The organism is Streptomyces barringtoniae, assembly GCF_020819595.1.
In the GTDB taxonomy this organism is placed as follows: Bacteria; Actinomycetota; Actinomycetes; order Streptomycetales; family Streptomycetaceae; genus Streptomyces; species Streptomyces barringtoniae.
Genome location: NZ_JAJHNP010000013.1, coordinates 1 through 57,466, shown reverse-complemented (window position 1 = coordinate 57,466; position 57,466 = coordinate 1). Strand labels below are relative to the sequence as shown.

Genomic DNA, 57,466 nt, shown 5'->3' with positions numbered 1-57,466 from the left:
CGCTGCGCCGGGAGGCCTACCGCACCCTTGCCGAGGCCCGTACCGCCATCGCGTTCGCCGCTGCCGAACTGCCCGCCCTCGCCCGGCACACCGCCGGCACGGACGCCGTCGCGGACGTCCTGGAGCGACTTGTCGACACGACCACGGCCTGCGCCGTCCACCTCGACGAGACGGGCCGGCTCACGCCCCGGCACACCAGGCAACTCCAGGAGGCACTGGGTGAGCTGAGGCTTCAAGGGGTCGTCGAGGTGCCGCTGCCCGCCGCCGCGTAGCCGCACGTGGACCGCTGCGGACCTTGGTCGGCCGACACCGCGCAGGTCGAAGGTGCCGGAAAAAAATCTTCGCGCGCGGCGATGAGTTCCCCTCCCGGCGACGGTCACCACCCCGGACCGACCGTCGGACAGGAGGGCCCATGTCGCATCCGGAGATCGTCTCGCGTGAGCGGTGGCGCGCGGCGCGCGAGGAATTGCTGCGCAAGGAGGAGGCGGTCAGACGGGCCCACGAGGCGCTCGGGCAGGAGCGGCGCCGGCTGCCCATGGTCGAGGTCGACGCGGAGTACGTCTTCGAGGGCGGCGACGGCAAGGCCACCCTCCTGGACCTCTTCGAGGGCCGGGCCCAACTCGTCGTCCACCACTTCATGTTCGCCCCGGAGTGGGAGGCCGGCTGCCGGTGCTGCTCGGCCTTCCTGGACCAGGTCGGCCACCTCGCCCACCTGCGCTCCCGGAACACCGCCTTCGCGGCCGTCTCGCGGGCGCCGTTCACCCGGATCCTGCCGTTCAAGGCGCGCATGGGCTGGGTCGTGCCCTGGTACTCCTCGTCCCACGGCGACTTCAACCTCGACTTCGGGGCCACCGTGGAATCGGGCCAAGGCCAGGGTCAAGGCCAAGACCAAGACCAAGACCAAGACCAGGGCCAAGGCCAAGACCAGGGCCAAGACCAGGGCCAAGACCAGGGCCAAGACCGGGGCCAAGACCGGGGCCAAGACCGGGGCCTGATCGAGAGGCCCGGCATCAGCTGCTTCCTGCGCGACCACGACCGGGTCTTCCACACCTACTCGGTGTTCGACGACGGGCTGGACGGACTCGGCGCCCTCGCCGGTCTGCTCGACCTCACCGCGCTCGGCCGCAGCCCCGCCGGCAGCGACCGGCTGCGCCTTCACGACGAGTACGACCACTGACACGGAGGGTGCGGTTCATGTCGGAAAGTGAATGCTTTCTCACTCTCCGCGCCGAACGAGTGTAGGTAATGTCTCAGTCCCGTCACCGAGCGAGGCCTTTCCCTTCTCCAGGGCGTTAACTCCTAGAAGCACGACGCTTTCTGGAGGTGCGAGATGGTGAACGGGCGAACAGTGCTCGAACGCTTTCCCGCTGGTGGTCCGCGGGGATCCTGGCCCGCGGAGGAGTTCGCGCACGCGCGGCGTCTGGAAGGCCTGCCCGCCGAGGTCGTCATGGACCTCGCGACGGACACGTTCCTGGTGATCGTGCGGGGCGCCGAGTCGGCCGAGTGAGCGCGCGACTGCCGTCCGATGCGCTCGGCCTGTGCCGTCGCTCATGCACAGGAGGGCCGTGCTCAAGCCCGCTTCGGCGCCCGTGTCCGCGCCCGTGAACCGTTCCGCCCGCAGCGCGTACGGCTCGGCGTGGACACCTCCCCTGGCCGGCATTTCCTGAGGCGTCCCGGACTTCACGCACACCGTCCAGCACGGCCGTCGGCTCGTCCACGCCCAGCAGCCGAGAACCGAGCCCGCCCAACCCCGCCACGCCCCACGGCCACGCCCACGGCCGGAACCGGCGCCGCGCCTACGCGACGGCCCTGGACCAGTCCGGGGCCGTCCCCGTCACCCGGCACAGGGCCAGGTACAGCGGGATCGGCGGGGTGTACGGGACCGTGCCCGACGGGCGGTGGATGAGCCGGGCGGTGCCGGTGACCAGGGCGCCGGGGGCGTACTGGGCCGGGGAGGGCCAGGGGAGGGCGTAGTCGGAGTCCGACGGGACGATCCACCACCAGCGGGCGCCGTCCGTGTACACACAGCCCAGCCGGGGCAGCCGGGGTACGACGAGCGGGCCGAGGCGGTCGGGCACGGCCACGGCGTCGCAGCCGAGCGGTGCGGTCATGCCGTCCGGCATCGCGAGCCGGCGGGGCACGCCCGGGACGGACCTGCGCCGCTGCAGCCGCACCAGGGTGTCCAGGCCGAGGGCCGGTTCGGGCCCCCGGCCGACGGTGCCGACGGCACTGGCGGAACGGGCGGCACTGGCGGCACTGGCAGAACGGGCGGCACCGAAGACACCGGCGGCGCCGGGCGGGAAGGGGCTCGTGACGTTGTGCCTGTCGCCCCCGAGGAGGCGGCCGGTGACACCCTCCCGGTCGGAGTCGTAACCGCCGGAGTCGTGACTGCGGGAGTCGTAACCGCCGGAGTCGTAAGCGCCGGAGTCGTGACTGCGGGAGCCGTAACTGCCGGAGGCGTGGCTGCGGGAGTCGTACTCGCCGGAACCGGGCCCGTAGCCGCCGGAGTGGTACTCCGCGGTCACGGTCGCTCCCCCGCGCGGCGCTGCTCGGGGAACCGGTGCAGAGGCTGGTGCGGGGGCCGGTCCGGGGCGCGGTGCCGGTGGGGGTCCGGTGTCCCGGGGCGGTGCTGGTGCTCAGGGGTGTGAGGGTGGGGACGCCCAGCGGCCCGTTGCCGGCCCTCCGGCGTCTCGTCCTCGCCTGAGTCGTCCGGGCGGCCCGGCTTGGGGCGGGCGCCCCAGCCCAGGTCGGCCCGTGGAGCGGCGGTGTCGCGGTCCGCGTCGGTCCGGCGGGCCAGCTCGGCCCAGACCAGCAGCCCCGCCCCGTGTTCCTGGGCGCCCCAGGCCCGGCACAGCGCGTCGACGAGGAGCAATCCCCTCCCGTGCTCCTCGTCGGGCCGCTGCGGGGACGGGTGGGGTTCGCCTGGGGCACAGCCCTCGTCGCGTACGGCTATGCGCACGGTGTCGTCGTGGTCGTGCAGCTCGCACACCACACGACTGCTCGCGGTGTGCACGATCGCGTTCGTGACCAGCTCGGACATGACCAGGGCCGCGCTGTCGCAGGTGTCCGCGCACACCGACCAGCCGGTCAGCCGGGCGTGCGCGAGGCGTCTCGCCTGGGCGACGGAACCCGGGTGTGCGGCCAGCTCGAAGCGGAACCGGCGCCCGGCAGCGCCCCCGTCAGGGGCTGCTCCCGTGGCTGCGCCGAGACCGGGACGGTCTGCGGCGGCGTCTGTTCCTAAGGGCGCGGACGGAATCACGCTTGCCACTATCTCCCCGCCGTGAACACTTGGCAAGTATCACTCTGAAAAATGCAGAGTGCTGTGTGACTCGGTCAGAGGCCGTGGCACACTGCTCGCAACAGCACGTCGAGCGGCGCCAATTGGGGGCATCGGAGACCCGACCCGGTCTTCGAATGCATCTTCGAATGGCGCCGCAGGGCTGTCGGGAAACAGCAGGGCTGCCGGGAAACATCTGTCAGGAAACGTTCGGTGGAGGCGTGCGGTGGAGGTGAGAGCGTGAGCGAACCGCGGTCCGCGCCGACGGTGGGCCAGGTGGTCCTCGGCCGACGCCTGTTGGACCTGCGGGAACGCGCCGGACTGAAGCGCGAGGAGGCCGCCCGCGTCCTGCGCGTCGCGCCCGCCACCGTCCGCCGCATGGAGATGGCCGAGGTCGCCCTCAAGATCCCGTACCTGCAACTGCTGCTGAAGGCCTACGGCGTACCCGACGACGAGGCCGAACTCTTCGTCCAGCTCGCCGAGGAGGCCAACAGGCCCGGCTGGTGGCAGCGCTTCCACGACATCCTGCCCGGCTGGTTCTCGATGTACGTGAGCCTCGAGGGCGCGGCCGGTCTCATCCGCTCCTACGAGCCGCACTTCGTCCCCGGCCTGCTCCAGACGGAGGACTACGCGCGCGGTGTCCTCAAGTCCGGTGCCATCGGCCAGACCAGTCCGGACGACATCGAGCGGCACGTCGCCCTGCGCATGCAACGCCAGCAACTGCTCACCCGTCCCGACGCCCCCCGCTTCTGGGCGGTGATGGACGAGACCGCCCTGCGCCGCCCGGTCGGCGGGCCGGAGGTGATGCGCGCGCAGATCGACAAGTTGCTCGAGGCCACGAAGCTGCCTCATGTGACGCTCCAGGTCGCCCCGTTCGCGAGCGGGCCGCACCCGGGGACGTACGGGCCCTTCGTGCTGTTCCGATTCGCCATGCCGGAGCTGCCGGACATGGTCTACAGCGAGTACCTGACCGGCGCCGTCTACCTGGACGCGCGCGCGGAGGTGGCGACCCACCTCGAGGTCATGGACCGCATGGCGGCGCAGGCCGCTACGGCACAACGCACGAAGGAGATCCTCCGGGACCTCCGCAAGGAGCTGTGAATGGATCGCATCACGCCGCGCGGACGCGTCTACAACGGCATGCCCGCGCGGGAGTTGGGCAGCGAGGGCTGGCACAAGCCCTGGAGCGGCGGCAACGGCGGGAACTGCCTGGAGGCGATGAAGCTGGCCGACGGCCGGATCGCCGTACGCCAGTCCACCGACCCGGACGGGCCGGCGCTGATCTACACCACCGCCGAGATGACCGCGTTCATAGAGGGTGCCAAGGCGGGGGAGGCAGATTTCCTGCTGTCCTGACCAGACCGTGTATTGCTTCCCGCTCAACTTCCTTATCGTATTACTGACTTGATCATTCACTGCGCCGGACGTTCATGACGCTTATGGAGTGCCGCATGACAGGGCAGGACCGGACGGCCGTGGCGATCGACACCAGCAAGCCGCATCCCGCGCGGATGTACGACTGGTATCTCGGCGGCAAGGACAACTACCCCGTCGACGAGGCGATGGGCCGGCAGATGCTGGCCCTCGACCCCCGGGTGCCGGTGCTGGCCCGGGTCAACCGCGCGTTCATGCACCGCGCCACCCGCTGGCTGGCCCAGCAGGGCCTACGGCAGTTCTTGGACATCGGCACCGGCATACCCACCGAGCCGAACCTGCACCAGATCGCCCAGCAGGTCGCGCCCGACGCCCGGATCGTCTACTGCGACAACGACCCGATCGTGCTGGCCCACGCCGCGGCGCTGCTGCGCAGCACACCGGAGGGCGCGACCGAGTACCTGCAGGCCGACGTGCGCGATCCGGACGCGATCATCGCGGGTGCCAAGGAGATCCTGGACCTCGACCGTCCGGTCGCGCTCTCCCTGATCGCCCTGCTGCACTTCATCTCCGACGAGGACGGCGCGCACGACCTGGTCGGCCGGCTGCTCGCCGAACTGCCCTCCGGCAGCTACCTGATGATGACCCACGCCACGGCCGACTTCACCCCCGAGGAGTCGGCGGCCGCCACCGAGAAACTGAAGGCGGCCGGCGTCACCCTCGCCCTGCGCCCCCGCGACGAGTTCACCCGCTTCTTCACCGGCCTCGACCTCGTCGAGCCCGGCGTCGAGATCGTCCACAAGTGGCACCCGGAACTGGGCGAGCCGGTCCCGGGCCAGGACGACGGGGTGATTCCGGGGTACGGGGCGGTGGCCCGGAAACGGTAGGCCGGCGCCGCGCACCTGCTGAGCGGCGGGCTCGCCCCGGGTCCCGCGGCGGGCTCGCCCGGTAATCGGAGGGTAGGGCCTGCCCGGGCCCGCTCGGCGCTTATTCGGCTGCGCGGCCGAGCGCCAGCGCTTACGCTGCTCGCGGTTCAGGTGCGCAGGCAGCGGATCCTTCCGTCGCAAGTCATCGCTACCCCCCGATCCGCCGGACCCGCTCCGGCCGACCGGATCCCGGCAGCCGGCCGCAGTCGGCCACCGGGCGCGAAGGTTTACGTCACCGCCGCCGACCCCGATCTCTGAACCACCGCACCGCAGTCCGAAGGCAACCCGCTGCGCAGGCCGGAGGCCACCGGATTCCGCACGCCGGAGGCAACCCGCTGTGCAGGCGGGACGCGGCCGGGTTCCGTCGGCCGGGGGGAGCCGGATTCCGCACGCCGGAGGCAACCCGCTGTGCAGGCGGGACGCGACCGGGTTCTGTCGGCCGGGGGGAGCCGGATTCCGCACGCCGGAGGGGACCTGCTCCGCAGGCCGGAGGCGGCCGGGTCCCGTGGGCCGGAGGCGGCCGGGTCCGGTGGGCCGGAGGCGACCAGCTCAGCGGGCCGGAGGCAATCCGCTGCGCACGCCGGCGGCATCCCGCTCCTCACCCGGGAGGCAGCACCCCGCACAGCGCCTCCAGCGCCGCCCCATAGGCGTGTTCGGCGGCAGCCGCGTACCCCACGACCAGTCCGTCACCCGCAGTCGCCATCGCCTCCGGATGCCGGAACGCGGCGAGTCCGTCCAGGGCGATCCCCTGCCACGCGGCGGCCTTCACCGTGGACCGCTCCGTTCCCGGCGGCAGCCGCAGCACCGCGTGCAGCCCGGCCGCGATGCCCGTCACCGCGACATGCGGCGCGTGTCCGGCGAGCGCGGCGACGAGCCGGTCACGCCGGCGCCGATAGCGCTGCCGCATGCGCCGCACATGACGGTCGTACGACCCGGAGACGATGAACTCCGCAAGGGCCAGCTGGTCCGGGACGCTCGCCCAGCCCTCCCGCTCGCCCTTCGCCGCCAGCACCGGCCCGACATAGCGCTCCGGCAGCACCAGCCAGCCCAGCCGCAGCGCCGGTGACAAGCTCTTGCTGACCGACCCGAGGTGGATCACCCGCTCCGGATCGAGGCCCTGGAGCGCACCGACCGGCTTGCGGTCGTACCGGAACTCGCCGTCGTAGTCGTCCTCCAGTACGACCGTCCCACGCGCGCGTGCCCAGTCGATCACGGCCGCCCGGCGCTCCGGGTGCAGCGGCCCGCCCGTCGGGAACTGGTGTGCAGGCGTGAGCAGCACGGCCCGCTCCCGCCCGAGTACGTCCACCCGCGCGCCGTGCTCGTCCAGCGGCAGCGGCACCGTCCGCACCCCGGCCGTGGTGAGCAGCTCCCGGTGGAAGCCCAACCCGTACGCCTCCACGCCCAGCGGACCGCGCAGCACCCCGCCCGCACCCTGGCCGAACAGCAGCCGCAGCCCGTGCGCGAAGCCCGAGCAGATCACGATCCGGCCCGGCTCGGTCCGCACGCCACGCGCGCGTGCCAGATATTCGGTCAACGCCTCACGCAGTTCCCGGCGCCCGGCCGGATCCCCCGGCCCGAACGCCTCGTTCGGCGCCGCCAGGAGGGCTCGCCGGTAGCAGGCCGACCAGGCCGCCCGCGGGAACGCCGACGCGTCCGGTGTGCCCTGCCGCAGATCGTGTCGCGGGCCACGCGCGCGTGGAGGTGCTTCAGCGGGCGTGCGCACGGCGTGCCGCAACGGCTCCGCCCGGTCGGCGACCCGGGTGCCCGAACCCTGGCGGGCGGTCAGCCAGCCCTCCGCCACCAGTTCCGCGTAGGCGTCGGCCACCGTGTTGCGGGCCACGCCCAGATCGGCGGCGAGCGAACGGTACGGCGGCAACCGGGTGCCCGCCGCCAGCCGCCCACTGCGCACGGCCTCCCGCAGCGCCCGGGTCAGCGCCGCCCGCCGCCCGCCCGGACCCGAAAGCTCCAGATGCAGGTCGGCGCCGATCCGCTCCGCGGAATTGACCCACGATTCCGTCATGAAAATGCACCCTACAGCCGGTCTATCGGGCCCCTAGGTTGAAGCCATGACGACGAACACGAGCACCACCGCAGCCGACATCACCACCGCGATCGCCGAGGCCGAGGACGTCCGCGCCCGACTGGACTTCGCCAAGTCCGCCCCGAAGGTCTTCCGCGCCCTCATCGGATTCGACGCCGCCGCCCGCGCCGACCTCGACCCGGCACTGGTGGAGCTGATCCAGATCCGCGCCTCCCTGCTCAACCACTGCGCCTACTGCCTGCACATGCACACCAACGACGCGCGCAAGGCCGGCGAGAGCGAGGACCGGCTGCACATGGTGGCCGTCTGGCGCGAGGCCCGGCACTTCTTCACCCCCAGGGAACAGGCCGCCCTCGCGCTCACGGAGGCCCTGACCCTCGTCGCCGACGCCGGTGTCCCCGACACCGTCTACGCCGAGGCCGCGGCCCACTTCGACGAGCAGGAACTGGCCCACGTCATCGCCATGATCTGCACGATCAACACGTGGAACCGGGTGGCCCTGTCGACGGGGAAGGTGGCGGGGACGGACGAGCGGAAGGGATGACCCGAGCACGGTCGGCGTCGGCCCCGATCACCTGATCCCGCCAGTGACCTTCATCCCACCACGATGCCGATCAACGGCAATGGTGATCAACGGCGATGGTGATCAACGGCGATGGTGATCAACGGCAATGATGATCATTCATGATGGCGTGATTCGGCGGTGCCGAACCGGCAGCACCCCCGTCGGCCAGGACAACCCACGGCCACAGGAAACCGTCGGCCGCACCTGCACCCCCACCGGCTACACCCCCACCGGCTACACCCCCACCGGCTACACCCTCACCGGCTACACCCTCATCGGCCGATCCCTCGGAGAGACCGGTGCCGGCAGCCTTGAACTCCCGGTCAGATAGCGGTCGACGGCCGCCGCCACCGCCCGCCCCTCCGCGATCGCCCAGACGATGAGCGACTGCCCGCGCGCCGCGTCCCCGGCGGCGAAGACCCCGGGAACGTTGGTCGCGAAGCCGTCGTCCCGGGCGATCGTGCCGCGCGGATCGAGCCTCAGCCCCAGTTGCCCGATCAGCCCGTCCTCCTGGTCCGGCCCGGAGAACCCGAGGGCGAGCAGCACGAGATCGGCGGGAAGCACCCGGTCGGTGCCCGGCACCGGGCGACGCGCCTCGTCGACCTCCACCAGGTGCAGGGAACTCACCCGGCCGCCGTCGTCCCCGGTGAAGCGGAGCGTGGACGCCGCGAACAGCCGTGCGTCCGCGTCCGCCGCCGGTGCCGTACGCAGGTCCCGGGCCTCCTCGTGCGCGGCCGACAGCCGGTAGGTCTTCGGGTACGTCGGCCACGGCTCGGCGTATTCGTCGCGCTCGGCGCCCGGCTGCGCGTAGATGTCCAGTTGGGTCACGGACGCGGCTCCCTCGCGCACCGCGGTCCCCAGACAGTCCGCCCCGGTGTCCCCGCCGCCCACGATCACCACATGCCTGCCGGCCGCGGACAGCGGTGAAGCCGCCAGATCCCCCTCGCAGACTCGATTCGACAGCGGCAGATACTCCATCGCCTGGTGTATCCCGTTCAACTCCCGGCCCGGGACCGGAAGTTCCCGCCACGCCGTGGCTCCCGTGGCGATGACGACGGCGTCGTACCGTCCGCGCAGCTCCACCGCCCCGACATCCCGCCCGACGGCCGTCGACGTACGGAACTTCGTCCCCTCGGCCCGCATCTGCTCGATCCGCCGTTCCAGATGCCGCTTCTCCATCTTGAACGCGGGGATCCCGTACCGCATCAGCCCGCCGATCCGGTCGTCCTTCTCGTACACGGCGACCGTGTGCCCGGCTCGCGTCAGCTGCTGAGCCGCGGCGAGCCCGGTGGGCCCGGAGCCGATGACGGCGATCGTCTTCCCGGAGAGCCGATCGGGCGGCCGAGCCTGGGTGAAACCTTCCTCCCATGCCCGGTCGGCGATCGCGCACTCGACGTTCTTGATGGTGACGGCCGGCTGGTTGATCGCCAGCACGCACCCCGCCTCGCACGGCGCCGGGCACAACCGCCCGGTGAACTCGGGGAAGTTGTTCGTCGCGTGCAGCCGGTCGCTCGCCGCCCGCCAGTCCTCCCGCGAGACCAGGTCGTTCCACTCGGGGATCAGATTGCCCAGCGGACAGGCGTCGTGGCAGAACGGGATGCCACAGTCCATGCACCGGTCGGCCTGCTTGCTGATGATGGGCAGCAGCGCTCCCGGAACGTACACCTCGTCCCAGTCCCGCACCCGCTCCCCGACGGGCCGCCGCGCCCACTCCTGGCGCGGCGTGGTCATGAACCCCTTGGGATCGGCCATGGTCGTCTTCCTCGCGTACGGATACCGCGCGGGTATCGGATGTACGACGGGCCGTACGCCGTCGGGCGGCAACCCTCGGCACTCTTCCGGCACTCTTTCGGCCACGATACGTCCGCGCCGACCACCGCGCAGAGTGGCGGACAGCGCTTTCTCACGCCGCATGCCCAGCCCGGCACGGGCAACTTTCCGGCTCGCTGCCAAGGAGGCCTCAGGGGGCGGACAGGGGATGATCAAGGGGTGATCAAGGGGTGATCGGGGGGGGCGGGGAGTGGTCGGGGAGTGGTCAGGGCTTGATCGGGGCAGCAGCAGCTACAGGCCGATCAGGGCGTGATCGGGGGAGCAGCTACGGGCCGATCAGGCCGTGATCGTGGGCGATCACTGGGCGTCAGTCGGGCGTCGGCAGGGCGTCGGCAGGGTGGCGATCAGGGAGTGGCGGCAGGGTTGGTCAGGGTGGTCGGGGAGTGGCCGGGGCTGGCCAGGGAGTGTCCGGGTGTTGATCAGGGAGTGGTCGGGGGCTGATCAGGGATCAGCCAGGGGGCTGCCGGAGGTGGGTCGGGGGACGCTCGGGCATGAGCGGACCAGGGGGACCGCCGCTTGTCAGGATCGGGTCAGAAGAAGGGGGCCGGACCCTCACGGAGATCAGGCGAGCGCCAGTACGTAGACGAGGGCGGCCGCTGCGGAGGCGACGGTGCGGACGTGGTTCCAGAACGTCCACTCGCGCACATACGCCGGCCAGTACACGGCGGCCTCCGGGGCGCCCGGGGTCAGCCGTGCAAGCCTGTCGTTGCGCGGGACATTGGCGACGATCGTCAGCCCGAACGAGCCGAAGAGGTACAGCGCGCTGCCCAGCAGCAGTTCGAGCTTTCCCTCGTCCGGCCACACCACGAACGTCACCACCGCGATCATCGCGCTCAGCACCGCCGAGCCGGAGAACACCGACATGAAGGCGGGCCGGACCGCGGCGACATTGATCGCGTTCATCGCCGCGACACCCTGTGCCGGCGGCAGGGCGGCGAGCCCCCGCATCACAAAGGTCGAGAACGCGCAGAAGACCCCGGCCATCAGCCCGGTACCGAGAATCCCCACCACGACCAGCACGAAGAACGGCCCGTCGATCATTCCACGCCCCATCTCGTCTCGTTCCGCCCGGTACGCGCCCGGCGTCACCATCCCCCCAGTGAATGCCCGGGAGCGGGCCCAGACCATGGCCGGGAAGCGCGACTACAGACGCGAGCGTCTCCCTCCTCCTCCGCACCCTCCCCCCGCCTCCCCTCCCCCCTCCCCCCACCCCCCGCCTCCCCTCCCGCTCAGCCTGCCTCCGCCCCAGCGTCCTGCCAGGCCCGCAGCAGGCTCTCCACAGCCGGGGCGATCCGGCGGCGTGCCTCGAACCGTGACACCCCGCTCATCAGCAGCTGGTCGTACGGTGTGTCGACATGCCGTACGGCCGCCACGACCGCCGAGACCACCGCGCCCTCCGACAGCGCCCGCCCGGCCGCACTACGCCCGACCCGCCCACTGCCGCGCACGGACGCGTGCCCCGCGATGGCCCGCGCGCGGTCGGCAGGGCAGCCGGGAAAGAGCCGCAGAATCTCGGCAGCGAACGCCGCCGCGAACCGTTCGTCCTCCGCCGCCCGGCGTCGTGCGTCCCGCGCCCGCCGCCTGCGCCGCGCCTCCGCGTCCGCCAGACAGCGCGCCTCGGCCCGGGCCAGCGCGGCTTCCTCCACGAGCACGCCCTGCCGCTCGTAACGGCTCTTGCGCCGGTTGAACCGCACCACGACAACCGACAGCCCGCTCTCCTCCCTCGACCTGCGGGTCAGCGCCGTGTCGCCGCGCGGCAGGAACACCAGGTGTCCGAGGTCCGCGCAGTCCAGGCAGCGCGGTGCCCCGTCCTCCAGCACGAGCAGTGACAGCGGCCCGCGCCGGCACCTGGCGCACCGCTTGGGCTTCTGCGCCTGGATGACGACAAGCCGACCGGGGGAGTGGGGAGTTGAGGGAAGCGCCATACGCGGTACTTTCCCCGCCACCGCCCGCACCTCCCACGCCTTGCCTACTCCTTCTGGAAGTCCAACACCGACACTCGCGTACGGTGCCGCGCCGGAGCCTGGATCTCGTCCATCGCCGGCGCCGCGAGACCGGCGTACGACAGCCACGGCTCACCCGATCTGCCCTAGCCTCCGGCGACACCGGGCAGCCGCTCCCGCCGACGCGCTACGGTCCGTCCGCGGTCCGCCGTGCCCCAGGTGTCCGGCGGGCGGGAGCATCACCCAGTCGACGGGCCGTCCGTGCCTTCCCGCAGGCGCTCCGCTCCCGCGGTGCGGGCCCGTGCGATGCGGCGGAGCTCCGGCGGCAAGGCCAACGGAGCGTCCATCACCAGCTGTCCGACCGTGTCGAGCGGCTCCGCGCCCAGTCCCACCGCGCGGAACAGGCGCGCTCCGGGCCCCGGCGAGTCCGTCGAGCAGCGCGTCGGCCCGCCCTTCCCGCGCCCCGCCGCGCAGCTCTTTCCCCAGCAGGCTCCGCCGTCTCGTTCTCTCCACCGGACTGGGCCGTGCCCGGTCTCAGCGCCCCGCCCGTCCGCCGGTAGGTGCCGTCACTTCGCTCTCCGCCGGCCGGGTCCGTCCCGGCAGGCACTGTCACCTCACCTTCCGCCACCCGGCATCATGACCCTGTGCGACTCGAAGCGATCACCTGGGACCGGCTCGCCGAACTGCTCGCCGACCGGCTGGCCGGGTTGGAGTCGGCCGACGGCAGCGCCTGGTCGCGTGTCGGCTTCGACGGGGCCCCTGCCGCCCGGCCCGGCGATCTCGCCGAACGCGTCGGGGAGGCGCTGCGGGTGCGCGGCCGGCCCTCGCTCGTGGTCGGCACCGAGGGCTTTCTGCGCCCCGCCTCGCTGCGCCTGGAACACGGGCGGCGCGACGCGGAGTCGTACTACGGCGGCTGGTTCGACACAGGCGCCCTGTGGCGCGAGGTATTCGGCCCGCTCGACCCCGGCGGCAGCGGACGCGTCCTGCCCGATCTATGGGATCCGGCCACCGACCGGGCCACCCGCAGCCCTTATGTCCAACTCCCGCCCGGTGGCGTCCTGTTGCTCCATGGCCCCCTCCTGCTGCGACACTGGTTCCCCTTCGATCTGACCGTGCACCTCCTCCTCTCCCCGGGTGCCCTGCGCCGCCGTACCCCCGAGACCGAGCACTGGACGCTCCCCGCCTTCGAGCGCTACGAGTCCGAGACCGCCCCCGCCGGCGCGGCGGACGTCCTGGTACGCGCCGACGATCCCCGCCATCCGGCCTGGAGCGGCTGATCCGAGCGGCCGGCGGCAGGTTCCCGAGGCTCGGGCGGGCCCCCGCGGCTCAGAGCCAGCCGTTGCGCCGGAAGCCCCGGTACAGCACCACACACGCCGCCGCCATGACGCCCATGACCAGCGGATAGCCGAACCGCCAGTGCAGCTCCGGCATGTGGTCGAAGTTCATGCCGTACACCCCGCACACCATCGTCGGTACGGCGATCACGGCGGCCCAGGCCGTGATCTTGCGCATGTCCTCGTTCTGCGCGACGGTCACCTGCGCGAGGTGGGCCTGGAGAATCGAGTTGAGCAGTTCGTCGAAGGCGGCGATCTGTTCCTTGGCCCGTATCAGGTGGTCGAGCACGTCCCGGAAGTAGGCCTGTATCTCCGGGGCGACGACCCGTATGGGCCGGGTGGCAAGGTCTTCCACGGGGCGGCCGAGTGGCACCACCGCCCGCTTCAGCTCCAGCAGTTCACGCTTCATCTGGTAGATGCGGCCGGGGTCGAGTCGTGCGCTGTTCTCCGAGAACACCTCCGTCTCCACCTGGTCGATGTCGGCCTGCACCGCGTCCGTGACGTTCAGATAGTCGTCGACGACATGGTCGGCGATCGCGTGCAGCACCGCCGCCGGTCCCTTGGCGAGCTGATGTGGATCCGCCTCCAACTCCTCGCGCAGCGGGCCCAGTGAGCCGTGCCGGCCGTGCCGCACCGTGATGACGAAGTCCTCACCGACGAACACCATGATCTCGCCGGTGTTGACCACCTCGCTGGTCGCCGTCAGTTGTTCGTGCTCCACGTAGCAGACCGTCTTGAACACCGCGAAGAGCGTGTCGCCGTAGTGCTCGAGCTTCGGACGCTGATGAGCCTCGACCGCGTCCTCCACCGCCAGGGGATGCAGGTCGAAAAGCTCGGCGATGCCCGCGAACTCACGGTCCGTCGGTTCGTGCAGCCCGAGCCAGACGAACCCCTCGCCCGTCTTGCGCACCATCCGCACGGCATCCACCAGGTCCGTGCACTGCGGCACGCGCACGCCGTCCTGGTACGTCACACAGTTGACCACCGACGAGCCCAGCGGTGACCGGGCGGGGTGACTCAGGTCCACGCGCGGCTGCCGCCGGGCCAGCCGCGCCACCTTGCGCAGGCCGCCGACCCTGCTCAGCCCTGTGACCTTCCGCAGATTCCCCGCCATGGACATCTGGATCTCCTTGCCTGGATCTCCTCACGCAATGCTTTTGCGCCTTGCCCGGCAAGTCTGCCAGCCGAGGGCAAAGCGCGGGTAAGCCTGTGGGAACAGGATGTTCCGCTTGGTTCCCGGCTGTGGACGGGCCTCTTTGCCGGCTGTGGGTGGACCTCGTTGCCGGCTGTGGGCGGAACTCTTTCCCGGCCCTGGATCATCGATGCCGCGGCGGCCTCGGCCCGAGCCGCCCCCGGCCGGAGCGCCGGCGGTCCGGCCGGGCCGGGCGACTGGAATGATCGTGGCATGACCTCATCCGACGGATACCTCCTGGACAACCGGCAGAAGGAGGCCGCAGAGCGCTTTGACGCCTTCGCCGCCCTCTTCGATCCCACGACCTTCCGGCACATCGAGGCGTTCGGTATCGGGCCCGGCTGGCGCTGCTGGGAAGTCGGGGCCGGCGGCACCTCGGTGGTTTCCTGGCTCGCCAGAAAAGTGGGCCCCACCGGTCGGGTCGTCGCCACGGACATCGACACCTCGCGGATCACCGCTGCGGCCCAGGCCGGCAACCCGCCTGTGGAGGTCCGCGTCCACGACGTGGGCGCCGAGGAACCGCCGGGTGAGGGCTTCGACCTGGTCCACGCCCGGCTCGTCCTCGTCCATGTGCCGGACCGGGAAAGGGCGTTGCGGTCCATGATCCAGGCACTGCGGCCCGGCGGACGACTGCTCGTCGAGGATGCCGACCCGGCTCTCCAGCCCTTGATCTGCCCCGACGAGTACGGCCCCGAACAGCGGCTCGCCAACCGCCTGCGTCAGGGCTTCCGCAAGCTGCTCGCCGAACGTGGTGCCGATCTGTCGTACGGCCGAAAGCTCCCGCGTCTGCTCCGCGAGGCCGGACTGAGCGAGGTGGAGGCCGATGCGTTCTTCCCCATGACGTCACCTGCCTGCACCGCTCTTGAGGCCGCGACGGTCCGTCAGATCCGGGACCGACTCGTCACCGCGGGGCTCGCCACCGACGAGGACATCGACCAGCACCTGGGCAACGTCGAGGCCGGCAGCATGGACCTGGTCACCGCGCCGATGATCTCGGCGTGGGGAAGGAAGGACTAGCCAGGCGGGGAAGAAGGCATGCGGCGTTCGCTCGTCGGTTCGACACGGATCCCAGCCTGCCCCCCTGCCGCGGCGTCAGCGGCGCGGCGCGGGCCGAATCCGGGCTGACGGCGTCATCAGGGCGCCGTCCGGTGGCGGGTCGCCGCGCTCGGGACGCGGCGGTCTGGCGCCCACCTGTTCCACCGCCTCCGCACCCGCCCGGCAGCCGCGTACCGCGGCCTCCTCGGGGTCTGCGCCCGCGAGCAGGGCGGCGAGGAACGCGCCGGTGAAGGCGTCACCGGCGCCCGTGGTGTCCTGCGGGACCGCCGGTGTGGCCGGGACCCTGGTGGGTGTGCTTCCGGAACGGGCCACCAGCGCACCGTCCGCACCCGCCTTGGCGACCACCAGCGGGACGAGACGGCTCAGCTTGGCCGCCGCGTCCGCCGGATCGGGCAGCCCCGTCAACAGGCATGCCTCGTCCCGGCTGGGCAGCAATACGTCCAGCTCCTGCGCGAAGGCCAGGAAGCGATCCAGTCCAAGCCGCACCAGGAAGCCGGCCGACGCGGGATCGAGGCTGACCGGCACGCCACGCGCGCGTGCCGCCGCGAGCGCGGTCCGTGCGAGCTCCCGGCTCGGCTCGGTGAACAGCAGATAGCCCGACAGGTGCAGCCGGCCGACACCCTCGAGCAACGCGTCAGACCAGTCGGCGGGTTCGAGCCGCAAGGAGGCCCCGCTGTCCGTGAGGAACGTACGCTCTGCCGCCGCTCCCGCATCGACGAGGCAGATCACCGTCCCGGTCGCCGCTGTCGGATCGACCACCAGCCGGGGCCGCACCCCGGCCGCGATCAGCTCACGCTCGTGCCACGCGGCCGCGTCCTGGCCGACCCGCCCGAGCAGCCGTACGTCCGCACAGCGCGCGTGCGCGGCCCAGCAGGCCACGTTCGCGCCCGCGCCGCCCGGCAGCATGCGGATCGCGGCGGCGGTGTCGGTGCCGGCCGCGAGCGGCCTTAGGTGCCGGGCGATCACATCCGTCACCACGTCACCGACGACCAGCAGGGCCCCGTCCCGGCCCGCGGTCACCCTCTGGTCCATGCCGCGGCGATCCGCGCCGCCAGCCGTACGTTGCCGCGCACAGCGGCCAGATTGGCACTCAGGGAGGCCCCGTCGGTGTGCCGGACCAGGTAGTCCAGCAGGAACGGGGTCACCGCCTGACGGGAGATGCCCTGGTCCGCGCAGGCACGCAGTCCGTCGGCCAGCACGCGCGCGTGCAGCCCGGGATCGAGCTGCTCGGCCTCGGGGACGGGCTGGGCGACGATCAGCGCCGACGGTGGCGCCTCGAGCGCGTCCTGGGCCCGCATGACGTCCGCGACCTGCTCCGGGGTGTCCAGTGTCCAGTCGACCGGATGCCCCGAGTCGGACAGATAGAAGCCGGGGAACCGGTCCGTGCCGTATCCGGCGACGGCCACGCCCAGCGTCTCCAGCCGCTGCAGGGTCGCCGGCACGTCCAGGATCGACTTCACGCCCGCGCAGACCACCGTGATCCGGGTGCGGGCCAGCAGACCGAGGTCGGCCGACTCGTCCTGGGTCACCGTCCACTCCCGGTGCACACCGCCCAGCCCGCCGGTGGCGAACACCCGGAGGCCCGCGAGCGCGGCCAGCTGTGCCGTCGCCGACACCGTGGTCGCCCCGCTCGCCCCTCTCGCCATGGCCAGAGGCAGGTCGCGGTGGCCGAGCTTGCGGATGCCGTCCTCGTTGGCGATCCGCTCCAGTTGTTCCTTGTCCAGGCCGACGCAGGGGCGACCGTCGAGCACGGCGATGGTCGCCGGTACGGCGCCCTCCCGCCGCACCGCGTCCTCCAGTTCCAGCGCCACCTGCAGGTTGCGCGGGCGGGGCAGACCGTGCGCGATGATCGTGGACTCCAGGGCCACCACCGGCCGGCGTGCGTCGAGCGCTTCCCGGACCTCTTCCGACACCACCACGGGCACCGCCTCCTGTCCTGTCGGCCTTTCCTCATCTCTGGCGGGCGCCGGCCGCCGTTAAACGCCTGTCGGCCTGCGCGCTTGCGGACTGTGGGGGACACCACCAGCCTGGGGCGCATGACCAGGAACAGCATGCGTCTCGACCACGTCGTCCTTTGGGTTGCCGATCCGGTGGCCGCAGCCGGCTTCTACGAGAAGGCCGTCGGTCTGGAGCCGATCAGGGTCACCGAGTTCGCCGAGGGAAAGGTGGCCTTCCCCTCCGTGCGCGTCAACGAGGAGACCATCCTGGACCTCGCCCCGCTCGCCATGGCCGCAGACATGAAGATGCTGCCCGGTGCGCCCGAGAGCGCGGGCCACCCCGTCAACCACATCTGCCTCTCCTTGCCGGCCGACGCCTTCGACGCCCTGCGCGCCCGTCTGGAGGAACACGACGTCGCCATGTCGGGCATCGACCACGACCTCTCCGGCGCCCGCGGCAACGCCACGCGCAGCTTCTACTTCCGCGACCCCGACGGCAACGTCATCGAGGTCCGCCACTACGACGAGTAGCCAGGACCTGTCGGACACGAGCAGCCGAGGCCGGTGGGACCCCGAGTAGCCGCGCCCCTCAGCGACGGAAGAGCCGGGGCCGGTCAGAACAGCGGCTCGGGCAGCACACCCTCCAGGGCGAGCAGCTTCCGCTTGGTCTCCAGCCCGCCCCCGAAGCCGCCGATCCCGCCGTCACTCTCCACCACGCGGTGACACGGAACGACCACCGGCAGCGGATTGGCACCCATGGCCGCGCCGACCGCCTGCGCCCCGCCGGGCTGCCCGACCCGCCCGGCGAGATCGCCGTACCCCACCACCGTGCCGTACGGCACACCGGTCGCCAGCTCGCGCAGCACCTGCCGGTTGAAGCCCGAGATCAGCGACCAGTCCAGCGGCAGGTCGAAGTCGTGCCGCTCGCCCGCGAAGTAGTCCCGCAGCTGGCGTATCGCCTCCGCCAGCAGCGGCGAGTCGGGATCCTCCACGGCAGCCGCGCCCAGCCGGGCCACCAGCCGCTCCAGGGCGCGGTCGCGCACCGCGTCCGTGGCGTGGAAGACGACGTTGACCAGGCCGTCACGGGTCGCCGCCAGCATCAGCGGCCCGATGTCCGTGCCGACCAAGGCCCACACGACCCGCTGCTCATCCTGCCCATGGCTGTCCATGCGCCCACGGTACGGCCCGCCACTGACAATGCCCCCCGCGCTCAGTCCGAGCCGAGCGCCGTCCGCACGACGTCGGGTTTGTTGGTGATGATCCCGTCCACGTCGTAGCCCGCGACCTTGCATGCGGTGGCCGCGTCGTTCACCGTCCAGGCGAACACCCGGAGCGGCTTGCCGTGCGGTCCGTCGAAGGTGTGCACGGCTGCGACGTACGCCTTGGAGAGCGAGCCGTACGAGGGGTTGACGAGATCGGTGAAGCGCGCGTATTGGTGCAGCTGCGCCGCGGTGGGTGACCCGAGGTAGGCGGTGGTGATCGCGGGCTTCATCTTGTGCACGGTCCGGATGCTGTCGGCGCTGAAGCTCTGCACGATCAGCCGGCCCAGGTGCTTGTGGTCCAGCCAGCCCTCGTTCCCGAGGAGCTTCAGGGTCTGCTGCTCGATGCCCGGATACAGCTCGGGGTTCTTGATCTCCAGGAGCAGCTTCTCGTGGTTGTGCTCGACCCGGCGCATGTACTGCTGCAGCGTCGGCACGCGCGTGCCCGCGTAGGCGGGGGAGTACCAGCTGCCCGCGTCCAGCCGGGCGATCTCGGCCGCGGTGAAGTCCTTCACCTTCCACGGCGCCCGGCCGGGGAAGACCTGTTCGACGTTCGTGGTGCGCTGCAGGCTGTCGTCGTGGATGACGACCAGCTTGCCGTCCTTGGTGCGCTGGACGTCGTTCTCGACCCAGGAGAAGCCCAGTTTCGCGGCCTTGTCGATCGAGGCCAGCGTGTTCTCGGGAGCGTAGGCGGAGGCGCCCCGGTGAGCGATCACCGTGGGCTCGCCGGCATCGCCGGCCCGGGCGTCGGAGCCGGGGCTCAGCAGGACCGCCGTCCCCAGGATCGCGACGACCGTGGCGGCCACTACGCGCGCGTGCATGCAGACTCCTTGCGTCGAGCGAACACAGACAGCAACCACAGTGACAGCAGACGGTCAGCGGCACTCGGGCGCACAACACCCACAAACCAAGTGGATGTGTCCCAAGTCCCGTCACCGGTGCCGCACAACTGCGGCAAGGCCGTGTTTCTTTGCCGGAAAATCGTTCGACCATTCTGGTGGGGGTCATACTCTCTGCGACAAGCCTGACCGCCCCGGCGGTCCTGGGCCGGGGGGACATTTCAAGGATTCCGGGACGCAAGTGGGCGGAAGGGCAGCCGCGGATGCAAGGCACGGTCGACGGATTCAGCTACGGGGCCGTCACCCCGTTGGTGGCCTATCTGATGGCCTGCCTCGGCGGCGCCCTCGGCCTGCGCTGCACCACCCGGTCCCTGCTGGTCACGCACTCCCGGCGGCCAGCCTGGCTGGCCCTCGGGGCGGCCGCGATCGGCTCCGGCATCTGGACCATGCACTTCGTCGCCATGATGGGCTTCGCCATCAAGGAGACGCCGATCCACTACGACAAGCCGATCACCTACGCAAGCCTCGGACTCGCCATCGTCATGGTCGGCGTCGGGATCTTCATCGTCGGATACCGGGGCGCCACCGGCACCGCGCTGTTCACCGGCGGCACGATCACTGGTCTGGGCGTCGCGTCGATGCACTACCTCGGCATGGCCGGCGTGCACTTCCACGGGCGGTTCACCTACAACACCTACACAGTCGCCGCCTCCGTCGTCATAGCGGTCGTGGCCGCCACCGCCGCACTGTGGGCCGCCGGACGCGTCCGGGGCTTCATGTGGAGCGTGGGGGCGAGCCTCGTCATGGGGCTCGCGGTCAGCGGCATGCACTACACGGGCATGGCCGCCCTCGGCGTCCACCTCGACGGCACCTCTCACACCGCCGGAGGAGCGTCGGAGCCGTCCGTGCTCGCACCCATGCTGATCGGTCCGCTCGCCTTCCTGCTCCTCGCGGGCGTCGTGGTGGTCTTCGACCCACTGATGATCATGGGCCGGCCGGTCCCCGGGCCCGTCGAGCACAAACCGGGTGTCCCGGCCTCCGCCGTCGCCTCCCAACCGAACCGGCGTCCTGCCGTCCACCAGGGGCACCGGCCCGAGCACCCAGTCTCCCGGACCCCGCAGAACCGCTGATCCGACCCCGTTGTCAGTGCGGGGTCGTACGGTGGATGACATGCGGCCCGTTTCCCACATCGAACGCACGGTGGCGCCCTTCGAGGTCGTCAGCCCCTACCAGCCCAGCGGCGACCAGCCGACGGCCATCACCGACCTCGCCAAGCGCATCGAGGCCGGTGAGAAGGACGTCGTCCTGCTGGGCGCGACCGGCACCGGCAAGTCCGCCACCACGGCGTGGATGATCGAGAAGCTCCAGCGCCCCACGCTCGTGATGGCGCCGAACAAGACGCTGGCCGCCCAGCTGGCCAACGAGTTCCGCGAGCTCCTGCCGAACAACGCGGTCGAATACTTCGTCTCGTACTACGACTACTACCAGCCCGAGGCCTACGTCCCGCAGTCCGATACCTACATCGAGAAGGACTCCTCGATCAACGAGGAGGTGGAGCGGCTGCGGCATTCGGCGACGAACTCGCTGCTCACCCGCCGCGACGTCATCGTGGTCGCCTCGGTGTCCTGCATCTACGGCCTCGGTACTCCGCAGGAGTACGTGGACCGGATGGTCCCCCTCAGGGTCGGCGACGAGATCGACCGGGACGAGCTGCTGCGTCGCTTCGTCGACATCCAGTACACGCGCAACGACGTGGCCTTCAGCCGCGGCACCTTCCGGGTCCGCGGCGACACCATCGAGATCTTCCCGGTCTACGAGGAGCTGGCCGTCCGCATCGAGATGTTCGGCGACGAGATCGAGGCACTGTCCACGCTCCACCCGCTCACCGGCGAGATCATCAGCGACGACCAGCAGCTGTACGTCTTCCCCGCCTCCCACTACGTCGCCGGCCCCGAGCGCATGGAGCGGGCCGTCAACGACATCGAGAAGGAGCTGGGGGAGCGCCTGGCCGAGCTGGAGAAGCAGGGCAAGCTCCTGGAGGCCCAGCGTCTGCGGATGCGCACCACGTACGACATCGAGATGCTCCGCCAGATCGGCACCTGCTCCGGCGTCGAGAACTACTCGATGCACTTCGACGGCCGCTCGCCCGGCTCCCCGCCCAACACCCTGCTGGACTACTTCCCGGACGACTTCCTGCTCGTCATCGACGAGTCGCACGTCACCGTCCCGCAGATCGGCGCCATGTACGAGGGCGACGCCTCCCGCAAGCGCACCCTCGTGGACCACGGCTTCCGCCTGCCTTCCGCGCTGGACAACCGCCCGCTGAAGTGGGAGGAGTTCCAGGAGCGAATCGGCCAGACCGTGTACCTGTCGGCGACTCCCGGCCAGTACGAGCTCTCCCGCGGGGACGGCGTCGTCGAGCAGATCATCCGCCCCACCGGCCTCGTCGACCCCGAGGTCGTCGTCAAGCCCACCGAGGGCCAGATCGACGACCTGGTGCACGAGATCCGCAAGCGCACCGAGAAGGACGAGCGCGTCCTCGTCACCACGCTCACCAAGAAGATGGCCGAGGACCTCACCGACTACTTCCTGGAACTCGGCATCCAGGTGCGCTATCTGCACAGCGACGTCGACACCCTGCGCCGCGTCGAGCTGCTGCGCGAGCTTCGCTCCGGTGAGTACGACGTCCTGGTCGGCATCAACCTCCTGCGGGAGGGCCTCGACCTGCCCGAGGTGTCCCTGGTGGCGATCCTGGACGCCGACAAGGAGGGCTTCCTGCGCTCGGGCACCTCGCTGATCCAGACCATCGGCCGCGCGGCCCGTAACGTCTCCGGCCAGGTCCACATGTACGCCGACAAGATCACCCCGGCGATGGAGAAGGCCATCGAGGAGACCAACCGCCGCCGGGAGAAGCAGGTCGCGTACAACAAGGCGAACGGCATCGACCCCCAGCCGCTGCGCAAGAAGATCAACGACATCGTCGCGCAGATCGCCCGCGAGGAGGTCGACACCGAGCAGCTCCTCGGCAGCGGCTACCGCAAGTCGAAGGACGGCAAGGGTGCCAAGGCACCCGTACCGTCGCTGGGCGACAAGACGGCCAAGGGCGCGAAGGCCGGCAAGTCCGCCAAGGGCAAAGCGGCGGCCATGGTGCCCACGGACCGTCCGGCGGCCGAACTCGCCGAGCAGATCGAGGAGATGACCGAGCGCATGCGCGCCGCCGCCGCGGAGCTGCAGTTCGAGATCGCGGCCCGGCTGCGCGACGAGGTCTCGGAGATGAAGAAGGAGCTGCGCCAGATGCGGGAAGCCGGTCTCGCCTGAGCCCCGCCACCCTGCCGGACCTCGGTATATGCGCCAAGTGTTGCAACACCGACACAAAGCGCGGGCCGGGGTTCGGCACTGTCGGTGCCTCTGCGTAGGGTTCTGGACAACCGCGCACTGCGCGGCAACAGGGGACCTTCGAGAGGGGATTCAGCGGTGTCCGTCAACTTGAGCAAGGGTCAGGCCATCAGCCTGGAGAAGAAGGACGGGGCCACCCTGACCGCGGTCCGCATGGGGCTCGGCTGGCAGGCGGCGAAGCGGCGCGGTCTGTTCGGCTCCCGCACGCGCGAGATCGACCTGGACGCGTCGGCCGTCCTCTTCGCCGAGAACCAGCCGGTCGATGTCGTCTTCTTCCGCCACCTGGTGAGCGACGACGGTTCCGTCCGCCACACCGGCGACAACCTCGTCGGCGGCGTCGGGCAGGGCGGTGACGACGAGGCGATCCTCGTGGACCTGCAGCGCGTTCCGGTCCACATCGACCAGATCATCTTCACCGTGAACTCCTTCACGGGACAGACCTTCCAGGAGGTGCAGAACGCGTTCTGCCGTCTCGTGGACGAGACCAACGGCCAGGAGCTGGCCCGCTACACGCTGGACGGCGGCGGCGACTACACCGCGCAGATCATGGCGAAGGTGCACCGCGCGGGTTCGGGCTGGACGATGACCGCGCTGGGCGCCCCGGCCTACGGCCGTACGTTCCAGGACCTGATGCCGACGATCCAGCAGCACCTGTAGGGCCGCCTGCTCGACCGGCGGGGCGCACGACAGAACGACAACGACACACGGGGGGCGACGGCGATGACGGCCGAGCTTGTGCGGGGGCAGAACCACCCGCTGCCCGAGGTCCGGCTGGCGATCCGGATCTCGGCCGGGGCGCCGGTCCTGGCCGGAGCCACGCTCGGCGACGAGAACGGCACGGTGCCCGGTCCGCAGTGGGTGGCCCACCCCGGCGCGCCCGCCCTGCCCGGAGTCGAGGTGCCCCGGCGGGCCGCCACCGGACACCGGCTCGCCGTCGACCTGGGCGCCCTGCCCGAGGCCGTCCACCGCGTCGCCGTCTTCCTCGCCCTGCCCACCGGGGCGGGGACACCGCCCCGGTTCGGTGCCGTCGCCGCCCCGCACACGACGGTCGAGAGCCTCGACGGCACCGAACTCGCCTGCTACACCATCACCGGCCTGGACAGCGAGACTGCCGTGCTCGCCCTGGAGTTGTACCGTCGACAGGGCGCCTGGAAGGTGCGTGCGGTGGGCCAGGGATACGCGGCCGGGCTCACCGCACTGTTCGCCGACCAGGGCCTGCGCGAGGCCGCCGACGTCGCGGCCGCCGCCCATGCGGCGGCGGCCTCCGGCGAGGCGGCCCACGGCCTGTCCCGCATGCTGCCGGCGCCGACCTCCGCACCGTCAGCGCCCGAGGCTTCGGCTCGCCCGCCGCAGGACGCCTCTACGGCCCCATCGCAGGCCACCTCTCCGGCCCCACCGCACGACGCGTCCGCCTCCGCCGCGCGCGTCACCCCGGCTCCAGGGCCGTACGACGCCGCCGCGCCCGAGTCCCGGGGCACCACCGCCTCCGGGACGCCCGGGCCGACGCCCTCCTTCGCCCAGCAGCCGGAGCCGGCACCGTCGTACGACGCGCGGAACCCGTACGACACCCAGGCGCCCGGCGCAGCTCCGCGAGACTCCGGCACCCGGGTCGACTACACGCACCCCGGCCGTCGCGCGCACGGCACACCGCCCCCGGCGGCTCCGGCCGCCGACGACGGCCGGCCCGCGCCGCCCGTCGCGGGCGACGCCGTGGGCTGGTCGATGGAGGAGCGGCTGTACAACCAGGTCTGGGGCATGTTCGAGGACCTGGCCCGCACCACCGCCGCGTTCCGCAGCGCCGTCGACTTCGCCGACTCCCGCCTGGAGAAGGAGCTCGACCAGGCCCTCACCGACCCCCGCGGTCGGCTCGGCGCCGCAGGCGACGCCGCGCGCGAGGCGGCACATGTCCGCCGGACGCAGCTGGTGGACCAGGCGCGTGTGGCCCTCGACCGTGACCTCGCCCAGCTCACCGCCGAGTCCGAGGTGGTCGAGCCCGCGCTTCCGCCGGCCTATGCTCGCTGGGACAACCCCGTCTGGCACGGCTACCGAGTGCCCGTCGAGCCGCCGATGGCCCTGCGTCTCGGCGACCTCCATCTGCCCGAGAGCGCGTCGCTGCGTATCCCCCTGCTGGTCAGACTGCCGCTGGAACGCGGCCTGTGGTTCGACAGCGGCCCGGCGGCGTTCGGCGGCGCACCCGACTCCGCCGAACTTCGGCACCTGGCCATGGAGGCGGCGGTGGCGCTCGCGGCGCGGCTGCTCGCCGTGCATCCGGCCGGCGACTTCGCCGTGCAGATCATCGACCCGGCCGGCACCGGGGCCGCGGCGTTCGCCCCGCTCACGCGGGCCGGGGTGCTCGCCGCGCCACCCGCGACCGGCGCGGCCGGGGTGACGGAGATGCTGGAGCGGCTCACCCGGCGGGTCGACCTGGTGCAGATGGCGGTGCGCGGCGGCGCGCCCGAATCGCTGCCGGCCGATGTCGACACCGCGCGCCGGCTGCTGATCGTCAACGACTTCCCGCACGGTTTCGACGACCGGGCGGTCACCCGGCTGCGCTATCTCGCCGACGAGGGGCCCGACGTCGGTGTCCACCTCCTTCTCGTGGCGGACCGCGAGGACGCCGCCGCCTACGGCCCCCTGCTCGATCCGCTGTGGCGTTCGCTGATGCGACTCACCCCGGTGCCCGACGACCACTTCGCCGACCCCTGGGTGGGGCACGCCTGGACCTACGAGCCGTCGCTGGTGCCGGCCGGGAGCCAGGTCGTGCATCAGGTGCTCACCGAGGTGGCGAGAGCCCGGACCAAGCGCAGTTAAAGTGTCCTGACCAGGTATCTTGGTCTTTATTTTACCTTTCTCTTTACCTTTCCTTGGTGATTGGGTACTGTTTTCCGTACGGAGGGGAGTACTCCCTGACTGCGGCGCACCCGTCAGTACGGACCGGTTTCCGGTCCCGGGGCGTCGGCCCGACGCGGGTGGAAGAGACCTCCGGCAGCGACGACGCTGACGTGTTTGCCGTTACGTAACGCCGGAGGTGCAGTGGAAGTCTCCATGACCCTGTGGGTCTTGACCATCGTGGGCCTCGCCGCCCTGATCGCGGTCGATTTCTTCATCGGGCGCAAGCCCCATGAGGTGTCGGTCAAGGAAGCCGGTATCTGGACCGTCGTCTGGATCGCCCTGGCCGGGCTGTTCGGCCTCGGTCTCCTCGTCTTCGGCGGCGGACGGCCGGCCGGCGAGTTCTTCGCGGGATTCATCACCGAGAAGTCGCTGAGCGTCGACAACCTCTTCGTCTTCGTCCTGATCATGGCGAAGTTCGCGGTGCCGGCCCGGTACCAGCAGCGCGTCCTGCTCGTCGGCGTGCTCATAGCCCTGCTCCTGCGGGCCGTCTTCATCGCCGCGGGAGCCGCGATCATCGCCAGCTTCTCCTGGGTCTTCTACCTTTTCGGCGCCTTCCTGATCTGGACCGCCTGGAAGCTCATCCAGGAGGCGCGCACGGACGAGGAGGACGAGGAGTACGAGGAGAACAAGCTGCTGAAGGCCGCTGAGCGCAGGTTCGGTGTGGCCGACCGGTACCACGGCACCAAGCTGTGGATCAGGCAGAACGGCAAGCGGGCCATGACTCCGATGCTGGTCGTGATGCTCGCCATCGGCACCACGGACGTCCTGTTCGCCCTGGACTCCATCCCCGCGATCTTCGGTCTGACCCAGGACCCGTACATCGTCTTCACCGCCAACGCCTTCGCCCTCATGGGTCTGCGACAGCTGTACTTCCTCATCGGCGGCCTGCTGAAGAAGCTGGTCCACCTCTCGTACGGCCTGTCGGTCATCCTCGGCTTCATCGGCGTCAAGCTGGTGCTGCACGCCCTGCACGAGTCCGGCGTCCACGTCCCCGAGATCAGCATCCCGGTCTCGCTCGGTGTGATCTGTGCGGTCCTGGTCGTCACGACCGTCACCAGCCTGATGGCCACCAGGAAACAGGCCGCCGTCGAGGCGGCGCACACGGACGGTCAAGCCGCTCCGAAGGACAGTGTCGACGCCTGACCGAGCCTGCGGCAGCAATGGCCGGGGCGGCGGCGGGACTGCGTGGCACAGGCACCGCTCCCGCCGCCGGGCCCCATGACGGAAAGGGAAAGGAGGAGAAGTATCGGAAAAGAACGGAATGCGAATCCTGTACGCCTCTGCGACCATCGCCGCATGATCACTCGGCTCCGGGCGCTCAGCCGGCACTGGACGATGCTCGTCCCCGTTCTCGCGGTCGTCCTCCTGGTCTTGACCTGGGGCCGCAACCTGCCAGCCGTGGTCGTCGCGGTGGTGACCCTCGTGCTCGCCGGCTCCGTCCTGGCGGCCGTCCACCACGCCGAGGTCATTGCCCACCGCGTCGGCGAGCCCTTCGGCTCGCTGGTGCTCGCGATCGCCGTGACGATCATCGAGGTGGCCCTGATCGTCACCCTCATGGCGGACGGCGGTGCCAAGAGTTCCACCCTGGCCAGGGACACCGTCTTCGCCGCGGTGATGATCACCTGCAACGGCATCGTCGGACTCTGTCTGCTCGTCGCCTCCCTGCGGCACGGCACCGCCGTCTTCAACCCCGAGGGCACCGGCGCCGCCCTGGCGACCGTGGCGACGCTCGCCACCCTCAGCCTGGTGCTGCCGACCTTCACCACCAGCAAGCCCGGACCCGAGTTCTCCTCGGTGCAGCTGACCTTCGCCGCGCTGTCCTCACTCATCCTGTACGGCCTGTTCGTGACCACCCAGACCGTGCGCCACCGCGACTACTTCCTGCCGATCACCCGGCAAGGCGAGGTCATCACCGCCGCCGACCACGCCCGGCCGCCGTCCACGCGCACCGCCTGGCTCAGCCTCGGTCTGCTCGGGCTGGCCCTGATCGGCGTGGTCGGCCTGGCCAAGGGAGTGTCGCCCACCATCGAGTCGGGTGTGGCGGCGGCCGGACTTCATCAGGCCGTCGTGGGTGTGATCATCGCTCTGCTCGTCCTGTTGCCGGAGACCATCGCCGCGCTGCGCGCCGCACGCCGCGACCGGGTGCAGACCAGCCTCAACCTCGCACTCGGCTCGGCCATTGCCAGCATCGGCCTGACCATTCCGGCCGTCGCCCTCGCCTCCGTCTGGCTGCCCGGACCCCTCGTCCTCGGCCTCGGCCCCACGCACATGCTGCTGCTCGCGCTGACCATCGTGGTCAGCTCCCTGACAGTGGTGCCGGGACGGGCCACGCCCCTGCAGGGCGGTGTCCACCTGGTGCTCTTCGCGGCCTACCTGGAGTTGGCCGTCAATCCGTAACGGACCCACCCGTCCGGTCCCTCGGCGGGATGCCCGTAGCCCTTTGCCGTCGTCCCGGTTCCCGCCCGGATCAGCTCGTCGCCGGCTCCACCAACGGTACGGGCACCGGTCGCGTCTCCGGAAGCAGCGCGAAGCACACCAGGCTGATCAGCCCGATGCCCGTCAGATACACGCCCACGGCCCAGGGCACACGCCCGCCCTGCGCCGCGAGCGCCGTGGCCACGACCGGGGTGAGTGCACCGCCGACGACCCCGCCGAGGTTGTAGCCCACTGCGGCGCCCGTGCAGCGGACCCGCGCCTCGTACAGTTCCGGCAGATAGGCGGAGATGACCGCGAACATGGTGACGAACGCGAGCAACGCGCCCAGGATGCCGAGGAACATCAGCAGCGGCCGGCCGGTGGCCAGCAGTACCACCATCGGGAGCATCCACAGCACGCAGGCCGCGCACCCCGTCAGACACATCGGCCGCCGCCCATAGCGGTCGCCCAGCAGCGCCACCAAGGGAGTGAGAGCCCCCTTCACGGCCACCGCGGCCATGACACAGCCCAGCATCACCGTCCGGCTCACCCCGAGCCGTTCCGTCGCATACGCCAGCGACCAGGTCGTCACCGCGTAGAACACCGCGTACCCGATGGCCAGCGCCCCGGCCGTCAGCAGCACCAGCCGCCCGTGATGCCGTACGACCTCGACGAACGGCACGCGCGCGTGGTCGTCGATTTCCAGGAACCGGGGGCTCTCGGCGAGAGAGGAGCGCAGCCACAGCCCGGCGAGCGCCGGCGCACCGGCGACCCAGAACGGCACGCGCCAGCCCCACCGCGCGAACTCGGCGTCGGACAGCACCGCCGACAGTGCGAGCATCACCCCGTTGGCGAGCACGAAGCCCACCGCGGGCCCCACTTGGGGAAAGCTCGACCACAGAGCGCGCCGCGCGGCCGGCGCGTGCTCGGCGGTCAGCAGCACCGCCCCGCCCCATTCCCCGCCGAGCCCGAGACCCTGCAGGAAGCGCAGCACGAGCAGCAGCAGGGGCGCGGCGACGCCGATCGTCCCGTACGACGGCACACAGCCCACCGCAACGGTCGAGGCGCCCGTGAGCAGCAGTGAGACGACGAGCACGGGCCGCCGTCCGCGCCGGTCGCCGAGATGTCCGAACATCACCGCGCCCAGCGGCCGGGCCACGAACCCCACCCCGAACGTCCCGAACGCCGCCAGCGTCCCCGAGACCGGTGAGAACGTCGGAAAGAACAGCGGCCCCAGGACCAGGGCCGCCGCGGTCCCGTAGACGAAGAAGTCGTAGAACTCGATCGCGGTCCCCGCCAGGGACGCCGCGGCGAGTCTCGGCATCGAAGGGGCGTTCACGGCGCGTACGGGCTGCATGCCGCGTCAACCACCCGACGTGATCAACGGTTACGGGGCGCGCGGAGGCGATCGGGCGACCGTGGCGTGCGCCGCCGAGGCCGTCGGTGCACGCGGCCCGCCCTGTGCTCCGGGCGCCGTGATAGACCGGGTGCGAGCGGCGGTCGTCGTCGTACCGCCCCGAACGGACCGGAGGAAAAGTGCCCCGCACCCTGGCCAACGCCCCGATCATGATCCTCAACGGGCCCAACCTGAACCTGCTCGGCCAGCGCCAGCCCGAGATCTACGGCAGGGACACCCTGGCCGACGTCGAGGCGATGTGCGCCAAGGCCGCGGCCGCGCACGGCGGCACCGTGGACTTCCGGCAGTCGAACCACGAGGGTCAGTTGGTCGACTGGATCCACGAGGCGCGCCTGAACCACTGCGGGATCGTCATCAACCCCGGCGCCTACTCCCACACGTCGGTCGCGATTCTGGACGCACTCAACACCTGCGACGGCATGCCCGTGCTGGAGGTGCACGTCTCCAACATCCACCAGCGTGAATCCTTCCGGCACCACTCCTACGTCTCCCTGCGCGCCGACGGGGTGATCGCCGGATGCGGAGTGCAGGGCTATGCGTTCGGTGTGGAGCGGGTCGCCGCGCTGGTGGGCGCGGCCCAGGCGGAGGCCTAGGTCGTGGCGTAGTCCGGGGCCGTCACAGCCGGCCCGCCTCCACGATCCGCCGCAGGAAGCGCCGCGTGCGCTCCTGCTGCGGGTCGCCGAAAACCTGCTCGGCGGTGCCGCGCTCCAGCACGACGCCACCGTCCAGAAAACAAACCTGGTCGGCGACGTCCCGCGCGAACCCCATCTCGTGCGTCGCCAGCACCATGGTCATGCCGTCGTCCTTCAGGTCCCGGACCACCTCCAGCACCTCGCCCACGAGTTCGGGGTCGAGTGCCGCCGTGATCTCGTCCAGCAGCAACAGCCGGGGCCGCACGGCGAGCGCCCGTACGATCGCCACACGCTGCTGCTGGCCGCCGCTGAGCCGGTCCGGATAGGCATCCGCCTTGCCGCCCAGTCCGAGGCGCTCCAGCAGCTCCCTGGCCCGTTCCCCGGCCTCCGCGCGGGGGACGCCGTGCACTCGGCGGGGCGCCAGCGTGATGTTGTCCAGCACGGTCATGTGCGGGAAGAGGTTGTACGCCTGGAAGACAACGCCGATCCGGCGCCGGACCGCGTCCTGGTCGGCGCGGGGGTCGGTGATCTCCTCGCCGTCCAGCCAGATCGCGCCGTCGTCGATCTCCTCCAGGAGGTTGGCGCAGCGCAGCAGCGTGGACTTGCCCGAGCCGGAGGCGCCGATCAGCGCGGTCACCGTGTGCGGGGCGACCTCCAGGCCGACGTCCCGCAGCACCACGGAGCCGCCGAAGGTCTTGCGGACGGACTCCATGCGCAGCACGGGCGCGACTGCGTCGCTCATAGCGATCCTCCCTGGGCCCGCTGCCGGTCCATCCGGGCCGTCACCCAGTCCGTGAAGCGGGTCATCGGGATGGTCAGCGCGACGAAGACCAGGCCCGCGACGATGTACGGCGTGTAGTTGAGGCTGCGCTGGGCGATGATGTCGGCCGCCCGTACGGCGTCGACCGCGCCGCCGATCGACACGAGCCCGGTGTCCTTCTGGAGCGACACGAGGTCGTTCAGCAGCGGCGGCACCTGACGGCGTACCGCCTGGGGGAGCACCACGTACCGCAGCGCCTGACGGTGGGTCAGCCCCAGCGAGCGGGCCGCGGCGCGCTGCGAGGGGTGCACGGACTCGATGCCGGCGCGGAACACCTCGGCGACGTAGGCGGAGTACGTCAGCGTCAGCGCCGCACCACCGAGCAGGACGGGATCGACGGTCACGCCCTGGAGGCGCAGTGCGGGTACCCCGAAGACCACGATCATCAGGTTGATGATCAGCGGCAGCCCGCGGAAGAAGTCCGTGTAGGCGGCGGCAAGTACCCGCAGGGGGAAGAACACGGGCCCGGGCAGGGTGCGCGCGATGGCGATCAGCATGCCCAGGACGAGCACCAGCACGCCGCAGACCAGCAGCAGCTGGACGTTGAGCCACAGCCCTTCGAGGACCTTGGGGAAGGCCTCGCGCGCGTACTGCCCGTCGAAGAAGGTCTCCTTGGTGCGTGGCCAGCCGGGCGCGTTGACGACGACCAGGTAGAGGACGACGCCGGTGACCAGGGTCGACAGGGCGGCGATGGCCGTCGCGCGGCGGGCACGCGCGCGCTTGTGGCGCTCGCGCTGCAGCCGCCGCTCGGACGGGACGTACCCGTCGCGCACATCGTCCTTGCCGGAGTCCTCCCCGGACTCCTCCTCCATGACCGTCACTTGAGGACCGGAGCGTCGACGGCGTCGGACAGCCACTGCTTCTCCAGCTTCGCCAGCGTGCCGTCCTTGCGCAGGGCGTCCACGGCCGACGTCACGCACGACGTGAGGCCGCTGCCTTTGTCGAGGACGAGCCCGAACTGCTCGGGCGTGCCGCCCTGGTTCTCGAACTGGCCGACGATCCTGGCGTTGGTCACCTGGGCCGAGGTGACGTAGAAGGCGGTCGGCAGATCGGTGACGATCGCGTCCACCTGGCCGTTCTTGAGCGCGGAGACGGCCTGGTCGTTCCTGGAGTACGCGGCCGCCTGCTGCGACGGCTTCACCAGGTCGCTGATGTAGTTGAGGCTCGTCGTGCCCACCTGGGCGCCCAGCTTGAGGTCCCTCAGGTCCGCGATGCTCGTCGCCTTGGCGGCCTTGCCGCCCTTCAGCGCGATGACGGCCTGGCGGACGTCGTAGTAGCCGGAGGAGAAGTCGACGGCCTTCTTGCGCTCGGCGCTGATCGACACCTGATTGATGTCGAAGTCGAAGCTCTTCACGCCGGGCGCGAACGCCTTGTTGAACGGCACGCTCTGCCATACGACCGCGCTCTTGCCATAGCCCAGTTGCCGGGCCACGGCGTAGGCGACGGCCGACTCGAAGCCCCTGCCGTTCGCGGGCTTGTCGTCGTTGAACCAGGGCTCGTACGCCGGTTCGTCCGTCGCGATCGTCAGCTTCCCGGACGCCTTGGTGGTCAACGTGCTCTTGGCGCAGCTCTTCGCGGCCGAGCCGGAGGGTGAGGCCGACGCCTTCTCCTCGGGCTGCGGGGCACAGCCGACGGCGGTGGCGAGCAGGGCTACGGTGGCGGCGGCTGCCGCACGGCGCAGGACGCGAAGCGCTGGGTACATGGCGGGAGATTGGCAGCGAATCCCGCGTCTGTCCAGGTCACGACCGCAACTGTTCGCATACTGGGAACGGGTGTTGCAGTCGTGTGAACACCGTCATGACGTGGGCCGTTGGCCTGGGCCGCCGGCCGAGGGCGGGGTTGGAGACCGGCGGCCCTGCCGTAGAGGAGCCGTCATCCTCTGCGGGGCTGTCATCAGTTGACCGCGTGATGCGGCGCGCGGGGAGCGCGTACGCGCCCCCGGCGCGTGCGAAACGTTCACACGGGGCGCGCGACGAGAAGCGTGCCGGGCGCTCGGGCGAGGAAAGCGCCCGGCGCTCACCACCCGCGCGCGTGCCACTCCGGCAGGTGCGGCCGCTCCGCGCCCAGGGTCGTGTCGTTGCCGTGTCCGGGATAGACCCAGGTCTCATCGGGCAGCACGTCGAAGATCTTCGTCTCCACGTCGTGGATCAGGCTGGCGAAGGCCTTCGGATCCTTGCGCGTGTTGCCGACGCCGCCCGGGAAGAGGCAGTCGCCGGTGAAGACGTGCGGATGGCCGTGCGGGTCGTCGTAGACCAGCGCGATCGAACCCGGGGTGTGCCCGACGAGGTGCCGCGCGGTGAGCTCCACCTGTCCCACCCTGATGACGTCGCCGTCGTCCACGAGGACATCGGTGGGCACGGGGATGCCGGGGGCGTCCTCGCGGCCGGCATACGTACGCGCGCCCGTGGCCGCGACGACCTCGGCGAGCGCCTGCCAGTGGTCGCCGTGCTGATGGGTGGTGACGACGGACGCGATGCCGTCGTCACCGATCATGCCGAGGAGCGTCTGCGCCGCGTTGGCGGCGTCGATCAGAAGCTGCTCGTCGGTGGCCCGGCAGCGCAGCAGGTAGGCGTTGTTGTCCATCGGGCCGACCGCGATCTTCGTGATCATCAGGTCTTTCAGCTCGTGCACATCCGCCGGTCCGCCGACCCTGACCTCTCCGGTGTACGTCATGGTCATCAGCCTATAGCGGGGGAGGGCCCGCGGACCGTAGCGGACCTACAACGGCGGCAGCTTCGGGAGCGAGCCGCCCTTCGCGGTCAGGCCGGAGCCGTCGCGCCGCCCGGCGAGCCAGCCCAGCAGGTCGGCGGCCGTACCCTCGACCGCGACGGGTTCCCCCTCCGCACCGCCGCCCGTGGTCCAGAACCGGCCGTCGCCGGCGGTCAGACCGGTCGAGGGCACCTCCTTGTGTCCGGCGAAGCGCTCCGCCAGGAAGTCGATCTCCCGGTCCGTGAACTCGGCCGGAAGATCCTCCAGCTCGTACCCGATGCCGAGGTCGACATGGTGCAGTGCGACCTCGCCCCACCGCCGGAACGGCACCCGGGACGCCGAGTCGGTGACCCCGTTGCGCAGCTCCACCGTGCGCGACCAGTCCGCCGGGGCGTCCCCCGCCGCCTGGAAGCGGGCCGCGCTCTCGCGCAGGTCCGCGAGCTGGGCCTCGAGGGGGCGCGGGGCATCGCGCTGGATCTCGGCGTCCCGCGCCTCTGCACTCGCGTACATGGGCCGGCCCTCGAGGACGTTCACGAGCGCGTCCGCGTTGCGGGCGAGGTGGGCGAGGACGTGCCCGCGGGTCCACCCCGGAAGCCGTGACGGCTCGGCGAGCGACGCGTTGTCCAGTTCGGCGACCGCGCTGAGGAGCCGTTCGGTCGCGTCACGTACACATGCCAGGTCATGAGCGTGATCAATCATGGGCCTGACATTAGCCCGGCCACACCTTTGGGTGAAGGTGGTGAACCCCGCCCGCAAATCGAAAGCACGTGCTATATCGTCGAAGGCGGCGTCGGGCATGCTGGATGGCCGGGGGTTGTTATGCAACCGGGCAATCCGACCGGCGTTGTCAGTGGCTCCCCCTAGTCTGAAGAAGCACGGGGGCCCCGCCCCTGTCACTTCTCTCAAGAAAGGTGCGGACCGGCGTGGCCGACCGTCTCATCGTCCGTGGCGCGCGCGAGCACAACCTGAAAAACGTCTCGCTCGACCTGCCGCGTGACTCGCTCATCGTCTTCACGGGCCTGTCCGGGTCGGGCAAGTCCTCCCTGGCCTTCGACACGATCTTCGCCGAGGGCCAGCGGCGCTACGTGGAGTCGCTCTCCTCATACGCCCGGCAGTTCCTCGGCCAGATGGACAAGCCGGACGTCGACTTCATCGAGGGCCTGTCCCCGGCAGTCTCCATCGACCAGAAGTCGACCTCGCGCAACCCGCGCTCGACGGTCGGCACCATCACCGAGGTCTACGACTATCTGCGTCTGCTCTTCGCGCGCATCGGCAAGCCGCACTGCCCCGAGTGCGGCCGCCCGATCTCCCGCCAGTCGCCGCAGGCCATCGTCGACAGGGTCCTGGAGCTGCCGGAGGGGAGCCGCTTCCAGGTGCTGTCCCCGCTCGTGCGCGAGCGCAAGGGCGAGTTCGTCGACCTCTTCGCCGACCTGCAGACCAAGGGCTACTCCCGCGCACGTGTGGACGGGCAGACCATCCAGCTGTCCGAGCCGCCGACGCTGAAGAAGCAGGAGAAGCACACCATCGAGGTGGTCGTGGACCGCCTCACGGTGAAGGAGTCCGCCAAGCGCCGCCTCACCGACTCCGTGGAGACCGCCCTCGGCCTCTCGGGCGGCATGGTCGTGCTCGACTTCGTCGACCTCCCCGAGGACGACCCCGAGCGCGAGCGCATGTACTCCGAGCACCTGTACTGCCCGTACGACGACCTGTCCTTCGAGGAGCTGGAGCCCCGCTCCTTCTCCTTCAACTCGCCCTTCGGCGCCTGCCCCGACTGCACCGGCATCGGCACGCGCATGGAGGTCGACCCCGAGCTGATCGTCCCGGACGAGGAAAAGACCCTGGACGAGGGCGCCATCCACCCCTGGTCGCACGGGCACACCAAGGACTACTTCGGCCGCCTGATCGGTGCCCTCGCGGACGCGCTCGGCTTCCGCACGGACATCCCGTTCGCGGGCCTGCCGCAGCGCGCGAAGAAGGCCCTGCTCCACGGCCACAAGACCCAGATCGAGGTCCGCTACCGCAACCGGTACGGCCGCGAGCGCGTGTACACCACGCCTTTCGAGGGCGCGGTGCCGTTCGTCAAGCGCCGTCACAGCGAGGCCGAGAGCGACGCAAGCCGCGAGCGCTTCGAGGGCTACATGCGCGAGGTGCCCTGCCCCTCCTGCGAGGGCACGCGCCTGAAGCCGATCGTCCTCGCGGTCACGATCATGGAGAAGTCGATCGCCGAAGTCTCCGGGATGTCGATCAGCGACTGCGCGGACTTCCTCGGCCAGCTGAAGCTGAGTGCCCGGGACAAGAAGATCGCCGAGCGGGTGCTGAAGGAGGTCAACGAGCGACTGCGCTTCCTGGTCGACGTCGGCCTCGACTACCTCTCGCTGAACCGCGCGGCCGGCACGCTCTCCGGCGGCGAGGCCCAGCGCATCCGCCTGGCCACCCAGATCGGCTCCGGCCTGGTCGGCGTCCTGTACGTCCTCGACGAGCCGTCCATCGGGCTGCACCAGCGGGACAACCACCGACTGATCGAGACCCTGGTCCGGCTGCGCGACATGGGCAACACGCTCATCGTCGTGGAGCACGACGAGGACACCATCAAGGTCGCCGACTGGGTCGTGGACATCGGCCCCGGCGCCGGTGAGCACGGCGGCAAGGTTGTGCACAGCGGCTCCCTGAAGGAGCTGCTCGAGAACACCGAGTCGCAGACCGGCGCGTACCTCTCGGGCCGCAAGGCGATCCCGCTTCCGGACATCCGCCGTCCCCGCGACCCGTCCCGCCGGCTCACCGTGCACGGCGCCCGTGAGAACAACCTGCAGGACATCGACGTGTCGTTCCCGCTGGGCGTGTTCACGGCCGTCACGGGCGTCTCCGGATCCGGCAAGTCGACGCTGGTCAACGACATCCTGTACACGCATCTGGCCCGCGAGCTGAACGGCGCGAGAAACGTCCCCGGACGGCACACGCGCGTGGACGGCGACGACCTGGTCGACAAGGTCGTGCACGTCGACCAGTCGCCGATCGGCCGGACCCCGCGGTCCAACCCGGCGACGTACACCGGCGTCTTCGACCACATCCGCAAGCTGTTCGCCGAGACCACCGAGGCGAAGGTCCGCGGCTACCTGCCCGGTCGCTTCTCCTTCAACGTCAAGGGCGGACGCTGCGAGAACTGCGCGGGCGACGGCACCATCAAGATCGAGATGAACTTCCTCCCGGACGTCTACGTCCCGTGCGAGGTCTGCCACGGTGCCCGGTACAACCGGGAGACCCTGGAGGTCCACTACAAGGGCAAGTCCATCGCCGACGTGCTGAACATGCCGATCGAGGAGGCCACCGACTTCTTCGAGGCCGTCCCGGCCATCTCCCGGCATCTGAGGACGCTGAAGGACGTCGGCCTCGGCTACGTCCGCCTCGGCCAGTCCGCCACCACGCTCTCCGGTGGTGAGGCCCAGCGCGTGAAGCTGGCCAGCGAACTGCAGAAGCGCTCCACCGGACGCACGGTCTACGTCCTGGACGAGCCGACCACCGGTCTGCACTTCGAGGACATCAGCAAGCTGCTGAAGGTCCTCGGCGGCCTGGTGGACAAGGGCAACACGGTCATCGTCATCGAGCACAACCTCGACGTGATCAAGACCGCCGACTGGATCGTCGACATGGGTCCGGAGGGCGGCGCCGGCGGTGGCCTCGTGGTCGCCGAAGGCACGCCCGAGGAGGTCGCCGGGGTGCCGGCCAGCCACACCGGCAAGTTCCTCCGCGAGATCCTCGGCGCCGACCGCATCAGCGACGCGGAACCGGTGCAGGCGCCGCGCGCCGGCACGGTCAAGAGGACGGCCGCCGCCAAGACGGCCGCGAAGAAGACGGTGACGGCCAAGGCCAACAACACGGCTACCAAGAAGGCCGACACGGTCACGAAGAAGGCGGCGGCCGCGAAGAAGACGACGCGGGCACGCAAGGCCTGACACACCACCAGAAAAGCTGCGCCCCGCGGGAACTCCCCGCGGGGCGCCGCTCGTTCCACCATCAGCCACCCCGGCTGCGAGGTACGTCAGGCCCCCGCCTCATGTTCCGGGCCGCACCTTGACAACAGCAGAGAGGAATACAGCCGAGAGAAGAGGGCCGCTCACAGATCACCGAGCTCGGCAGCGAACGGCGGCTCGGCTCCCGCCCGCGAGCAGGTGAGCCCCGCCGCGCGTGCCGCGAAGCGCAGCAGCCGCGTCCAGCCCTCCGTCCCGAGGGCGGCGAGCGCTTCCTCCGACAGCGCGTCCAGGGCGGAAAGTCCGTGCAGCAAGGCCGCGTTGACCGTGTCACCGGCGCCGATGGTGTCCACCACGGCGACCTTCTCACCCGGCACGGAACACTCCGCGCCGTCCCGGGTGAACGCGGTCAGCCCGTCCCCGCCCCGGGTCACCACCACGGCCGCCGGTCCCGCGGCCAGCCACTCGCGCGGGGTGCCGCCCAGCCACTCGGCGTCCTCCGCGGAGAGCTTCAGCAGCGTCACCGAGGGCAGCCAGCTCTTGAAACGCGCCCGGTAGGCGTCCGCGTCCGGGATCAGCCCCGCCCGGACATTGGGGTCGAGTGCGGTGAACAGCCCCTGCCCGGCCGCCGTGCGCATCAGCTCCGCATAGGCGCTCGCCCCCGGCTCCAGGACGAGCGAGCAGGTGCCGAAGGACACCGCGCGGGTACCGGCGGGCAGCGCGGCGGGGGCGGTGAACAGGCGGTCGGCGGTGCCGTCCACATAGAAGGAATAGGCGGCGGAGCCGCTGCCGTCGATCGTGGCCACCGCCAGCGTCGTCGGCTCCGCCCCGCGCTGCACGCCCGACACGTCCACCCCCGCCCGCCGCAGCCCGTCCAGCAGGGCCTCACCGAAGGCGTCGTGCGACGTCCGGGAGCAGAACGCGGTGCGGGAACCGAGCCGGCCAAGGGCCACGGCGGTGTTGTACGGGCCGCCGCCGAGGGCCGGCTTCAGGGTCGCGAGGGCGCCGGAGCCCTGCGGTACCAGGTCGATCAGTGCCTCACCGGCGACGACGATCACGAGGCGGTTCCCTTCTCCGACGGCGTTGATGACGCGGTGTGCCCGGGCTCCTCGGACCCGTCCGGCTCCTCGGGGCACCCGCAGGACGTGCGATGGACGAACGCGCACGGCAGCCGCACCGTGCGGGTCGGCCGACGCGGCTCGCCCAGACGGTCGAGGAGCACCTGGACGGCGCGCGCGCCCAACTCCCTGCTGGGCTGGGCGATGACGGTGAGCCGGGGTGAGAACAGATCGGCCCAGGCGAAGTCGTCGAAGCAGCACAGGGCGATGTCGTCCGGTACGGACAGGCCGTGCCGGCGCAGTGCGCGCAGGGCGCCGATGGTCATCGCGTTGTTGGCGGTGACGAGTGCCGTGGGCGGCTCGGGAAGGGCGAGCAGGGTGGCCGTGGCCTCCTCGGCACCCGAGGACTCGGAGTTGCCCGAGACGAGGAGCCGTTCGTCGAGGTCCAGCCCGGCGGCGCTGAGGCCGTCCTGGTAGCCGGAGACGCGCTCACTGGTGGTGCTGAGCCCTGGCAGGCCCGCGACCAGGCCGATCCTGTGGTGGCCCAGCCCGGCGAGGTGGGTGACCAGGCGAGCGGTCGGCTCCGCGCTGTCGGCGCAGACCTGGTCGTACCAGGGCGCGTCCTCGTCGGGGCCGGCGTCTGCCCCAGCACCGGCCGCGGAGCCGTCCGTTGCGCCCGCGTCGATCATCCGGTCCAGGAACACGGTCGGCACGGCTTGGCGGCGGAGATAGCCGACCAGTTCGTGGGGATCCGCGGAGGGAGCGACGATCAGGCCGTCCACCCGGCGCTCATGCAGGAACTGCACGACCTTGCGTTCGTGCCCGGGGTCGTCGTGCGGGTCCGCGATGAGCAGGCTGTAGCCCGCCTCCAGGGCGGCGGCCTCGACGCCCTGGAGGATCTCCGTGAAGTACGGGTTGCTGATCGCCGACACCGCGAGTCCGATGGAGCGCGTGCGGGAGGTCACCAGGGATCGTGCCAGGGTGTTCGGGGTGTAGCCGAGCGCGTCGATGGCGTCGAGCACAGCCTGGCGGGTGTGGGGCAGCACCGGGCGGGTGCCGTTCAGGACGTGGGAGACGGTCGCCACGGAGACTCCGGCGCTCCGCGCGACGTCCGCCATCGTGGGCATCGTCTCTTCCTCCTGAACCGAGCACAGTCCTTCCGGCCGGGACCGTACCCCATCGGCTCCATCCGCGTAAACGCTTGCGCAAGCGTTTACGCGCCTTCCTTCCCCGACCCTCCCCACGCATCCCGTCGCTCCTCACTGCAACGCCCCCCGCCCTTCCCCGCAGTCACCGCCCCGCCGGCCAGGCGGCGCTTGTGCCCGGGTATCGTCGCCCTGCACACCCCTTGAGCAGTGGAGTCCCAGATGCCCGCCCGACCGTCCGCGAGCCGTCGTACCGTCCTTCGAGGGGCCGCCGTGGCCCCGGTCGCCGGGCTCGGCCTGGCCGCGTGCTCGGCGCCGGGCCAGGGCAGCGCGGTCGCGGCGACCCCGACCGCGCCGGTGGACCTCGGTGCCGAGAGCGAGGTCCCGAAGGGCGGCGCCAAGCTCTACCGGGACCACAACGTGGTCGTCGGCCGCGACGGGAGCGGTGAGCTGAAGGCCTACAGCACCATCTGCACGCATGCGGGGTGCCCCATCAACAAGCTCCAGGGGACGACCCTGACCTGCCCCTGCCACGGCAGCCAGTTCGACGCCGTGACGGGCAAGGTGGTCCAGTCACCGGCCACCGAGCCCCTGGCCGAGCTGCCGGTCAAGACCAAGAACGGCAGGATCATCGCCGGCCCGGGCGCCTGAACGGACAGCCGCGCCGGCACCGTGCCTGAACGGGGCGTACGGCCGCACAACACCGCCGGCACAGCCGCGCGCGCCGCCATGCTCCGGCGTGACCGTGCTGCCACACCGCTGCTCCGGCAAGCCGCACTCCCGCCGGTCCTGGGCCCTGTCCGCCGCGCCTTCCCCCCGGCGAGCCCGGGCCCATCGCCCACGCGACGCATCCCCACCGTCTCAACCTCAAGAGCCGCACACCCGAGGCGATTTCACTCCCACTCCCACGCGATGCCGACGATGCCCGGGCGGATCCGTGGTTCGACCACGTGGACGCAGTGATGGGGGCCGGTGACCGGCAGGTCGTGGCGGCCGGTGCGGGGGGCCGCCGTCGAGTGCTGGGCGAAGCGATGGCAGCGGGCCGGCAGGGCGGCAGCGGCGAACCGCACCTGGAGGGCGTACTGGCCGCCGGGGAAGCCGAAGCGGTGGAGGTACTCGCGGCAGGGCCCGGCCGTGCCGTCCTCGATGCCGTATCGGAAGAGGAAGGTGTCGCCGGCGCGCAGCCGGGTGTCGAAGAGCAACTCCGCGGCCAGCACACCGGTGTCCTGGTCCCAGCGGACGCGTCCCGTGCGGCAGTTCTCCAGCGCCCGCACCCTGATGTCGTGCGGGCGGCAGCCGGGGTCACCGTGGTGCACGGCGACGAAGCGGTCGACGCCGTCACGGTGGGCCCGCACGATGTGGTGGGCCTCGCGGCCTGCCAGCTCGCGCCGGGCGCCGATGCGGACGCATTCGTGGTGGCCCAGGGTGTGCAGCCCGCCGTCCAGGGACCAGCCGAGCTCGGCCCGGAGCCGGTCCAGGACGTCCGAGGCCTCGATCAGGGAGCGGTAGGAGCGCCCCGCCGGGCGGCCGGCCGTCGCGCGCCCGTCGGCCTCGGCGAGCAGCCGGATCAGTGACTCGTCCGGCAGCTGGAGGATCTCCTCCAGTGCCCGTACGGCCCGCAGCGACTCCGGGCGCTGGGGGCGCCGAGCGCCCTGCTGCCAGTAACTCAGGCTGGTGACACCTACCTTGACCCCGTGCCGGGACAGATGGTGCTGGACGCGCTGGAGCGGCAGCCCGCGTGCGGCGATCGCGGCGCGCAGCGCCACGTGGAAGGGGCCGCCCCGCAGGGCCGTGTCCAGTTCCGCGGTGGGGAGGTGCGCGTGCTCTGTGGCATGCCGCATGCCGGGGCGCCTTTCTGTGAGGTGTCGCTACGGCTGGTCAGGCCGCCTGCGCCGGTGTCCGGGGCCCACCCCCTTGGGCGTCGTGGACGCCCCTGGCTGCGCACGCCGCGCCGGTACGTGTGCGTGCACGGCCCCGAGTTCCCCCGCATTGAAGCGTGTTGACCAGACCCCGACAACACCTCGAACCCGCCATGGCCGCCCCCGGCCGGGCCGGCGGGTCTGCGCCGGAGCCTCCGGTCACGGCCGTCACGCCCGCCCCAGCCGGCCGATGGGAAGATCGACGCGTGACCGAGACCTGGACCTTCGACGGTGATTGCACGGCCGTGACGGCGGAGGAGTCGGTCATCGTGCTGCGGAGGCGGATCGCCGAGAGCCGTCTCGAGACCCGGCTGACCGGCTCCGCCGGGCGCCTGCTGACCGTGGTGAGCAATACCGAACGCGCCCTGGTGATGCTTCTCGACGAAGAGGGCGACCCGGGCGCCCACGCCGTCTCCGCGGGATCCGGGGGAGGGGTGAGCGGGGGTTTCCGGCTGGCGAACGGGCAGTGCGACACGTACCCCGACGAGGACACCGTGCCGCTCGACGAGGCGTTCCGGATCGTCCGGCACATGATCGGTACGGGCCTGCCGCCGGCGGACACGCGATGGGCTGTGGACAGGTGAGCGGCACGGGCGGGCGTTGTCCACAGGCCCGACGCGGTGTCGGTGCTCGCCAGTAGGGTGTGAGACATGGCCGATCCCTCCAGCTACCGCCCCAGGCCGGGTGAGATCCCGGACTCCCCCGGGGTGTACAGGTTCCGTGACGAGCACCGCCGGGTGATCTACGTCGGAAAGGCGAAAAGCCTGCGCCAGCGCCTGGCGAACTACTTCCAGGACCTGGCGAACCTGCACCCGCGCACCCGGTCGATGGTGACCACCGCCGCGTCCGTGGAGTGGACCGTGGTGTCCACGGAGGTCGAGGCCCTCCAGCTGGAGTACTCCTGGATCAAGGAGTACGACCCCCGGTTCAACGTCAAGTACCGCGATGACAAGAGCTACCCGTACCTCGCGGTGACGATGAACGAGGAGTTCCCGCGCGTGCAGGTGATGCGCGGTCACAAGAAGAAGGGTGTCCGGTACTTCGGGCCGTACGCGCACGCATGGGCCATCCGGGACACCGTCGACCTGCTGCTGCGCGTGTTCCCGGTGCGCACCTGCTCGGCCGGCGTGTTCAAGAACGCCGCCCGCACCGGCCGCCCCTGCCTGCTCGGCTACATCGGCAAGTGCTCCGCCCCCTGCGTCGGCCGGATCAGCCCCGAGGACCACCAGGAGCTGGCCGAGGAGTTCTGCGACTTCATGGCCGGCCGCACCGGCACCTACCTCCGCCGTCTGGAGAAGCAGATGATGCAGGCGGCCGAGGACATGGAGTACGAGCGGGCGGCGCGGCTGCGCGACGACATCGAAGCCCTGAAGAAGGCCATGGAGAAGAACGCCGTCGTGCTCGCCGACGCGACGGACGCCGACCTCATCGCCGTCGCCGAGGACGAGCTGGAGGCGGCCGTGCAGATCTTCCATGTGCGCGGCGGCCGGGTGCGCGGACAGCGCGGCTGGGTGACCGACAAGGTCGAGGAGATCACCACCGGCGCCCTGGTCGAGCACGCCCTGCAGCAGCTCTACGGCGAGGAGACCGGGGACGCCGTCCCCAAGGAGGTCCTGGTCCCGGCACTGCCCGAGCCCGTCGAGCCGGTCCAGGAGTGGCTGACCGGCCGCCGCGGGGCCAACGTCTCGCTGCGCATCCCGCAGCGCGGCGACAAGAAGGCGCTGATGGAGACCGTGCAGCGCAACGCCCAGCAGGCCCTCGCGCTGCACAAGACCAAGCGCGCCTCCGACCTGACCACGCGCTCGCGCGCCCTGGAGGAGATCGCCGAGGCCCTCGACCTGGACAGTGCCCCGCTGCGCATCGAGTGCTACGACATCTCGCATCTCCAGGGGGACGACGTGGTCGCCTCCATGGTCGTCTTCGAGGACGGCCTGCAGCGCAAGAGCGAGTACCGCCGCTTCCAGATCAAGGGCTTCGCGGGCCAGGACGACGTCCGCTCCATGCATGAGGTGATCACCCGCCGCTTCAAGCGTTACCTCGCGGAGAAGGAGAAGACGGGGGAGTGGGCCGAGAGCTCCGGCACCGAGGACGCCCTCACCGACGGCGACGGCACGCTCACCGGCCCGGACGAGATCACCAACTCCCTCAAGGACGACGACGGCCGGCCGAAGAAGTTCGCCTATCCGCCGCAGCTCGTCGTGGTCGACGGCGGGCAGCCGCAGGTCGCCGCGGCCCGGCGCGCCCTGGACGAGCTGGGCATCGACGACATCGCCGTCTGCGGCCTCGCCAAGCGCCTGGAGGAGGTCTGGCTGCCAGGCGACGACGACCCGGTGGTCCTGCCCCGCACCAGCGAGGGCCTCTATCTGCTCCAGCGTGTGCGTGACGAGGCCCACCGGTTCGCGATCACCTACCAGCGCACCAAGCGCGCCAAACGCTTCCGGGCCGGCCCCCTGGACGACGTCCCCGGCCTCGGCGAGACACGCAAACAGGCGCTCATCAAGCATTTCGGCTCGGTGAAAAGGCTGCGGTCCGCCACAATCGAACAGATCCAGGAGGTGCCCGGGATAGGCCGGAAGACGGCCGAGACCATCGCGGCGGCCCTCGCCCAGGCGGCTCCGGCCGCACCCGCCGTGAACACGGCGACTGGAGAGATCATTGATGACGAGGAACCCGATACGACGGCGGGTTCCTCGGGGGAGCCCGTAACCGCGGGCCTCCCGGACGAACGACGGGGGCAGGAGAGATGACGGACCACGACGCACAGCCCACAGCGGAGCGAGATCGGGCCCACAGGGAGGCGGGGCAGGATCAGCCACACCCCGCGGCCGGCGAGCAGCCCGCGGCCCAGGAAAACGGAGCACAGGTGAGCACGGACGGTACGCCGGCCGCAGGCCCGGAAGTGGCCATCCCCGAGCTGGTGATCATCTCAGGCATGTCCGGAGCGGGACGGTCGACAGCGGCGAAGTGTCTGGAGGACCTCGGCTGGTTCGTCGTGGACAACCTCCCGCCCGCCCTCATCCCCACCATGGTGGAGCTGGGCGCCCGCTCCCAGGGCAACGTGGCGCGGATCGCGGTGGTCGTGGACGTACGCGGCCGGCGCTTCTTCGACAATCTGCGCGAATCCCTCGCCGACCTCGACACCCGGGGCGTCACCCGGCGGATCGTCTTCCTCGAGTCCTCCGACGAGGCCCTGGTGCGCCGCTTCGAGTCGGTGCGCCGCCCGCACCCGCTGCAGGGCGACGGCCGCATCGTGGACGGCATCGCCGCCGAGCGCGAGCTGCTGCGCGAGCTGCGCGGCGACGCCGACCTGGTGATCGACACCTCCAGCCTGAACGTGCACGAGCTGCGCGCCAAGATGGACGCCCAGTTCGCCGGCGAGGAGGAGCCCGAGCTGCGGGCCACCGTGATGTCCTTCGGCTTCAAGTACGGCCTCCCGGTCGACGCCGACCTGGTCGCGGACATGCGGTTCCTGCCCAACCCGCACTGGGTCCCGGAGCTGCGCCCGTTCACCGGCCTGAACGAGGAGGTGTCGGCGTACGTCTTCAACCAGCCCGGCGCGAAGGAGTTCCTCGACCGGTACGCCGAACTGCTGCGGCTCATCGCCGCCGGCTACCGGCGCGAGGGCAAGCGGTATGTGACCATCGCCATCGGCTGTACGGGTGGCAAGCACCGCTCGGTCGCGATGTCGGAGAAGCTCGCCGCGCGCCTCGCGGCCGAGGGCGTGGAGACGGTGATCGTGCACCGGGACATGGGACGGGAATGACGGAACGTACACGGCGGCTCGGCATGCTGCGCCGGATGGTGCCGGAGGGGCACTCCAGCCGTGCCGCGGCCGATGGGACGGCCCGCCCCGCCGAGTCCCGCGGCGGCCGTCCCCGGCGCCGGGGCGCTCAGCCCAAGGTGGTCGCGCTCGGCGGCGGCATGGGCCTGTCCGCCTCGCTCGCCGCGCTGCGCCGGATCACCGGCGACCTCACCGCCGTCGTCACCGTGGCCGACGACGGCGGCTCCAGCGGCCGGCTGCGCGACGAACTGGGCGTGCTGCCGCCCGGCGACCTGCGCAAGGCGCTGGCCGCGCTGTGCGGCGACGACGAGTGGGGCCAGACCTGGGCCCGGGTCATCCAGCACCGCTTCCAGTCCAAGGGCGATCTGCACGAGCACGCGGTCGGCAATCTGCTGATCGTCGCCCTGTGGGAGCAGCTCGGCGACCATGTCCAGGCCCTGGACCTGGTCGGCAAGCTGCTCGGCGCGCACGGCCGGGTGCTGCCCATGTCCGCCGTGCCGCTGGAGCTGCAGGCCCTGGTCAAGGGGCACGACCCGGAGCGCCCGGAGGACGTGGACACCGTGCGCGGGCAGGCGAACGTCGCCCTGACGCCCGGCGAGGTCCAGTCGGTGCACCTGGTGCCGCACGACCCGCCGGCCGTGCCCGAGGCCGTGGCGGCGGTGCTGGACGCGGACTGGGTGGTGCTCGGCCCGGGCTCCTGGTTCTCCTCGGTGATCCCGCACCTGCTCGTCCCCGAGCTGCTGGACGCCCTCACCGAGACCAAGGCACGCAAGGTGCTGTCGCTGAACCTCGCCCCGCAGCCGGGAGAAACCGAGGGCTTCTCCCCGCAGCGTCATTTGGAGGTTTTGGGGCGACACGCCCCTAAACTCGCCCTGGACGTGGTGCTGGCCGACGAGGCCGCCGTGCCCGACCGCGACTCGCTCACCGAAGCCGCCAAACGGCTGGGAGCCGCGATCGAGCTGGCGCCGGTGGCCCGGACCGACGGAACACCCCGGCACGACCCGGAGCTGTTGGCCGCCGCGTACGACCGTATTTTTCGGATGCATGGAAGGATCGGCCCATGGCGATGACGGCAGCGGTGAAGGACGAGATCTCCCGGCTCCCCGTCACCCGGACCTGCTGCAGGAAGGCGGAGGTCTCCGCCATTCTGCGGTTCGCCGGCGGCCTTCACCTGGTGAGCGGGCGCATCGTGATCGAGGCGGAGCTGGACACCGCGATGGCGGCCCGCCGCCTCAAGCGGGACATCCTGGAGATCTTCGGCCACAGCTCCGAGCTGATCGTGATGGCGCCCGGCGGGCTGCGCCGCGGCTCGCGGTACGTCGTGCGGGTCGTCGCGGGCGGTGACCAGCTGGCCCGCCAGACCGGCCTGGTCGACGGCCGCGGCCGGCCGATCCGCGGGCTGCCGCCGCAGGTGGTCTCCGGGGCCACCTGTGACGCGGAGGCCGCCTGGCGCGGGGCCTTCCTGGCGCACGGCTCGCTGACCGAGCCCGGCCGTTCCTCCTCCCTGGAGGTGACCTGCCCGGGCCCGGAGGCCGCGCTCGCCCTGGTCGGCGCCGCCCGCCGGCTGTCGATCGCCGCGAAGGCGCGCGAGGTGCGGGGCGTGGACCGGGTGGTCGTCCGCGACGGCGACGCGATCGGCGCGCTGCTGACCCGGCTCGGCGCGCACGAGTCCGTGCTGGCCTGGGAGGAGCGCCGGATGCGCCGCGAGGTGCGGGCCACGGCCAACCGTCTCGCCAACTTCGACGACGCCAACCTGCGCCGCTCGGCCCGGGCCGCTGTGGCCGCGGGTGCGCGGGTGCAGCGGGCGCTGGAGATCCTGGGCGACGAGGTCCCCGAGCACCTCGCCGCCGCCGGCCGTCTGCGCATGGAGCACAAGCAGGCCTCGCTGGAGGAGCTGGGCGCGCTCGCCGACCCGCCGCTGACGAAGGACGCGGTCGCGGGCCGTATCCGCCGCCTGCTGGCCATGGCCGACAAGCGCGCCGCCGACCTGGGCATCCCGGGCACGGAGGCCAACCTCAGCGAGGAGCTGGCGGACAACCTGGCCGGCTGAACCAGCCAGACCAACAGGCCGGTACCGGCGCCCAGTTGGAGTTTCGGTACCGGTCTTCGCGTACCCGGCGGCCCTTCGTTCGGGTGGCCGTTAAGCGCTCTTGACTCCATCTCGGACTGACATGAGCCTGGCAATCTGTTCGCCGCTGTGGCGGACCACCGCTAGGGGGGTTCATGAGACACAGAGCGAGATCGATCCTCGCTGTCGGCGCGCTCCTGATCGGCGGAGCGAGCCTCGCACCCGTAGCCCAGGCACAGAGCGCAAGCCCGGCGAAGTCCGACCCGGACGCGGTCAAGGTCTTCCGCGCCGAGGTCACCAGGCAGCAGATGCCCCTGCTTCTCCAGGCCGGCCAGGACGGTGACGAACTCGCCGAACAGGTCACCGGAGGCGGAAAGGCCGGGAAGTCCGAGGTCGAGGTCTACCTCACCGATCAGCAGGCCGCGAAACTCCGCGCACAGGGCGTCGACCTCACCGAGCACACCGTCCCGGCCAAGACGCAGGCGCGCATCGAGAAGGCGTCCCAGGGCGTGTTCCGCCCGTACAGCGGTAAGGGCGGACTCAAGGAGGAGATCCTCCGCACCGCCCAGGCCAACCCCGGCCTGACCAAGGTCGAGTCCATCGGCAGGACGGTCGACGGCCAGGACATCCTCGCCCTCAAACTGACCAGGGACGCAAGGAAGGCGAAGGACGGCTCGAAGCCGTCCGTGCTGTATCTGTCCAACCAGCACGCGCGCGAGTGGATCACACCGGAGATGACCCGGCGTCTGATGCACTACTACCTGGACCACTACAAGTCCGACAAGCGCATCCGGAGGATCGTCGACTCCACCGAGATGTGGTTCGTCATCTCGGCCAACCCCGACGGCTACGACTACACGTTCAAGAACTCCACGACCCGCCTGTGGCGCAAGAACCTGCGGGACGTCAACGCGGACGGTGCCATCGGCACGGGTGACGGCGTCGACCTCAACCGCAACTTCCCCTACAAGTGGGGCTACGACGACGAGGGTTCGTCCCCCGACCCGACCAGCGAGACCTACCGCGGCGCGAGCCCCGAGTCCGAGCCCGAGACCAAGGCGCTGGACGGCTTCGAGAAGCGCATCGGGTTCAGGTACGCCGTCAACTACCACTCCGCCGCCGAGCTCCTCCTCTACGGCGTCGGCTGGCAGGTCGCCACCCCCACCCCGGACGACGTCCTCTACAAGGCGCTCGCCGGCACCCCGGACAACCCGGCCGTCCCCGGCTACCGTTCGCAGGTCTCCTCGGAGCTGTACACCACCAACGGCGAGACGGACGGGCACGCGTCGAACGTCAACGGCATCGCGATGTTCACCCCCGAGATGTCGACCTGCCAGACCGCGTCGCAGATCGACCCGAACGACGCCTGGAAGCCCGAGGACTGCCAGTCGGTCTTCAACTTCCCCGACGACGAGAAGCTGATCCAGCAGGAGTTCGCCAAGAACATCCCGTTCGCGCTCTCCGTCGCCGAGACCGCCGTGCACCCGGACCACCCGGTCTCCTCGGTCGGGCTGAGCGCCGCCGACTTCACCCCGGCCGCGTTCCCCACGTCGTACTCCCGGGGCGCGGACCAGGAGGTCTCCGTCGTCGTCCGCAAGGCGATCCACGACAAGGAGCTGAAGTACCGCGTCGACGGCGGCCGTACGCACGACCGGGCGCTGCGGCGCTGGAAGGGCGGCAAGACCTACGGCGGCAAGGACGACCTGTACTTCGACGAGTACCGGGCAAGGGTGCAGGGAGGCGAGCCGGGCGACAGGGTCGAGGTGTGGTTCACCGGCCGGACGAAGGGCGGAAAGAAGGTCTCCAGCTCGCACTTCACGTACACCGTCGCCGAGCGGCCCAAGGCCGACACGCTCGTCGTCGCAGAGGAGGGCGCGGCCGCAACGCAGGCGCAGAAGTACGTGGACGCGGTGAAGGCGGCCGGGCACCGGGCGATCGTGTGGGACGTCGCCACGCAGGGCGCCCCGGACGCGCTCGGCGTGCTGAAGCACTTCCCGAGGGTCGTGCACTACTCGGGCGCGAAGGGCCCCGGCAACGCCACCCAGCTCCAGCTGCGCGCCTACCTCAACGAGGGCGGCCGGCTGATCGAGGCCGGTGAGCTGGCAGGCGGCAACGTCGACCTCGGCGACGGCACCCTCTCGGACGACTTCAGCCAGTACTACCTGGGCGCCTACAGCCGTACGTCGACCAAGGGAGCCACCGGCTTCACCGGCACCGGCGCCCTGGACGGCTACTTTGCCGCCCTCGGCGACGCGCCCGGCGATCCGCTGGACAAGGCCGGCACCTACGGCGTCACCTCCGACGAGCTTGCGGCGTCCGCGTATCCGCAGTTCAAGAGCGCCGGCGCGGGCCGGTTCGCCGGGGCGGTGAGCCCCTACGGGCCGTACTCCGGCTCGTACATGGCCGCCGCCGTGCACACCGACGACGCCTACAAGCGCCTCACCCGTACCATCGACCTCACCGGTGTCGGTGCCGCCGACAAGCCGGCCCTCACCACCCGGCTGTTGTGGGACACCGAGCCGGGCTACGACCACGCGGTGATCGAGGCGCACACCGTGGGCGCCGACGACTGGACCACGCTGCCGGAAGCCGGGGGCGCCACGAAGACGGCCGTACCGGCGGACTGCGGGCAGGGGTTCCTGATCGCCGAGCACCCCTGGCTCAAGCACTATCTGACGCTCGCGGACAACGCCTGCACCGCGACCGGCACGACCGGCTCCTGGAACAGCCTCACCGGCAGCTCCGGCGGCTGGCAGCAGGCCACCTTCGACCTGAGCGCCTACGCCGGGAAGTCCGTCGAGGTCTCGATCAGCTACATCACCGACCCGGGCACCGGCGGACACGGCGTGCTCGCCGACGACGCCTCGCTCGTCGTCGGCGGAACGGCGAAGGAGACCGAGGGCTTCGAGTCGTCGCTGGGCGCCTGGCACGTGGCCGGACCGCCCGCGGGCAGCCCGCCGGCCCGGAAGGACTGGGCGCGCTCCGGGGCGCTGTTCCAGACGTACGCGGCGGTCACCACGGACGACACCGTGCTGCTCGGTTTCGGCCTGGAACAGGTGTCGTCGGCGGCCGACCGGGCAGCCCTGGTGAGGAAGGCGTTCGCGGCGCTCGGCGGGTGAGGGGCGCCACGTTGACAGATCCCGCTCGCCTTGTTCCAACAGGTGAGCGGGAGTCCTCTCAACGGTGCGCGGAAGGGGCCCTGATCAAGTGAGCCGACCCGCTCACGAACGAGTGAAGACGACGCAAAAACCGCCCGGCATTCCGTACTAAATACGAGTGAATCCACTGCCGTTCCGGCACGGTCCGTACCCCTACTGGCGGGTACGAACTGCCTGCCCGTGTATGGGCCATCTCGATGTCACCCCGGGGCCCTCCGGGAGGTAGGGTCGGTGGTGGTCGGGGACATCCCAAACAGAGCTCGCCGGCACCGCATGGCCGGCGTACCAACGAGGAGATCGGTTCGTGACGATCCGCGTAGGCATCAACGGCTTCGGCCGCATCGGGCGTAACTACTTCCGCGCGCTGCTGGAGCAGGGGGCGGACATCGAGGTTGTGGCTGTCAACGACCTCGGTGACACCGCGACCACCGCTCACCTGCTCAAGTACGACACGATCCTGGGTCGCCTCAAGCAGGAGGTGTCCCACACCGCCGACACCATCACCGTGGACGGCCACACCATCAAGGTGCTCTCCGAGCGCAACCCGGCCGACATCCCCTGGGGCGAGCTGGGCGTCGACATCGTCATCGAGTCGACCGGCATCTTCACCAAGAAGGAAGACGCCGCCAAGCACATCGCCGGTGGCGCGAAGAAGGTCCTCATCTCGGCCCCGGCCAAGGACGAGGACATCACCATCGTGATGGGCGTCAACCAGGACAAGTACGACCCGGCGAACCACCACGTCATCTCCAACGCCTCCTGCACCACCAACTGTGTGGCCCCGATGGCGAAGGTCCTCGACGAGAACTTCGGCATCGTCAAGGGTCTGATGACCACGGTGCACGCGTACACGAACGACCAGCGCATCCTGGACTTCCCGCACAAGGACCTGCGCCGCGCCCGTGCCGCCGCCGAGAACATCATCCCGACCACCACCGGTGCCGCGAAGGCCACCGCGCTGGTCCTGCCGCAGCTCAAGGGCAAGCTGGACGGCATCGCCATGCGCGTCCCGGTCCCGACCGGCTCGGTCACCGACCTGGTCGTGGAGCTCGGCCGCGAGGTCACCAAGGAAGAGGTCAACGCCGCCTTCCAGAAGGCCGCCGAGGGCGAGCTGAAGGGCCTGCTCGACTACACCGAGGACCCGATCGTCTCCTCGGACATCGTCAACGCGCCGGCCTCCTGCACCTTCGACTCCTCCCTGACCATGGTCCAGGAGGGCAAGAACGTGAAGGTCATCGGCTGGTACGACAACGAGTGGGGCTACTCCAACCGCCTCGTGGACCTGACGGTCTTCGTCGGCAACCAGCTCTGATCGCCGAAGATCGCAGCAGCAGGACCTTGAAGTGAGAGCAGGGCTCGGGCAGCGCACCGCCGCGCTGTCCGGGCCCTGTCTCGCGTACGGTCCACGTCCTTTTACGATCAGGTGCACCACGAGCCCTCCTTTGGAGTCCACTCAATGAAGACGATCGACGAACTTCTCGCCGCCGGCGTGAGCGGCAAGCGGGTCTTCGTCCGCGCCGACCTCAACGTGCCGCTGGAGAGCGGCACCATCACCGACGACGGACGCATCCGTGCCGTCCTGCCCACCGTCAAGGCCCTCGCGGACGCGGGCGCCAAGGTGGTCGTCGCCTCGCACCTGGGCCGCCCCAAGGGCGCCCCGGACCCGGCCTACTCCCTCGCGCCGGCCGCCTCCCGCCTGGGTGAACTCCTCGGCTCCGCCGTGGCCTTCGCGACCGACACCGTCGGCCGGTCGGCCCAGGACACGGTCGCGGGCCTCACCGACGGCCAGGTCGCCGTCCTGGAGAACCTCCGCTTCAATCCCGGCGAGACCAGCAAGGACGACGCCGAGCGCGGCACGTTCGCCGACCAGCTCGCCGCCCTGGCCGACGTCTACGTCGGCGACGGCTTCGGCGCGGTCCACCGCAAGCACGCCTCCGTGTACGACCTCCCGGCCCGGCTGCCGCACTACGCCGGCTACCTCATCGCCACCGAGGTGGGCGTCCTGAAGCAGCTCACGGAGGATGTCAAGCGCCCTTACGTCGTCGCGCTCGGCGGCGCCAAGGTCTCCGACAAGCTCGCCGTCATCGACCAGCTGCTCGGCAAGGCCGACCGCCTGCTCATCGGCGGCGGCATGGCCTACACCTTCCTCAAGGCCAAGGGCTACGAGGTCGGCATCTCCCTCCTGCAGGAGGACCAGATCCCGGTCGTCACGGAGTACATGCAGCGCGCCGAGAAGCAGGGCGTCGAGCTGGTGCTCCCCGTCGACGTCCTGGTCTCCCGGGAGTTCCCGGACCTGAAGACCAAGGCGCCGGCCGTCTACGACGTGGTCGACGCGGACAAGATCCCCGCCGACCAGGAGGGCCTGGACATCGGCCCGAAGACCCGGGAGCTGTACGCCTCGAAGCTCACCGACGCCGCGACCGTGTTCTGGAACGGTCCCATGGGCGTCTTCGAGCACCCCGACTACGCGGGGGGCACCGCGGCGGTGGCCCAGGCCCTCCTCGACTCGGACGGCTTCACCGTCGTCGGCGGTGGTGACTCCGCCGCGGCCGTGCGTACGCTCGGCTTCGACGAGAACGCATTCGGCCACATCTCGACCGGTGGCGGCGCCTCCCTCGAATACCTCGAGGGCAAGACGCTCCCCGGCCTTGCCGCACTGGAGGACTGACCTTTGAGCACCCGCACGCCGCTGATGGCGGGCAACTGGAAGATGAACCTCAACCACCTCGAGGCCATCGCGCACGTCCAGAAGCTCGCCTTCGCCCTGGCCGACAAGGACTACGAGGCCGTCGAGGTCGCCGTCCTGCCGCCCTTCACCGACCTGCGCTCCGTGCAGACCCTGGTCGACGGCGACAAGCTCAAGATCAAGTACGGCGCCCAGGACATCTCGCAGCACGACTCCGGTGCCTACACCGGCGAGATCTCCGGCCCGATGCTGGCCAAGCTGAAGTGCACGTACGTGGTCATCGGCCACTCCGAGCGCCGCCAGTACCACAACGAGACCGACGAGCTCGTGAACGCCAAGGTCAAGGCCGCCTACAAGCACGGCCTGACCCCGATCCTGTGCGTCGGCGAGGAACTGGACGTCCGCGAGGCGGGCAACCACGTCGCCCACACCCTCGCCCAGGTCGAGGGCGGCCTGAAGGACCTCCCGGCCGAGCAGGCCGAGACCGTCGTGATCGCCTACGAGCCCGTGTGGGCCATCGGCACCGGCAAGGTCTGCGGCGCCGCGGACGCCCAGGAGGTCTGCGCCGCGGTCCGTGCCAAGATCGCCGAGCTGTACTCGCAGGACGTGGCCGACAAGGTCCGCATCCAGTACGGCGGCTCCGTGAAGTCGGGCAACGTCGCCGAGATCATGGCGCAGGCCGACATCGACGGTGCCCTGGTCGGCGGCGCCTCGCTGGACGCCGACGAGTTCGTCAAGATCGTGCGTTTCCGCGATCAGTGACGCACGCTGCGAGTAGGCGGTAGCGACGATACGTCGTACCCTTGCGGGGGCACAGCCGACGTGCTGTGCCCCCGTCGTCCATCCGAATCCGAGGAAGTTGGTCCAGCCGTGGTTTTGGGGTTCTCGATCGCCCTGATCGTCTTCAGCCTGCTGCTGATGCTGCTGGTGCTGATGCACAAGGGGAAGGGCGGCGGCCTCTCCGACATGTTCGGTGGCGGCATGCAGTCCTCCGTCGGCGGCTCCTCGGTCGCCGAGCGCAACCTGGACCGGATCACGATCGTGATCGGCCTGCTGTGGTTCGCGTGCGTCATCGTCCTCGGCATCCTGATGAAGACGAACAGCTGATATGAACAGCTGACACGCCGCGCAGCACACACATCACGCATATTCCGTACGTAAGGCCCCATGTTCGGTACGCGCTCCTGGGCGCGGCCTATCATGGGGCTTGCGTCTAGGAGCGGGGCCCTTGCAACTCCAATCACTGGACGCGCGTTGGGCCTTACGTAGACTGAGGCGCTCGCAGCGAAGCGAAACGCCGACTCGCTTCGCGGCACCATCACGCAGGGAGTTACGACCGTGGCAAGTGGCAACGCGATCCGAGGAAGCCGGGTCGGGGCGGGGCCGATGGGCGAGGCCGAGCGCGGCGAGTCCGCGCCGCGTCTGCGCATCTCCTTCTGGTGCTCCAACGGGCACGAGACGCAGCCCAGCTTCGCCAGCGACGCGCAGGTGCCCGAGACCTGGGACTGCCCGCGTTGCGGCTTCCCGGCCGGTCAGGACCGGGACAACCCGCCGGACCCGCCGCGCACCGAGCCGTACAAGACGCACCTCGCGTACGTACGGGAGCGGCGCAGCGACGCGGACGGCGAGGCGATCCTCGCCGAGGCGCTCGCCAAACTGCGGGGCGAGATCTAGCACTTGACACCGGCCGGGCGCTTTGAGGTGCCTGGCCGGAGCCGTATCGCCCCGCTCGGCCGACCGATTGTCAGTGGTGCCCTCTACGGTTTTTCGTGAAGGCGAAAACCGTGCGGGGGAGTTCTGACAATGGTCCAGACGGGGGAGAGGCATGCGCCGGCGTGGCGCGGGGGCTTCGGGCGGTTGTGGACGGCCGCCGTGGTCTCCCGGTTCGGGGACGCCCTGAGAGGAGCCGCGCTACCGCTGCTCGCCGCGTCGCTGACCGACCGGCCCCTGCTCATCGCCTCGGTCACCGCCTGCGGGTATCTGCCCTGGGTCGTCTTCGGACTGCTCGGCGGCGCGATCGCCGATCGCGTCGACCAGCGGCGCGCGATGTGGACCGTGGACGCCGTGCGCGGGCTGCTCATGGGTTCCTTCGCGGTGGCCGTCGCCCTGGGCCACGCCTCGATCGCGCTGCTCGTTGCCCTGGCCTTCACGCTGACCACCCTCCAGACGCTGTTCGACAACGCCGCCACGGCCCTGTTGCCGGCCCTGGTCGACGGGCAGGCGCTCGGCAGTGCCAACGCCAGGCTGATGACCGGCCAGAATATCGTCGGCGGTCTGCTGGGCGCGCCCGTCGTGCCGGTGCTGATCGCCGCCGGCGCGGCCGTCCCCTTCGCGGCCGACTCCGCCACCTTCCTCGCGGCCGCCGCGCTGGTCGCCTCCCTGCGGACCGAGGCACCCGAGCGCGCGGCCGGACCGGCGGGCAGCAGTCTGCGCGGGGAGATCGCCGCAGGACTGCGGACCCTGTGGCACGACCGGGCCCTGCGCGGGCTGTGCACCGCCACGGCGCTGTGCAACATCGGCATGGGCGCCCTGATCGCCACCCTGGTGGTCCTGGTGACCGGCTGGCTGCACGCGGGCACGGCGGGATACGCGGCGGCGACGACCGCGTACACCCTGGGCGGTCTGGCCGGCGGCGCGCTCAACCGGTGGGTCACGGCCCGGCTCGGCCCGCTGCGGACCGTGCTGCTCGCCGGCGCCGTGCAGATCGGCGCGCTCGTCGTCATGGGCTCCGTGCGCAGCCTGACCGCTCTGGTGGCTGCCCTCGCCGTCTTCGGCTGCATGGGCATGCTCTGGAACGTCAACACCACGACCCTGATGCAGCAGCGCACACCCGCCGGGCTGCTGGGCCGGGTCAGCTCCGCCTTCCGCACCCTCGCCGTCGCCGGAGCCCCGCTGGGCGCCCTGCTCGGCGGCGCCGTGGCCACGGCGTGGGGCCGCAACACGCCGGCCCTGCTGACGGCGGCCTTCTTCGTCCTGTCCGTCACCGCGCTGATACCGGCCCGCAAGCCGGACGTACCTGTTGTTGCGCCGCACGACGGTGCCACGACGGCTCGTGCCGTGCGGTGATCAATTAGGTTGGAACAGCTGGGACAGGCACGAAAGAAGGCGGAAGTCGGAAATGAACGCAGACGGCCGGACCAGGCTCAACCAGACGCCCGAATGGACCGCTCTCGCCAAGCACCGCGAGGAGCTGGCCGACACCCATCTCAGGGAGCTGTTCGCCGCCGATCCGGGGCGGGGTGAGGGGTACACGCTCCAGGTCGGCGACCTGTACCTCGACTACTCGAAGCACCTGGTCACCGACGAGACGCTGCGGCTGCTGCGCGAGCTGGCCGCCGCCACGGACGTGTTCGCCCTCAGGGACGCCATGTTCCGCGGCGAGAAGATCAACGTCACCGAGCAGCGGGCCGTGCTGCACACCGCGCTGCGCGCCCCGCGGGACGCGGTGATCGAGGTCGACGGCGAGAACGTCGTCCCGAGGGTGCACGCCGTCCTCGACAAGATGGCCGACTTCGCCGACCGCGTCCGCTCCGGTGAGTGGACCGGCCACACCGGCAAGCGCATCAGGAACGTGGTCAACGTCGGCATCGGCGGCTCCGACCTGGGCCCCGCGATGGCCTACGAGGTGCTGCGCAGCTTCACCGACCGCGGCCTGACGGTCCGCTTCGTCTCCAACGTGGACGGCGCCGACCTGCACGAGGCCACGCGGGACCTGGACCCGGCCGAGACGCTGTTCATCATCGCCTCCAAGACCTTCACCACCATCGAGACGATCACCAACGCCACCTCGGCCCGGAAGTGGCTGCTGGACGCGCTCGGTGACGAGTCGGCG

Annotated in this window: 52 protein-coding genes (1 of these 52 cut by a window edge); 32 read left to right on the top strand and 20 right to left on the bottom strand. The window is 70.9% G+C overall.

From position 1 onward, the window contains the following. From LMU33_RS23675 to LMU33_RS23665, 3 genes are all read left to right on the top strand, one after another. Positions 1-272: the 3' end of an FUSC family protein gene (locus tag LMU33_RS23675; protein WP_228622551.1), read on the top strand. 1,570 nt of this gene lie to the left of the window's left edge; 272 of the gene's 1,842 nt are visible here — the last part of the coding sequence; its start codon lies beyond the left edge, outside the window; the stop codon is at positions 270-272. A gap of 140 nt (positions 273-412) precedes the next feature. Next, entirely contained in the window at positions 413-1,177 is a 765-nt protein-coding gene (locus LMU33_RS23670) for a DUF899 family protein (protein ID WP_228622549.1), read from the top strand. A gap of 153 nt (positions 1,178-1,330) precedes the next feature. Beyond that, on the top strand, positions 1,331-1,507 hold the full coding sequence (locus LMU33_RS23665) for a DUF8839 family protein (RefSeq protein ID WP_228622548.1): 177 nt from the start codon (positions 1,331-1,333) through the stop codon (positions 1,505-1,507). A 289-nt stretch (positions 1,508-1,796) separates the two neighbouring features. Here LMU33_RS23665 and LMU33_RS23660 read toward each other — a convergent pair whose 3' ends face one another. Both LMU33_RS23660 and LMU33_RS23655 read right to left on the bottom strand, forming a co-directional pair. Further along, positions 1,797-2,186 carry a hypothetical protein gene (locus tag LMU33_RS23660; RefSeq protein ID WP_228622772.1) on the bottom strand — a complete coding sequence of 130 codons (390 nt, stop codon included), beginning with the start codon at positions 2,184-2,186 and terminating at the stop codon, positions 1,797-1,799. A gap of 335 nt (positions 2,187-2,521) precedes the next feature. Further along, complete coding sequence (locus LMU33_RS23655; protein WP_249814161.1) at positions 2,522-3,295, bottom strand: ATP-binding protein; 774 nt, start codon at positions 3,293-3,295, stop codon at positions 2,522-2,524. Positions 3,296-3,517: 222 nt separating this feature from the next. Between LMU33_RS23655 and LMU33_RS23650 the strand changes: the two genes are divergently transcribed. The 3 genes from LMU33_RS23650 (at position 3,518) to LMU33_RS23640 (ending at position 5,538) form a co-directional block, all read left to right on the top strand. Further along, complete coding sequence (locus tag LMU33_RS23650) at positions 3,518-4,378, top strand: Sco1979 family transcriptional regulator (RefSeq protein ID WP_228622546.1); 861 nt, start codon at positions 3,518-3,520, stop codon at positions 4,376-4,378. Continuing rightward, entirely contained in the window at positions 4,379-4,633 is a 255-nt protein-coding gene (locus LMU33_RS23645; protein ID WP_228622545.1) for a DUF397 domain-containing protein, read from the top strand. It abuts the gene before it with no gap. 95 nt (positions 4,634-4,728) lie between these two features. After that, entirely contained in the window at positions 4,729-5,538 is an 810-nt protein-coding gene (locus tag LMU33_RS23640; RefSeq protein WP_228622543.1) for an SAM-dependent methyltransferase, read from the top strand. 637 nt (positions 5,539-6,175) lie between these two features. Here LMU33_RS23640 and pdxR read toward each other — a convergent pair. Beyond that, positions 6,176-7,597, bottom strand: coding sequence for a MocR-like pyridoxine biosynthesis transcription factor PdxR (pdxR, locus tag LMU33_RS23635; protein ID WP_228622541.1), 1,422 nt, complete (start codon positions 7,595-7,597; stop codon positions 6,176-6,178). Positions 7,598-7,643: 46 nt separating this feature from the next. Here pdxR and LMU33_RS23630 point away from each other — a divergent pair, with 46 nt between their 5' ends. Beyond that, positions 7,644-8,162: a carboxymuconolactone decarboxylase family protein gene (locus LMU33_RS23630; protein ID WP_228622540.1), complete on the top strand. Its 519-nt coding sequence runs from the start codon at positions 7,644-7,646 to the stop codon at positions 8,160-8,162. Positions 8,163-8,447: 285 nt separating this feature from the next. Here the strand turns inward: LMU33_RS23630 and LMU33_RS23625 are convergent, their stop codons facing one another. The 3 genes from LMU33_RS23625 to LMU33_RS23615 form a co-directional block, all read right to left on the bottom strand. Further along, positions 8,448-9,935 (bottom strand): glutamate synthase subunit beta, encoded by a 1,488-nt coding sequence (locus tag LMU33_RS23625; RefSeq protein ID WP_228622539.1) that lies wholly within the window; start codon positions 9,933-9,935, stop codon positions 8,448-8,450. Positions 9,936-10,574: 639 nt separating this feature from the next. Next, complete coding sequence (locus LMU33_RS23620; RefSeq protein WP_228622771.1) at positions 10,575-11,054, bottom strand: anthrone oxygenase family protein; 480 nt, start codon at positions 11,052-11,054, stop codon at positions 10,575-10,577. A gap of 188 nt (positions 11,055-11,242) precedes the next feature. Beyond that, positions 11,243-11,938, bottom strand: coding sequence for a DUF2293 domain-containing protein (locus tag LMU33_RS23615; protein WP_228622538.1), 696 nt, complete (start codon positions 11,936-11,938; stop codon positions 11,243-11,245). A 662-nt stretch (positions 11,939-12,600) separates the two neighbouring features. Here LMU33_RS23615 and LMU33_RS23610 point away from each other — a divergent pair. After that, positions 12,601-13,233, top strand: a complete 633-nt coding sequence (locus LMU33_RS23610) for a nucleoside/nucleotide kinase family protein (RefSeq protein ID WP_228622537.1) — start codon at positions 12,601-12,603, stop codon at positions 13,231-13,233. A gap of 49 nt (positions 13,234-13,282) precedes the next feature. Here LMU33_RS23610 and corA read toward each other — a convergent pair whose 3' ends face one another. Continuing rightward, entirely contained in the window at positions 13,283-14,410 is a 1,128-nt protein-coding gene (corA, locus tag LMU33_RS23605) for a magnesium/cobalt transporter CorA (RefSeq protein WP_228622536.1), read from the bottom strand. Positions 14,411-14,695: 285 nt separating this feature from the next. On the opposite strand from corA, the gene LMU33_RS23600 reads away from it, so the two are divergent. Further along, positions 14,696-15,499, top strand: coding sequence for a methyltransferase domain-containing protein (locus LMU33_RS23600; RefSeq protein WP_228622535.1), 804 nt, complete (start codon positions 14,696-14,698; stop codon positions 15,497-15,499). Positions 15,500-15,574: 75 nt separating this feature from the next. Here the strand turns inward: LMU33_RS23600 and LMU33_RS23595 are convergent, their stop codons facing one another. Both LMU33_RS23595 and LMU33_RS23590 read right to left on the bottom strand, forming a co-directional pair. Then, entirely contained in the window at positions 15,575-16,570 is a 996-nt protein-coding gene (locus LMU33_RS23595; protein WP_228622534.1) for a carbohydrate kinase family protein, read from the bottom strand. Beyond that, positions 16,555-17,463 (bottom strand): pseudouridine-5'-phosphate glycosidase, encoded by a 909-nt coding sequence (locus tag LMU33_RS23590; RefSeq protein ID WP_228622533.1) that lies wholly within the window; start codon positions 17,461-17,463, stop codon positions 16,555-16,557. The genes LMU33_RS23595 and LMU33_RS23590 overlap by 16 nt, the downstream gene beginning before the upstream one ends. Positions 17,464-17,574: 111 nt before the next feature. On the opposite strand from LMU33_RS23590, the gene LMU33_RS23585 reads away from it, so the two are divergent. Further along, positions 17,575-18,006, top strand: coding sequence for a VOC family protein (locus LMU33_RS23585; RefSeq protein ID WP_228622532.1), 432 nt, complete (start codon positions 17,575-17,577; stop codon positions 18,004-18,006). Between the two features lie 83 nt (positions 18,007-18,089). Here the strand turns inward: LMU33_RS23585 and LMU33_RS23580 are convergent, their stop codons facing one another. Together LMU33_RS23580 and LMU33_RS23575 are read right to left on the bottom strand one after the other, a co-directional pair. Further along, a complete protein-coding gene (locus LMU33_RS23580) occupies positions 18,090-18,644 on the bottom strand; it encodes a methylated-DNA--[protein]-cysteine S-methyltransferase (RefSeq protein WP_228622531.1) in 555 nt (184 codons plus the stop codon). A 41-nt stretch (positions 18,645-18,685) separates the two neighbouring features. Continuing rightward, a complete protein-coding gene (locus LMU33_RS23575; protein ID WP_228622530.1) occupies positions 18,686-19,555 on the bottom strand; it encodes a glycerophosphodiester phosphodiesterase in 870 nt (289 codons plus the stop codon). A 281-nt stretch (positions 19,556-19,836) separates the two neighbouring features. Here LMU33_RS23575 and LMU33_RS23570 point away from each other — a divergent pair, with 281 nt between their 5' ends. From LMU33_RS23570 to LMU33_RS23545, 6 genes are all read left to right on the top strand, one after another. Then, positions 19,837-20,703, top strand: coding sequence for an MHYT domain-containing protein (locus LMU33_RS23570; protein ID WP_228622529.1), 867 nt, complete (start codon positions 19,837-19,839; stop codon positions 20,701-20,703). A gap of 40 nt (positions 20,704-20,743) precedes the next feature. Next, a complete protein-coding gene (gene uvrB, locus LMU33_RS23565) occupies positions 20,744-22,891 on the top strand; it encodes an excinuclease ABC subunit UvrB (protein WP_228622528.1) in 2,148 nt (715 codons plus the stop codon). A 156-nt stretch (positions 22,892-23,047) separates the two neighbouring features. Further along, positions 23,048-23,626 carry a TerD family protein gene (locus tag LMU33_RS23560; RefSeq protein WP_228622527.1) on the top strand — a complete coding sequence of 193 codons (579 nt, stop codon included), beginning with the start codon at positions 23,048-23,050 and terminating at the stop codon, positions 23,624-23,626. A 63-nt stretch (positions 23,627-23,689) separates the two neighbouring features. Next, positions 23,690-25,780 (top strand): TerD family protein, encoded by a 2,091-nt coding sequence (locus LMU33_RS23555; RefSeq protein WP_228622526.1) that lies wholly within the window; start codon positions 23,690-23,692, stop codon positions 25,778-25,780. A gap of 234 nt (positions 25,781-26,014) precedes the next feature. Continuing rightward, on the top strand, positions 26,015-27,004 hold the full coding sequence (locus tag LMU33_RS23550) for a TerC family protein (RefSeq protein WP_228622525.1): 990 nt from the start codon (positions 26,015-26,017) through the stop codon (positions 27,002-27,004). Positions 27,005-27,157: 153 nt separating this feature from the next. Then, positions 27,158-28,258: a calcium:cation antiporter gene (locus LMU33_RS23545; RefSeq protein ID WP_228622524.1), complete on the top strand. Its 1,101-nt coding sequence runs from the start codon at positions 27,158-27,160 to the stop codon at positions 28,256-28,258. 70 nt (positions 28,259-28,328) lie between these two features. Here the strand turns inward: LMU33_RS23545 and LMU33_RS23540 are convergent, their stop codons facing one another. After that, positions 28,329-29,600 carry an MFS transporter gene (locus LMU33_RS23540; protein ID WP_228622770.1) on the bottom strand — a complete coding sequence of 424 codons (1,272 nt, stop codon included), beginning with the start codon at positions 29,598-29,600 and terminating at the stop codon, positions 28,329-28,331. Positions 29,601-29,812: 212 nt separating this feature from the next. On the opposite strand from LMU33_RS23540, the gene aroQ reads away from it, so the two are divergent. Then, positions 29,813-30,286: a type II 3-dehydroquinate dehydratase gene (aroQ, locus tag LMU33_RS23535; RefSeq protein ID WP_228622523.1), complete on the top strand. Its 474-nt coding sequence runs from the start codon at positions 29,813-29,815 to the stop codon at positions 30,284-30,286. A gap of 22 nt (positions 30,287-30,308) precedes the next feature. Here the strand turns inward: aroQ and LMU33_RS23530 are convergent, their stop codons facing one another. The 5 genes from LMU33_RS23530 to LMU33_RS23510 all read right to left on the bottom strand — a co-directional run bounded on the left by LMU33_RS23530 (position 30,309) and on the right by LMU33_RS23510 (position 34,553). Further along, positions 30,309-31,067, bottom strand: coding sequence for an amino acid ABC transporter ATP-binding protein (locus LMU33_RS23530; RefSeq protein ID WP_228622522.1), 759 nt, complete (start codon positions 31,065-31,067; stop codon positions 30,309-30,311). Beyond that, entirely contained in the window at positions 31,064-31,957 is an 894-nt protein-coding gene (locus LMU33_RS23525) for an amino acid ABC transporter permease (protein WP_249814160.1), read from the bottom strand. The genes LMU33_RS23530 and LMU33_RS23525 overlap by 4 nt, the downstream gene beginning before the upstream one ends. A gap of 5 nt (positions 31,958-31,962) precedes the next feature. Continuing rightward, a complete protein-coding gene (locus LMU33_RS23520) occupies positions 31,963-32,847 on the bottom strand; it encodes an ABC transporter substrate-binding protein (RefSeq protein ID WP_228622520.1) in 885 nt (294 codons plus the stop codon). 314 nt (positions 32,848-33,161) lie between these two features. Further along, entirely contained in the window at positions 33,162-33,818 is a 657-nt protein-coding gene (locus LMU33_RS23515) for an MBL fold metallo-hydrolase (RefSeq protein ID WP_228622519.1), read from the bottom strand. A gap of 45 nt (positions 33,819-33,863) precedes the next feature. Continuing rightward, on the bottom strand, positions 33,864-34,553 hold the full coding sequence (locus LMU33_RS23510) for a maleylpyruvate isomerase family mycothiol-dependent enzyme (RefSeq protein ID WP_228622518.1): 690 nt from the start codon (positions 34,551-34,553) through the stop codon (positions 33,864-33,866). A gap of 224 nt (positions 34,554-34,777) precedes the next feature. On the opposite strand from LMU33_RS23510, the gene uvrA reads away from it, so the two are divergent. After that, positions 34,778-37,804: an excinuclease ABC subunit UvrA gene (uvrA, locus tag LMU33_RS23505; RefSeq protein ID WP_228622517.1), complete on the top strand. Its 3,027-nt coding sequence runs from the start codon at positions 34,778-34,780 to the stop codon at positions 37,802-37,804. A gap of 161 nt (positions 37,805-37,965) precedes the next feature. Here uvrA and LMU33_RS23500 read toward each other — a convergent pair whose 3' ends face one another. Further along, complete coding sequence (locus LMU33_RS23500) at positions 37,966-38,877, bottom strand: carbohydrate kinase family protein (protein ID WP_228622516.1); 912 nt, start codon at positions 38,875-38,877, stop codon at positions 37,966-37,968. After that, positions 38,874-40,004, bottom strand: a complete 1,131-nt coding sequence (locus LMU33_RS23495) for a LacI family DNA-binding transcriptional regulator (protein ID WP_228622515.1) — start codon at positions 40,002-40,004, stop codon at positions 38,874-38,876. Before LMU33_RS23495 ends, LMU33_RS23500 begins: the two co-directional genes overlap by 4 nt. A 240-nt stretch (positions 40,005-40,244) precedes the next feature. On the opposite strand from LMU33_RS23495, the gene LMU33_RS23490 reads away from it, so the two are divergent. After that, the gene (locus LMU33_RS23490) at positions 40,245-40,673 is read left to right on the top strand and encodes a Rieske (2Fe-2S) protein (protein ID WP_228622514.1); all 429 of its coding nucleotides are present in this window, start codon (positions 40,245-40,247) and stop codon (positions 40,671-40,673) included. A 242-nt stretch (positions 40,674-40,915) separates the two neighbouring features. On the opposite strand, the gene LMU33_RS23485 is transcribed toward LMU33_RS23490, so the two are convergent. After that, positions 40,916-41,863 (bottom strand): hypothetical protein, encoded by a 948-nt coding sequence (locus tag LMU33_RS23485; protein ID WP_228622513.1) that lies wholly within the window; start codon positions 41,861-41,863, stop codon positions 40,916-40,918. A gap of 284 nt (positions 41,864-42,147) precedes the next feature. Between LMU33_RS23485 and LMU33_RS23480 the strand changes: the two genes are divergently transcribed. The 13 genes from LMU33_RS23480 to LMU33_RS23420 form a co-directional block, all read left to right on the top strand. Continuing rightward, positions 42,148-42,525 (top strand): hypothetical protein, encoded by a 378-nt coding sequence (locus LMU33_RS23480; protein ID WP_228622512.1) that lies wholly within the window; start codon positions 42,148-42,150, stop codon positions 42,523-42,525. Between the two features lie 66 nt (positions 42,526-42,591). Next, positions 42,592-44,688 carry an excinuclease ABC subunit UvrC gene (gene uvrC / locus LMU33_RS23475; protein WP_228622511.1) on the top strand — a complete coding sequence of 699 codons (2,097 nt, stop codon included), beginning with the start codon at positions 42,592-42,594 and terminating at the stop codon, positions 44,686-44,688. Continuing rightward, entirely contained in the window at positions 44,685-45,704 is a 1,020-nt protein-coding gene (rapZ, locus tag LMU33_RS23470; RefSeq protein ID WP_228622510.1) for an RNase adapter RapZ, read from the top strand. The genes uvrC and rapZ overlap by 4 nt, the downstream gene beginning before the upstream one ends. Next, complete coding sequence (locus tag LMU33_RS23465) at positions 45,701-46,792, top strand: gluconeogenesis factor YvcK family protein (RefSeq protein WP_228622509.1); 1,092 nt, start codon at positions 45,701-45,703, stop codon at positions 46,790-46,792. The genes rapZ and LMU33_RS23465 overlap by 4 nt, the downstream gene beginning before the upstream one ends. After that, complete coding sequence (whiA, locus tag LMU33_RS23460) at positions 46,783-47,772, top strand: DNA-binding protein WhiA (protein WP_030583311.1); 990 nt, start codon at positions 46,783-46,785, stop codon at positions 47,770-47,772. Before LMU33_RS23465 ends, whiA begins: the two co-directional genes overlap by 10 nt. Positions 47,773-47,945: 173 nt before the next feature. Next, positions 47,946-50,909: a M14 family metallopeptidase gene (locus LMU33_RS23455; RefSeq protein ID WP_228622508.1), complete on the top strand. Its 2,964-nt coding sequence runs from the start codon at positions 47,946-47,948 to the stop codon at positions 50,907-50,909. Positions 50,910-51,252: 343 nt separating this feature from the next. Continuing rightward, positions 51,253-52,260 (top strand): type I glyceraldehyde-3-phosphate dehydrogenase, encoded by a 1,008-nt coding sequence (gene gap, locus LMU33_RS23450; protein ID WP_069781521.1) that lies wholly within the window; start codon positions 51,253-51,255, stop codon positions 52,258-52,260. Positions 52,261-52,404: 144 nt separating this feature from the next. Next, positions 52,405-53,616 (top strand): phosphoglycerate kinase, encoded by a 1,212-nt coding sequence (locus LMU33_RS23445; RefSeq protein WP_228622507.1) that lies wholly within the window; start codon positions 52,405-52,407, stop codon positions 53,614-53,616. Positions 53,617-53,619: 3 nt separating this feature from the next. Further along, on the top strand, positions 53,620-54,396 hold the full coding sequence (gene tpiA / locus LMU33_RS23440) for a triose-phosphate isomerase (protein WP_228622506.1): 777 nt from the start codon (positions 53,620-53,622) through the stop codon (positions 54,394-54,396). A 114-nt stretch (positions 54,397-54,510) separates the two neighbouring features. Further along, a complete protein-coding gene (secG, locus tag LMU33_RS23435) occupies positions 54,511-54,741 on the top strand; it encodes a preprotein translocase subunit SecG (RefSeq protein WP_228622769.1) in 231 nt (76 codons plus the stop codon). 231 nt (positions 54,742-54,972) lie between these two features. Beyond that, positions 54,973-55,308: an RNA polymerase-binding protein RbpA gene (locus LMU33_RS23430; RefSeq protein ID WP_003976875.1), complete on the top strand. Its 336-nt coding sequence runs from the start codon at positions 54,973-54,975 to the stop codon at positions 55,306-55,308. Between the two features lie 129 nt (positions 55,309-55,437). Then, entirely contained in the window at positions 55,438-56,700 is a 1,263-nt protein-coding gene (locus LMU33_RS23425; protein ID WP_228622505.1) for an MFS transporter, read from the top strand. A 52-nt stretch (positions 56,701-56,752) separates the two neighbouring features. Continuing rightward, positions 56,753-57,466 (top strand): phosphoglucose isomerase-related protein (locus LMU33_RS23420; protein ID WP_504967696.1); only part of this gene is annotated, 714 nt, incomplete at its 3' end.

Coding starts and splice junctions, on each gene's coding strand:
- LMU33_RS23670 (WP_228622549.1), top strand. CDS start 413: ATGTCGCATCCGGAGATCGTCTCGCGTGAGCGGTGGCGCGCGGCGCGC.
- LMU33_RS23665 (WP_228622548.1), top strand. CDS start 1,331: ATGGTGAACGGGCGAACAGTGCTCGAACGCTTTCCCGCTGGTGGTCCG.
- LMU33_RS23645 (WP_228622545.1), top strand. CDS start 4,379: ATGGATCGCATCACGCCGCGCGGACGCGTCTACAACGGCATGCCCGCG.
- LMU33_RS23640 (WP_228622543.1), top strand. CDS start 4,729: ATGACAGGGCAGGACCGGACGGCCGTGGCGATCGACACCAGCAAGCCG.
- pdxR (WP_228622541.1), bottom strand. CDS start 7,597: ATGACGGAATCGTGGGTCAATTCCGCGGAGCGGATCGGCGCCGACCTG.
- LMU33_RS23630 (WP_228622540.1), top strand. CDS start 7,644: ATGACGACGAACACGAGCACCACCGCAGCCGACATCACCACCGCGATC.
- LMU33_RS23625 (WP_228622539.1), bottom strand. CDS start 9,935: ATGGCCGATCCCAAGGGGTTCATGACCACGCCGCGCCAGGAGTGGGCG.
- LMU33_RS23620 (WP_228622771.1), bottom strand. CDS start 11,054: ATGATCGACGGGCCGTTCTTCGTGCTGGTCGTGGTGGGGATTCTCGGT.
- LMU33_RS23615 (WP_228622538.1), bottom strand. CDS start 11,938: ATGGCGCTTCCCTCAACTCCCCACTCCCCCGGTCGGCTTGTCGTCATC.
- corA (WP_228622536.1), bottom strand. CDS start 14,410: ATGTCCATGGCGGGGAATCTGCGGAAGGTCACAGGGCTGAGCAGGGTC.
- LMU33_RS23600 (WP_228622535.1), top strand. CDS start 14,696: ATGACCTCATCCGACGGATACCTCCTGGACAACCGGCAGAAGGAGGCC.
- LMU33_RS23595 (WP_228622534.1), bottom strand. CDS start 16,570: ATGGACCAGAGGGTGACCGCGGGCCGGGACGGGGCCCTGCTGGTCGTC.
- LMU33_RS23585 (WP_228622532.1), top strand. CDS start 17,575: ATGACCAGGAACAGCATGCGTCTCGACCACGTCGTCCTTTGGGTTGCC.
- LMU33_RS23580 (WP_228622531.1), bottom strand. CDS start 18,644: ATGGACAGCCATGGGCAGGATGAGCAGCGGGTCGTGTGGGCCTTGGTC.
- LMU33_RS23575 (WP_228622530.1), bottom strand. CDS start 19,555: ATGCACGCGCGCGTAGTGGCCGCCACGGTCGTCGCGATCCTGGGGACG.
- LMU33_RS23570 (WP_228622529.1), top strand. CDS start 19,837: ATGCAAGGCACGGTCGACGGATTCAGCTACGGGGCCGTCACCCCGTTG.
- uvrB (WP_228622528.1), top strand. CDS start 20,744: ATGCGGCCCGTTTCCCACATCGAACGCACGGTGGCGCCCTTCGAGGTC.
- LMU33_RS23555 (WP_228622526.1), top strand. CDS start 23,690: ATGACGGCCGAGCTTGTGCGGGGGCAGAACCACCCGCTGCCCGAGGTC.
- LMU33_RS23550 (WP_228622525.1), top strand. CDS start 26,015: ATGACCCTGTGGGTCTTGACCATCGTGGGCCTCGCCGCCCTGATCGCG.
- LMU33_RS23545 (WP_228622524.1), top strand. CDS start 27,158: ATGATCACTCGGCTCCGGGCGCTCAGCCGGCACTGGACGATGCTCGTC.
- LMU33_RS23540 (WP_228622770.1), bottom strand. CDS start 29,600: ATGCCGAGACTCGCCGCGGCGTCCCTGGCGGGGACCGCGATCGAGTTC.
- LMU33_RS23530 (WP_228622522.1), bottom strand. CDS start 31,067: ATGAGCGACGCAGTCGCGCCCGTGCTGCGCATGGAGTCCGTCCGCAAG.
- LMU33_RS23525 (WP_249814160.1), bottom strand. CDS start 31,957: ATGGAGGAGGAGTCCGGGGAGGACTCCGGCAAGGACGATGTGCGCGAC.
- LMU33_RS23520 (WP_228622520.1), bottom strand. CDS start 32,847: ATGTACCCAGCGCTTCGCGTCCTGCGCCGTGCGGCAGCCGCCGCCACC.
- LMU33_RS23515 (WP_228622519.1), bottom strand. CDS start 33,818: ATGACGTACACCGGAGAGGTCAGGGTCGGCGGACCGGCGGATGTGCAC.
- LMU33_RS23510 (WP_228622518.1), bottom strand. CDS start 34,553: ATGATTGATCACGCTCATGACCTGGCATGTGTACGTGACGCGACCGAA.
- LMU33_RS23495 (WP_228622515.1), bottom strand. CDS start 40,004: ATGCCCACGATGGCGGACGTCGCGCGGAGCGCCGGAGTCTCCGTGGCG.
- LMU33_RS23490 (WP_228622514.1), top strand. CDS start 40,245: ATGCCCGCCCGACCGTCCGCGAGCCGTCGTACCGTCCTTCGAGGGGCC.
- LMU33_RS23485 (WP_228622513.1), bottom strand. CDS start 41,863: ATGCGGCATGCCACAGAGCACGCGCACCTCCCCACCGCGGAACTGGAC.
- uvrC (WP_228622511.1), top strand. CDS start 42,592: ATGGCCGATCCCTCCAGCTACCGCCCCAGGCCGGGTGAGATCCCGGAC.
- rapZ (WP_228622510.1), top strand. CDS start 44,685: ATGACGGACCACGACGCACAGCCCACAGCGGAGCGAGATCGGGCCCAC.
- LMU33_RS23465 (WP_228622509.1), top strand. CDS start 45,701: ATGACGGAACGTACACGGCGGCTCGGCATGCTGCGCCGGATGGTGCCG.
- whiA (WP_030583311.1), top strand. CDS start 46,783: ATGGCGATGACGGCAGCGGTGAAGGACGAGATCTCCCGGCTCCCCGTC.
- LMU33_RS23455 (WP_228622508.1), top strand. CDS start 47,946: ATGAGACACAGAGCGAGATCGATCCTCGCTGTCGGCGCGCTCCTGATC.
- LMU33_RS23445 (WP_228622507.1), top strand. CDS start 52,405: ATGAAGACGATCGACGAACTTCTCGCCGCCGGCGTGAGCGGCAAGCGG.
- LMU33_RS23425 (WP_228622505.1), top strand. CDS start 55,438: ATGGTCCAGACGGGGGAGAGGCATGCGCCGGCGTGGCGCGGGGGCTTC.